Source organism: Micromonospora sp. NPDC003241, assembly GCF_053589795.1.
The window spans coordinates 1-53,595 of the sequence record NZ_JBSFSO010000047.1; the positions used below are offsets into that span (position 1 = coordinate 1).

Annotated in this window: 51 protein-coding genes; 10 read left to right on the forward strand and 41 right to left on the reverse strand. The window is 72.3% G+C overall.

The genetic code is table 11. The annotated features are described in order from the left end of the window. Positions 1 to 115 precede the first annotated feature (115 nt). The 4 genes from ACWDVW_RS27155 to ACWDVW_RS27170 are packed head-to-tail and all read right to left on the reverse strand — an operon-like array spanning position 116 to position 3,915. Positions 116 to 379 carry an acyl carrier protein gene (locus tag ACWDVW_RS27155; RefSeq protein ID WP_176092683.1) on the reverse strand — a complete coding sequence of 88 codons (264 nt, stop codon included), beginning with the start codon at positions 377 to 379 and terminating at the stop codon, positions 116 to 118. Positions 380 to 410: 31 nt separating this feature from the next. Next, positions 411 to 1,622, reverse strand: coding sequence for a ketosynthase chain-length factor (locus ACWDVW_RS27160; protein ID WP_449954224.1), 1,212 nt, complete (start codon positions 1,620 to 1,622; stop codon positions 411 to 413). Next, entirely contained in the window at positions 1,619 to 2,887 is a 1,269-nt protein-coding gene (locus ACWDVW_RS27165; protein ID WP_449954227.1) for a beta-ketoacyl-[acyl-carrier-protein] synthase family protein, read from the reverse strand. Before ACWDVW_RS27165 ends, ACWDVW_RS27160 begins: the two co-directional genes overlap by 4 nt. A gap of 23 nt (positions 2,888 to 2,910) precedes the next feature. Continuing rightward, positions 2,911 to 3,915 (reverse strand): acyltransferase domain-containing protein, encoded by a 1,005-nt coding sequence (locus tag ACWDVW_RS27170; RefSeq protein WP_449954229.1) that lies wholly within the window; start codon positions 3,913 to 3,915, stop codon positions 2,911 to 2,913. 262 nt (positions 3,916 to 4,177) lie between these two features. Here ACWDVW_RS27170 and ACWDVW_RS27175 point away from each other — a divergent pair, with 262 nt between their 5' ends. Beyond that, complete coding sequence (locus ACWDVW_RS27175) at positions 4,178 to 5,209, forward strand: ketoacyl-ACP synthase III family protein (protein WP_449954231.1); 1,032 nt, start codon at positions 4,178 to 4,180, stop codon at positions 5,207 to 5,209. Positions 5,210 to 5,222: 13 nt separating this feature from the next. Here ACWDVW_RS27175 and ACWDVW_RS27180 read toward each other — a convergent pair whose 3' ends face one another. From ACWDVW_RS27180 to ACWDVW_RS27210, 7 genes are all read right to left on the reverse strand, one after another. Beyond that, positions 5,223 to 6,149 (reverse strand): ABC transporter substrate-binding protein, encoded by a 927-nt coding sequence (locus ACWDVW_RS27180; protein ID WP_449954234.1) that lies wholly within the window; start codon positions 6,147 to 6,149, stop codon positions 5,223 to 5,225. A gap of 11 nt (positions 6,150 to 6,160) precedes the next feature. Beyond that, on the reverse strand, positions 6,161 to 6,946 hold the full coding sequence (locus ACWDVW_RS27185; protein WP_449954348.1) for an amino acid ABC transporter ATP-binding protein: 786 nt from the start codon (positions 6,944 to 6,946) through the stop codon (positions 6,161 to 6,163). An 8-nt stretch (positions 6,947 to 6,954) separates the two neighbouring features. Then, the gene (locus ACWDVW_RS27190; protein ID WP_449954237.1) at positions 6,955 to 7,872 is read right to left on the reverse strand and encodes an amino acid ABC transporter permease; all 918 of its coding nucleotides are present in this window, start codon (positions 7,870 to 7,872) and stop codon (positions 6,955 to 6,957) included. An 8-nt stretch (positions 7,873 to 7,880) separates the two neighbouring features. Then, positions 7,881 to 8,933 carry an LLM class flavin-dependent oxidoreductase gene (locus ACWDVW_RS27195; protein ID WP_449954240.1) on the reverse strand — a complete coding sequence of 351 codons (1,053 nt, stop codon included), beginning with the start codon at positions 8,931 to 8,933 and terminating at the stop codon, positions 7,881 to 7,883. Then, a complete protein-coding gene (locus ACWDVW_RS27200; protein ID WP_449954242.1) occupies positions 8,930 to 9,463 on the reverse strand; it encodes a flavin reductase family protein in 534 nt (177 codons plus the stop codon). Before ACWDVW_RS27200 ends, ACWDVW_RS27195 begins: the two co-directional genes overlap by 4 nt. Positions 9,464 to 9,530: 67 nt before the next feature. Beyond that, entirely contained in the window at positions 9,531 to 10,604 is a 1,074-nt protein-coding gene (locus tag ACWDVW_RS27205; RefSeq protein WP_449954245.1) for a phosphotransferase family protein, read from the reverse strand. Continuing rightward, on the reverse strand, positions 10,582 to 11,472 hold the full coding sequence (locus tag ACWDVW_RS27210) for an AfsR/SARP family transcriptional regulator (protein WP_449954248.1): 891 nt from the start codon (positions 11,470 to 11,472) through the stop codon (positions 10,582 to 10,584). Before ACWDVW_RS27210 ends, ACWDVW_RS27205 begins: the two co-directional genes overlap by 23 nt. Before the next feature lie 95 nt (positions 11,473 to 11,567). Between ACWDVW_RS27210 and ACWDVW_RS27215 the strand changes: the two genes are divergently transcribed. Together ACWDVW_RS27215 and ACWDVW_RS27220 are read left to right on the forward strand one after the other, a co-directional pair. Continuing rightward, complete coding sequence (locus ACWDVW_RS27215; protein ID WP_449954251.1) at positions 11,568 to 12,479, forward strand: MBL fold metallo-hydrolase; 912 nt, start codon at positions 11,568 to 11,570, stop codon at positions 12,477 to 12,479. A gap of 82 nt (positions 12,480 to 12,561) precedes the next feature. Beyond that, the gene (locus ACWDVW_RS27220) at positions 12,562 to 13,269 is read left to right on the forward strand and encodes an SDR family NAD(P)-dependent oxidoreductase (RefSeq protein WP_449954254.1); all 708 of its coding nucleotides are present in this window, start codon (positions 12,562 to 12,564) and stop codon (positions 13,267 to 13,269) included. A 46-nt stretch (positions 13,270 to 13,315) separates the two neighbouring features. Here the strand turns inward: ACWDVW_RS27220 and ACWDVW_RS27225 are convergent, their stop codons facing one another. From ACWDVW_RS27225 to ACWDVW_RS27255, 7 genes are all read right to left on the reverse strand, one after another. Then, on the reverse strand, positions 13,316 to 13,768 hold the full coding sequence (locus ACWDVW_RS27225; RefSeq protein WP_449954256.1) for a nuclear transport factor 2 family protein: 453 nt from the start codon (positions 13,766 to 13,768) through the stop codon (positions 13,316 to 13,318). Positions 13,769 to 13,797: 29 nt separating this feature from the next. Beyond that, complete coding sequence (locus tag ACWDVW_RS27230) at positions 13,798 to 14,601, reverse strand: AfsR/SARP family transcriptional regulator (RefSeq protein WP_449954259.1); 804 nt, start codon at positions 14,599 to 14,601, stop codon at positions 13,798 to 13,800. A gap of 190 nt (positions 14,602 to 14,791) precedes the next feature. Next, entirely contained in the window at positions 14,792 to 15,544 is a 753-nt protein-coding gene (locus ACWDVW_RS27235; protein ID WP_449954262.1) for an ABC transporter ATP-binding protein, read from the reverse strand. Positions 15,545 to 15,547: 3 nt separating this feature from the next. After that, complete coding sequence (locus tag ACWDVW_RS27240) at positions 15,548 to 17,590, reverse strand: dipeptide/oligopeptide/nickel ABC transporter permease/ATP-binding protein (RefSeq protein WP_449954265.1); 2,043 nt, start codon at positions 17,588 to 17,590, stop codon at positions 15,548 to 15,550. Then, on the reverse strand, positions 17,587 to 18,636 hold the full coding sequence (locus ACWDVW_RS27245; protein WP_449954268.1) for an ABC transporter permease: 1,050 nt from the start codon (positions 18,634 to 18,636) through the stop codon (positions 17,587 to 17,589). Before ACWDVW_RS27245 ends, ACWDVW_RS27240 begins: the two co-directional genes overlap by 4 nt. Further along, entirely contained in the window at positions 18,633 to 20,189 is a 1,557-nt protein-coding gene (locus tag ACWDVW_RS27250; RefSeq protein WP_449954270.1) for an ABC transporter substrate-binding protein, read from the reverse strand. The genes ACWDVW_RS27245 and ACWDVW_RS27250 overlap by 4 nt, the downstream gene beginning before the upstream one ends. Before the next feature lie 89 nt (positions 20,190 to 20,278). Next, on the reverse strand, positions 20,279 to 21,487 hold the full coding sequence (locus tag ACWDVW_RS27255) for an MFS transporter (protein WP_449954273.1): 1,209 nt from the start codon (positions 21,485 to 21,487) through the stop codon (positions 20,279 to 20,281). Positions 21,488 to 21,640: 153 nt separating this feature from the next. On the opposite strand from ACWDVW_RS27255, the gene ACWDVW_RS27260 reads away from it, so the two are divergent. Further along, positions 21,641 to 22,459 carry an MOSC domain-containing protein gene (locus tag ACWDVW_RS27260; protein ID WP_449954276.1) on the forward strand — a complete coding sequence of 273 codons (819 nt, stop codon included), beginning with the start codon at positions 21,641 to 21,643 and terminating at the stop codon, positions 22,457 to 22,459. A gap of 221 nt (positions 22,460 to 22,680) precedes the next feature. On the opposite strand, the gene ACWDVW_RS27265 is transcribed toward ACWDVW_RS27260, so the two are convergent. Continuing rightward, positions 22,681 to 23,682, reverse strand: coding sequence for a GntR family transcriptional regulator (locus ACWDVW_RS27265; RefSeq protein ID WP_449954279.1), 1,002 nt, complete (start codon positions 23,680 to 23,682; stop codon positions 22,681 to 22,683). 358 nt (positions 23,683 to 24,040) lie between these two features. Between ACWDVW_RS27265 and ACWDVW_RS27270 the strand changes: the two genes are divergently transcribed. Beyond that, positions 24,041 to 25,135 (forward strand): DUF418 domain-containing protein, encoded by a 1,095-nt coding sequence (locus tag ACWDVW_RS27270; protein WP_449954282.1) that lies wholly within the window; start codon positions 24,041 to 24,043, stop codon positions 25,133 to 25,135. Positions 25,136 to 25,790: 655 nt separating this feature from the next. Here the strand turns inward: ACWDVW_RS27270 and ACWDVW_RS27275 are convergent. The 10 genes from ACWDVW_RS27275 to ACWDVW_RS27320 all read right to left on the reverse strand — a co-directional run bounded on the left by ACWDVW_RS27275 (position 25,791) and on the right by ACWDVW_RS27320 (position 36,583). Then, complete coding sequence (locus tag ACWDVW_RS27275; RefSeq protein WP_350697079.1) at positions 25,791 to 26,126, reverse strand: VOC family protein; 336 nt, start codon at positions 26,124 to 26,126, stop codon at positions 25,791 to 25,793. Then, the gene (locus ACWDVW_RS27280) at positions 26,123 to 27,106 is read right to left on the reverse strand and encodes an LLM class flavin-dependent oxidoreductase (RefSeq protein ID WP_396748205.1); all 984 of its coding nucleotides are present in this window, start codon (positions 27,104 to 27,106) and stop codon (positions 26,123 to 26,125) included. The genes ACWDVW_RS27275 and ACWDVW_RS27280 overlap by 4 nt, the downstream gene beginning before the upstream one ends. 7 nt (positions 27,107 to 27,113) lie before the next feature. Further along, positions 27,114 to 28,085: an enoyl-CoA hydratase/isomerase family protein gene (locus ACWDVW_RS27285; protein ID WP_449954286.1), complete on the reverse strand. Its 972-nt coding sequence runs from the start codon at positions 28,083 to 28,085 to the stop codon at positions 27,114 to 27,116. 9 nt (positions 28,086 to 28,094) lie between these two features. Beyond that, complete coding sequence (locus ACWDVW_RS27290; protein ID WP_449954289.1) at positions 28,095 to 29,093, reverse strand: LLM class flavin-dependent oxidoreductase; 999 nt, start codon at positions 29,091 to 29,093, stop codon at positions 28,095 to 28,097. Further along, positions 29,093 to 30,640 carry a class I adenylate-forming enzyme family protein gene (locus tag ACWDVW_RS27295; protein ID WP_449954292.1) on the reverse strand — a complete coding sequence of 516 codons (1,548 nt, stop codon included), beginning with the start codon at positions 30,638 to 30,640 and terminating at the stop codon, positions 29,093 to 29,095. Before ACWDVW_RS27295 ends, ACWDVW_RS27290 begins: the two co-directional genes overlap by 1 nt. Next, positions 30,637 to 31,641, reverse strand: coding sequence for an LLM class flavin-dependent oxidoreductase (locus tag ACWDVW_RS27300; RefSeq protein ID WP_449954295.1), 1,005 nt, complete (start codon positions 31,639 to 31,641; stop codon positions 30,637 to 30,639). Before ACWDVW_RS27300 ends, ACWDVW_RS27295 begins: the two co-directional genes overlap by 4 nt. After that, positions 31,638 to 32,738, reverse strand: a complete 1,101-nt coding sequence (locus ACWDVW_RS27305; protein WP_449954298.1) for an LLM class flavin-dependent oxidoreductase — start codon at positions 32,736 to 32,738, stop codon at positions 31,638 to 31,640. Before ACWDVW_RS27305 ends, ACWDVW_RS27300 begins: the two co-directional genes overlap by 4 nt. A 73-nt stretch (positions 32,739 to 32,811) precedes the next feature. After that, the gene (locus ACWDVW_RS27310; RefSeq protein WP_449954301.1) at positions 32,812 to 33,840 is read right to left on the reverse strand and encodes an acyl-CoA dehydrogenase family protein; all 1,029 of its coding nucleotides are present in this window, start codon (positions 33,838 to 33,840) and stop codon (positions 32,812 to 32,814) included. 13 nt (positions 33,841 to 33,853) lie between these two features. Continuing rightward, positions 33,854 to 35,005 (reverse strand): acyl-CoA dehydrogenase family protein, encoded by a 1,152-nt coding sequence (locus ACWDVW_RS27315; protein ID WP_449954304.1) that lies wholly within the window; start codon positions 35,003 to 35,005, stop codon positions 33,854 to 33,856. Positions 35,006 to 35,035: 30 nt separating this feature from the next. Continuing rightward, entirely contained in the window at positions 35,036 to 36,583 is a 1,548-nt protein-coding gene (locus ACWDVW_RS27320; RefSeq protein ID WP_449954307.1) for an AMP-binding protein, read from the reverse strand. Positions 36,584 to 36,653: 70 nt separating this feature from the next. On the opposite strand from ACWDVW_RS27320, the gene ACWDVW_RS27325 reads away from it, so the two are divergent. Next, positions 36,654 to 37,637, forward strand: coding sequence for an MBL fold metallo-hydrolase (locus ACWDVW_RS27325; RefSeq protein WP_449954310.1), 984 nt, complete (start codon positions 36,654 to 36,656; stop codon positions 37,635 to 37,637). Between the two features lie 3 nt (positions 37,638 to 37,640). Here ACWDVW_RS27325 and ACWDVW_RS27330 read toward each other — a convergent pair whose 3' ends face one another. Genes ACWDVW_RS27330 through ACWDVW_RS27380 form a run of 11 tightly spaced genes read right to left on the reverse strand, consistent with a single transcriptional unit; the run spans position 37,641 to position 49,697 of the window. Then, positions 37,641 to 39,197, reverse strand: coding sequence for a class I adenylate-forming enzyme family protein (locus ACWDVW_RS27330; protein WP_449954313.1), 1,557 nt, complete (start codon positions 39,195 to 39,197; stop codon positions 37,641 to 37,643). Next, complete coding sequence (locus ACWDVW_RS27335; RefSeq protein WP_449954316.1) at positions 39,194 to 40,717, reverse strand: class I adenylate-forming enzyme family protein; 1,524 nt, start codon at positions 40,715 to 40,717, stop codon at positions 39,194 to 39,196. Before ACWDVW_RS27335 ends, ACWDVW_RS27330 begins: the two co-directional genes overlap by 4 nt. Next, positions 40,717 to 41,211 (reverse strand): VOC family protein, encoded by a 495-nt coding sequence (locus ACWDVW_RS27340; RefSeq protein WP_449954319.1) that lies wholly within the window; start codon positions 41,209 to 41,211, stop codon positions 40,717 to 40,719. Before ACWDVW_RS27340 ends, ACWDVW_RS27335 begins: the two co-directional genes overlap by 1 nt. Position 41,212: 1 nt before the next feature. Next, positions 41,213 to 42,136, reverse strand: a complete 924-nt coding sequence (locus tag ACWDVW_RS27345; protein WP_449954322.1) for an SDR family NAD(P)-dependent oxidoreductase — start codon at positions 42,134 to 42,136, stop codon at positions 41,213 to 41,215. After that, complete coding sequence (locus ACWDVW_RS27350; RefSeq protein WP_396748181.1) at positions 42,133 to 43,317, reverse strand: acetyl-CoA acetyltransferase; 1,185 nt, start codon at positions 43,315 to 43,317, stop codon at positions 42,133 to 42,135. The genes ACWDVW_RS27345 and ACWDVW_RS27350 overlap by 4 nt, the downstream gene beginning before the upstream one ends. Further along, positions 43,307 to 44,737 carry a zinc ribbon domain-containing protein gene (locus tag ACWDVW_RS27355; protein WP_449954325.1) on the reverse strand — a complete coding sequence of 477 codons (1,431 nt, stop codon included), beginning with the start codon at positions 44,735 to 44,737 and terminating at the stop codon, positions 43,307 to 43,309. The genes ACWDVW_RS27350 and ACWDVW_RS27355 overlap by 11 nt, the downstream gene beginning before the upstream one ends. Further along, complete coding sequence (locus ACWDVW_RS27360; RefSeq protein ID WP_350697096.1) at positions 44,728 to 45,519, reverse strand: ABC transporter ATP-binding protein; 792 nt, start codon at positions 45,517 to 45,519, stop codon at positions 44,728 to 44,730. Before ACWDVW_RS27360 ends, ACWDVW_RS27355 begins: the two co-directional genes overlap by 10 nt. Further along, positions 45,516 to 46,403: an ABC transporter permease gene (locus tag ACWDVW_RS27365; RefSeq protein ID WP_350697097.1), complete on the reverse strand. Its 888-nt coding sequence runs from the start codon at positions 46,401 to 46,403 to the stop codon at positions 45,516 to 45,518. Before ACWDVW_RS27365 ends, ACWDVW_RS27360 begins: the two co-directional genes overlap by 4 nt. A gap of 5 nt (positions 46,404 to 46,408) precedes the next feature. Next, positions 46,409 to 47,332, reverse strand: coding sequence for an ABC transporter permease (locus tag ACWDVW_RS27370; RefSeq protein ID WP_396748173.1), 924 nt, complete (start codon positions 47,330 to 47,332; stop codon positions 46,409 to 46,411). Continuing rightward, a complete protein-coding gene (locus tag ACWDVW_RS27375) occupies positions 47,329 to 48,171 on the reverse strand; it encodes an ABC transporter ATP-binding protein (RefSeq protein ID WP_449954329.1) in 843 nt (280 codons plus the stop codon). Before ACWDVW_RS27375 ends, ACWDVW_RS27370 begins: the two co-directional genes overlap by 4 nt. Before the next feature lie 2 nt (positions 48,172 to 48,173). Then, positions 48,174 to 49,697 carry an ABC transporter substrate-binding protein gene (locus ACWDVW_RS27380; RefSeq protein ID WP_449954332.1) on the reverse strand — a complete coding sequence of 508 codons (1,524 nt, stop codon included), beginning with the start codon at positions 49,695 to 49,697 and terminating at the stop codon, positions 48,174 to 48,176. A 193-nt stretch (positions 49,698 to 49,890) separates the two neighbouring features. Here ACWDVW_RS27380 and ACWDVW_RS27385 point away from each other — a divergent pair, with 193 nt between their 5' ends. Genes ACWDVW_RS27385 through ACWDVW_RS27395 form a run of 3 tightly spaced genes read left to right on the forward strand, consistent with a single transcriptional unit; the run spans position 49,891 to position 51,952 of the window. Next, positions 49,891 to 50,628 carry an enoyl-CoA hydratase/isomerase family protein gene (locus ACWDVW_RS27385; RefSeq protein ID WP_449954334.1) on the forward strand — a complete coding sequence of 246 codons (738 nt, stop codon included), beginning with the start codon at positions 49,891 to 49,893 and terminating at the stop codon, positions 50,626 to 50,628. Continuing rightward, positions 50,625 to 51,440: a VOC family protein gene (locus tag ACWDVW_RS27390; RefSeq protein ID WP_449954337.1), complete on the forward strand. Its 816-nt coding sequence runs from the start codon at positions 50,625 to 50,627 to the stop codon at positions 51,438 to 51,440. The genes ACWDVW_RS27385 and ACWDVW_RS27390 overlap by 4 nt, the downstream gene beginning before the upstream one ends. Next, positions 51,437 to 51,952 (forward strand): flavin reductase family protein, encoded by a 516-nt coding sequence (locus tag ACWDVW_RS27395; RefSeq protein WP_449954339.1) that lies wholly within the window; start codon positions 51,437 to 51,439, stop codon positions 51,950 to 51,952. The genes ACWDVW_RS27390 and ACWDVW_RS27395 overlap by 4 nt, the downstream gene beginning before the upstream one ends. A gap of 52 nt (positions 51,953 to 52,004) precedes the next feature. On the opposite strand, the gene ACWDVW_RS27400 is transcribed toward ACWDVW_RS27395, so the two are convergent. Continuing rightward, positions 52,005 to 52,481 carry a MaoC family dehydratase gene (locus tag ACWDVW_RS27400; RefSeq protein WP_449954342.1) on the reverse strand — a complete coding sequence of 159 codons (477 nt, stop codon included), beginning with the start codon at positions 52,479 to 52,481 and terminating at the stop codon, positions 52,005 to 52,007. A gap of 89 nt (positions 52,482 to 52,570) precedes the next feature. Between ACWDVW_RS27400 and ACWDVW_RS27405 the strand changes: the two genes are divergently transcribed. After that, positions 52,571 to 53,595, forward strand: a 1,025-nt coding sequence (locus tag ACWDVW_RS27405; protein ID WP_449954345.1) for an acyl-CoA dehydrogenase family protein, incomplete at its 3' end; no start/stop codon positions are given.

Below are 53,595 nucleotides of genomic sequence, written 5' to 3' on the forward strand. Positions count from 1 at the left end.
CGATGGGAGACGCGTAGCAGATCGTCGAGTTCATCGATTGGTGACCCCAGTCGGAGGAGATTGCGCAGATCGTCGCACCCGAAGGCTTGGGTGACCGCCGCGCCCGTCACGCTGCTCAGACCCCGGTCGCCGTCCGGTTGACGTAGTCCAGCAGCGATCGTGGCGTGTCGCAGCTCTCGACCACCTCGTCCGGCAGCGTCACGGCGTACTCGCGGGAGATCCGGGAGACCGTCTCCAACAGGGCGAGCGAGTCGAAACCCAGGTCGACGAAGGGGGTGTCCAGGATCTCGCGGTCCAGGTCGACGGAGTCGTCCTCGCCGGCCGAGGCGCGCAGGATGCGGCGCAGGTCGTCGAGGTGGAGCGGCTGGTCGGCGGTCATGATCGTCCTTTCGGGTCGGTGTCGGTCCGGGTCACGAGGCGACGCGGCGGAGCACGGCGGCGGCGTTGAAGCCGCCCCGGCCCCGGGCCACCACCAGCACGTGGTGCAGTGGCAGCGATCGGGGCTCGCCGGTGACCAGGTCGATCGGGCAGTCGGGAGCGGGGGCGTCCACGCCGACGGTGTGCGGCGCGACGCCGTCGCGAATGGCGAGCAGCGCGGTGGCGAGGTCCAGTGCGGCAGCGCCGGCCTGGAGCCGGCCGACGGTGCTCTTGGGCGCGGTGACCGGCACCCGCCGTGGCCCGAACACCTCCGCCAGGTCGGTCGCCTCGGTCCGGTCGGCCGCGCGGTCACCGGCGCCGTCGGCGAAGACCAGGTCCACCTCGTCGGGGCTGATGCCGGCGTCGCGCAACGCGCCGGTGATCGCGCGGCGCAGCCCGGTCGCGGGCACACCGGCCGGGTCGAACGTCGCGGCGTAGCCGGCCAGTTCGCCGTAGACCCGGGCGCCCCGGGCCCGCGCGGAGTCCGCGTCCTCCAGCACCAGGTGCGCGCCCCCCTCGCCGGGCACGGCACCGTCGGCGTCCGCGTCGAACGGCAGGTAGGCCCGTCGCGGGTCGGTACGGCTGCTGAGCCCGCCGGTGCTGAGCCAACCGGCGAGGCCGAGCGGGCACAGTGCGCCGTCGACGCCGCCGGTGAGCACCACCGGGGTGCCCCGGCGGATCTGCCGTCGCGCGTGCCCGATCGCGTCGAGCCCGCCCGCGTGGTCGGTCACCAGCGCGGCACCCGGGCCGCGCAGGTTGTGCCGGATGGAGATCTGGCCCGAGTTGACCGCATAGAACCAGGCGAAGGACTGGTACGCGCTGACGTGGCTGCCGCCCTTGCTCCAGAGGTTCTCCAGTTCCCGCTGCCCGAACTCGAAGCCGCCCATCGAGGAGGCGGTGGCCACGCCGACGTCGTACCGGACGCCCTCGACCGCCGGCACCCCGGCGTCGGTCAGGGCCTGCTCGGCCGCGTACAGGCTCAGTCGGGTCATCCGGTCGGTCTGCGGCAGCAGCCGGCCCGGCAGGTGCTCCTCGGCGACGAAGTCGGGCACCTCACCGGCGACCCGCAGCGGGTAGCCGGTGGCGTCGAAGCGGGTGATCGACCGGATGCCGCTGCGCCCCTGCACGGTGGCCCGCCAGTACGCCTCGACGTCGAGACCGGTGGGCGCGGCCACGCCGAGTCCGGTCACGACCGGGGCGTTCACGCCGCCCGCCGATCGGGCCGGGCCAGCACCACCGCGCTCTGGAAGCCGCCGAATCCACTGCCGACGCTCAGCACCGTGTCGGTGCGGTGCTCGCGGGCGACGTTCGGCACGTAGTCGAGGTCGCACTCGGGGTCGGGTACGTGCAGGTTGGCCGTGGGCGGCACCAGGTGGTGCTCCATCGCCAGCGCACAGGCCACCAGCTCCAGCGCACCGATCGCGCCGAGCGAGTGCCCGATCATGGACTTGATCGAGCTGACCGGTACCCGGTAGGCGTACTCGCCGAGGCTGCGTTTGAAGGCGGCCGTCTCGTGCCGGTCGTTCTGCTTGGTGCTCGACCCGTGGGCGTTGACATAGTCGACCTGCTCGGGTGCCAGGTGCGCCTCGGTCAGCGCCACCCGGATCGCCTCGGCCATCTCCACGCCGTCGGCGCGCAGCCCGGTCATGTGGTAGCCGTTGCAGCGGCTGCCGAAGCCGGCGACCTCGGCGTACACCGGGGCCCCTCGGCGGCGGGCGTGCTCCAGCTCCTCCAGGACCAGCACCCCGGCGCCCTCGCCGAGCACCAGGCCGTTGCGGGTCGAGTCGAAGGGACGCGACGCGTGCTCCGGGTCGTCGTTGCGCGGGCTGGTGGCCTTGATCGCGTCGAAGCAGGCCAGGGTGATCGGTGAGATCGGCGCGTCGGTGCCGCCGGTGACCACCACGTCGGCGCTGCCCTCGCGGATCAGTTCGGCACCGTGCCCGACCGCGTCGAGGCCGGAGGTGCAGCCGTCGGAGACCAGGGCGACCGGTCCCTGCGCGCCGACGACGTGTGCCACCTCGGCCGCCACCGCGCTGGGCACGAACCAGTCGTAGAGCTGCGGTACCGCGTACGTCGGGTCGACCAGCCAGGACCGGCCGCCGTCGCTGAGCACGACGTACTCCCGCTCCATGCTGGTGGTGCAGCCGACCGCGCAGCCGAGCGACACCGCCACCCGGTGGCCCTGTTCGCCCGGCAGGTCGAGGCCGCTGTCCGCGACCGCCTCCCGCGCGGCGACCACGGCGAACTGCGTGGCCCGGTCCATCCGCCGGGCCTCCTGCGGCCCGAGCCCGGCCTCGACCGGGTCGAAGTCGCACTCGGCGGCGATCCGCGAGCGGTAGGGCGACGGGTCGAAGGCGGTGATGCCCCGGGTTGCGGTGCGGCCTGAGGAGAGCAGGTCCCAGAACTGCTTGACGTTGCTACCACCCGGGGCGACGGCCCCGAGTCCGGTGACGACCACGCGACGGCTCATGGTCCGACGGTCGCAGCGGGTGCTCAAGCGACGGTCGAGCCCTCCTGGAAACGGAGGCCGTCCACGGCGGTCCGGGCCGTGGCGACGGCGACCAGGTCCGCGTCGCTGCTGCCGGCGTGGGCCGGGAGCGCGGCCAGTGCCGCGCACCGGCCCTGCCGCACCGCCGGGTGCCGGCGGGCCAGCGCGGTCAGTCCGTGCGGCGCACCGGCCTCGACGAGCACCTGCGGCTCTGTGGCCAGCAGGGCGTCCAGCGCGGCGCCGAACTGGACCGGTGCGGCCGGTTGGGCGGCCCAGTAGGCCGGGTCGGTGGCCACCTCGGCGGTCATCCGGGCCCCGGTGTAGCAGGAGAACAGCGCCAGGCGTGGCGGGCGCAGCGGGAGCGTGCGCAGCAGTGGTTCGGCACGCGCGGCCGCGTCGGCCAGTGCGGGGCTGTGGAACGCGGTGGTCGACCGGGCCCGGCGGCAGGTCACGGCGTCGGCGCGCAGCCGCTGCTCGACGTGGGTCAGAGGCGTCTCCGGGCCGGCGAGCAGCAGTTGCCCGGGCCCGTTGACCGCGCCGACCACCACCCCGTCACCGAGGTACGGCCGCACCTGTTCGGGGGTGGCCGCGACGGCGAGCATGCCGCCGGGCGGGGCCTCGGCGAGGTGCCCGAGCCGGTCGCGGAGCACGCGTACCGCGTCGGGCAGGCTCAGCACGTCGGCGAGGGTCGCCGCCACCACCTCGCCGACGCTGTGGCCGAGCAGGGCCACCGGCTCCGGGCCGTCGTCGAGCAGCGTGCGACCGAGCCCCCAGCCGATCGCGAACAGCAGCGGCTGCGCGCGGCGCAGGTCGTCCAGGGGTACGGCCGGGTGGTCGGTGAGCCAGTCGGCGCGGATCGCGTCGCCCTCCGGACCCCAGAGCGCGAACACCTCGTCGACGTGGCGGCGGAAGCCCGGGTGTCCGTGATAGAGGCCGACCGCCATGCCGGGTCGTTGGGCGCCCTGGCCGGGGAGGAGCAGGGCCACGCGTCGGGTCGTGGGTGCGGACATGCCCCGACCGTCGCACCTGTCACTTGAGGGCGGCTCAAGGCGTACCCGCTCGACGGGTTCTCGAGTCCCGGCCGAGCACGGCGCGCGACGGTGGCGGTACGCGACGGCGGTGCCGAGGCGAACCCCCGGCGCGCTCCGCGCCATCGCCCGCCCCACGAGCGGTCGGCGATCCGCCGCCGGACCGACGCCACGAGCGACGATCCGGCGGCGGTGGACGCGCGGAGCCCGTCGCGATCCGGTGATCCGAGGGAGCGGCAGACAGATGCGATTCGACGGAATCCGGGTGGCCGGCGTGGCCGCGTACGTGCCGGGGCGGACGCGGGTGGTCGACGCGGTCGCCGACGGCCGGTGCAGTCAGCGGCTCGCGACGCAGACCGGCCTGGACGCGGTGAGCGTGTCGACCGAGGAGTCCGGCCCGGAGCTGGCGGTACGCGCCGCCGAGCTGGCCGTCAAACGCTCCGGGCACACTCAGGACGAGGTGGCGCTGCTGCTGCACGCCACCGTCTACCACCAGGGACACGACGTGTGGGCGCCGGCGTCGTACATCCAGCGGATGGTGCTCGGCAACCGTTGCCCGGCGCTGGAGGTCCGCCAGCTCTCCAACGGTGGACTCGCCGCCCTCGACCTCGCGGCGGCGTACCTCACCGCCGCGCCGCGACGTGCCGCGGCGCTGCTCACCACCGGGGACCGCTTCTGCCCACCGGGCTTCGACAGGTGGAACAGCGACCCCGGCACGGTCTACGGCGACGCCGGTACGGCCCTGGTGCTCTCCCGGCACACCGGGTTCGCGCGCCTGCTGAGCCTGGTGACGGTCTCCGAGCCGGACCTGGAGGGACTGCACCGTGGCGACGACCCGTTCGGCGCCGCGCCGCTGGCCCAGCGACAGCCGGTGGACCTGGACGCGGTCAAGAAGGCGTTCGTCGCCCGCACCGGGGTGTCGTACAGCATCAGTCGGGTGGTGGCCGGTCAGTCGGAGGCGGTGGACCGGGTGCTCGCCGAGGCGGGGCTGACCTTCGCCGACGTGGACCGGTACGTGTTGCCGCACTTCGGGCTGCGCCGGCTCACCTCGTCGTACCTGCGGCCGTGGCAGGTGGACCGCGCCGTCACCACCTGGGACTGGGCCAGCACGGTCGGCCACCTCGGGGCGGGAGACCAGTTCAGCGGGCTCGCGTACCTGGTGGAGACCGGAGCGCTGCGCCCCGGCGAGCGGGTGCTGCTCGCCGGGGTCGGAGCGGGATACACGTGGACCTGCGCGGTGCTGGAGATCGACGAGGTGCCCGGGTGGACGGGGTGAGGGGCGCTACGCCTCAGGCCGCCGCCGGGTTGACCGTGGACCGGTCGATCCCGCTGGACTCCAGGTGCCACTTGGTCAGGATCCGGCGGTACGTACCGTCGGCGATCAGCCGGTCCACCGCGGCCCGCAGCGGTTCGGCGAGACCGGCGCCCTTGCTGGTCGCCAGGCCGACGTCGCGGCGGCCCAGTTCGCCGACGAAGCGCAGTCCGGGCTGCTGGCTCGCCGCGTAGCGGAGCACGCTGGAGGTGCTGACCAGGATGTCGACGTGTCCCTCCCGCAGGGCCAGGAAGTGCGCGGCGGCGTCGCTGTAGGTGCTGATCTTGTACGGTTTGCCGGCGTCAACGCACACCCGCTCCCGCTGGCGCAGGTCCTGCTCGAAGGTGCTGCCCACGCCGGTGCCGATGGTCAGCCCGCAGAGCTGCGACACGTCGGTGACCTCGCGCAACGAGCTGTCGTCGCGGACCATGAAACCGGTGCCGTCGGTGAGATAGACGGTGAAGTCCAGCACCTTCTTGCGTTCCTCGGTGACCGCGAAGTTGGCGGTGCCGACGTCGAACCGGCCGGCGGTCAGCCCGGTCAGCAACGACGCGCCGCTGACCTGCTCGCGGCTGACGGTCAGGCCGAGGACCCGGGCGGCCGCGTCGGCGATGTCGATGTCGACGCCGCGCGGCGGGCCGCCGTCCTGGGGGTGGAAGGCGATCGGCGGAGTGCCCACCGCCGAGCCGACGGTCAGCCGACCCCGCTCACGGATCTCGGCCGGCAGCAGCGCCGCGATGTCCGGTGCGGCCTGCACCTGCGACACCACGTCCTGGGCGCCGAGGTCGGCGGGTGCCTCCCCACCGGTGGGGGCCGGCGCGGCGTGGACGCACCCGGTCAGCAGGCCGAGCACGGCGGTCGCCGTCACGGCGACCATCCAGCGGGTGTGACGCGACAAATACACCTTCGTCTCCTTCAACGGTTGAGGATGGTGGCGAAGAACCGCGCGGTGCGCTCCTCGCGAGGGCGGTCGAGCATCGTGGCGGGTGGACCCTGCTCGACGATGCGACCGCGGTCCATGAAGACGATCTCGTCGGCGACCTCGGCGGCGAAGCGCAGTTCGTGGGTGACGATCAGCATCGTCATGCCGCCCGACGCGAGGTCGCGGACCACCGAGAGCACCTCCCCGATGAGTTCCGGATCCAGCGCGCTGGTCGGCTCGTCGAAGAGCATGACCTTGGGACGCAGCGCCAGGGCGCGGGCGATGGCGACGCGTTGCTGTTCACCGCCGGACAGCTCGCGCGGGTAGGCACGCTCCTTGTGCGCCAGGCCGACCCGGTCCAGCAACTCGCGGGCACGGGCGAGGGCCGCGTCGCGGGGCAACCGCTGCACCGCGATCGGCGCCTCCACGAGGTTCTGCACGACGGTCAGGTGCGGGAACAGGTTCAGCGCCTGGAACACCATCCCGACCTCGGTGCGGTGCCGGGCCAGCAGCCGTGGCGACGCCTCGACCAGTCGGCCGCGCCGCAGCACGTGGCCGACCGGCCGACCGTCGACCAGGACCATGCCGGCGTCGGCGCGTTCGAGACGGTTGACGCAGCGCAGCAGCGTGCTCTTGCCCGAGCCGGACGGGCCGACGACGCAGGTGACGGTCCCCCGGTCGACGGTGAGGTCCACGCCGTCGAGCACGGTGGTGGCGCCGAACGCCTTGCGGACGCCGACGAGCTGCACCATCGGTCGGAGCGGGTCGTCGTCGTGCATCGTGGCGCTCACCGTTCCGCTCCGTCGGCCAGGGCCCGCAGGCGGGCGCGCAGGGGCAGGCCGTTCCGGCCGCTGCCGCGCCCGAAGTAGCGTTCGAGGAGATACTGAAGTCCACTGAGGATGGTGGTGAACAGCAGATACCACAGCGTCGCCACCAGCAGCAGCGGGATCACCAGGTAGTTGCGGTTGTAGATCAGTTGGACGGAGAAGAGCAGGTCCTGTCCGGCGATCACGCTCACCACCGAGGTGCCCTTGAGCAGCGCGGCGGCCTGGTTCGCCGAGGGCGGCACGATGGCCCGCATCGCCGGTGGCAGCACGATGCGCCACAACGTCCGCGTCCGCGACAGTCCCAGCGCCTGGGCCGCCTCGGTCTGCGACTTGTCCACCGACAACAGGCCGGCGCGCACGATCTCGCTGGCGTGCGCCGCCTCGTGCAGGGTCAGCCCGATGACCGCGGCGAGGAAGCCGTTGATCAGACCTCGGGTCTGCACGTCCAGCAGGGTCGGGCCGAACGGCACCTCGACGGTGATGCGGGGATAGAGCAGCGAGATGTTGTACCAGAACAGGAGCTGCACGAGGATCGGCACGGACCGGAACAGCCAGGTGTAACCCCAGCTCACCGACTGCAGCAGCAGGCTCCCGGAGAGCCGCATGACCGCCAGCAGCGTACCCAGGGCGAAGCCGCCGACCAGGGCGATCGCGGTGAGCAGGAGGGTGATCCGGAGCCCGTCGAGGATGACGTCGGCGGTGAGGTACTGCGCCACCACGTCCCACTGGAGTGCGGGGTTGCGTGCCAGGTTCTGCAACACGAGCAGCAGCACCACCAGGCCGGCCAGTGCGGCCACCCGGCGGCTGCGCCGGTACGCGGGTGGGGCGGGCGGGGCGGTGAGGTAGGTGTCGGCCGGTACGACCGTGCGGGTGGTCACCGGTGCCGTCAGAACCGGGGCAGCACGTGCGAGGCGAACAGCCGCAGGGAGCGGGCGGCCTGCTCGTACGGGACGTTGCCGGACACCACCTGGAGGCTCAGCGTCACGTCGCCGAACCACTCGCGGATGTTCTCCACCGCCGCGATCACCTGCTCCGGTGAGCCGACGAGGGCCTTGCCGGCGGCTACCTGCCGGTCGAAGTCGCCCTTGCCGACCCGCTCCACGATCTTCTCGTATCCCGGGTAGTCGGTGCTGCGGGTGTGCGCCCAGGCCGACACCGCGTCGGCGAGCGTCCGGTGGGACTGTTCGGAGTAGCCGCGCCCGAGCCTGCGCGCCTCGTCGGGATCCTCGGCCAGGAACGCGTTGTAGCTCATGTGGACGTCCTCGTCGGTCGGGGTGAAACCGTTCGCCGCCGCGGCCTTGCGGTACAGCGCCAACACGTCCTGCACCTGCTCCCGCGAGTTGATCGAGGGCACCAGCATCACGCCGTGGCCGTTGCGGCCGGCGGCCTCGGCCGACTCCGGCGACTTGGCGGTGGCCACCAGGATCCGGGGGTGCGGCTGCTGCACCGGCCGGGGCAGCAGGGTGACCGGGCCGAAGCGGTGGAACCGGCCCTCCCACACCGCGTTCTCGGTGGTCCACAGCAGCGTGCAGGCCGCCACCCCCTCGTCGAAGCGGGCCCGGCTCTCGTCCAGCGGTATCCCGAACGCGTGGAACTCGTCGGGCAGGAACGCCCGGCCGAAGCCGACGTCGAGCCGTCCACCGGAGATGCCGTCGAGCATCGCGAGCTTGCCGGCGAGCTTGACCGGGTGCGTGAAGGCGGGCAGCACCGCGCCGGTGACCAGGCGTATCCGCTGGGTGCGGGCGGCCGCGGCGGCGAGGAAGGTGACCGGGTCCGGGCTGTAGCCGCCGTACGGGGAGAAGTAGTGCTCGACGGTCTTGACGTGGTGGAAGCCCAACTCGTCGGCCAGCTCCGCCAGCCGCAGGCTCTCGGAGAAGTACTGCCCGGCCGGTTTGTCCTGCGGGCCGACGGTCGGGAACAGGTTGATGCCGAACTTCATGCCAGCTCCCTCGGGTTCGGACGGGCCACGGCCGGTACGACCGTGGCGGCGTCGGACCAGGCGCGGTACGTCCCGCGCCGGTACAGCAGTGGGGCGTGCCCGGTCACCGTGACCGCCTCGACCAGGCCGACGACCACGGTGTGGTCGCCGAGCGGCACCGCGTGCCGCACCGTGCACTCGGCGTGGGCGGCGGACGCGTCGTCGAGCCGTGGTGCGCCCCGGGCTCCCGGCGATCCCGTCCAGGGCACGTCGGTGAACTTGTCCGCGCCGCTGCCGGCGAAGCGGGCGGCGAGGTCGCGCCGGTGCCCGGCGAGGTAGTTGACCGTGAAGGCGCCGCTGCGCAGGATCCGGGGCAGGGTGCGGGACCGTTCGGCCAGGCAGACCAGCAGCAGCGGCGGGTCCAGCGACACCTCGCACACCGCGCTGGTGGTCAGCCCGGCCGGTTCGTCGCCGTCCAGGGTGGTCACCACCGCCACGACGCCGGGTACCGTGCCGAACAGCGCCCGGAACGTGGACGCGTCGACCGCCATGCGTACCCCTCCCACCCGCGCCGTGGTGCGCGGCCGGCCCGCGCTCCGCCGACACTGGCGGTCCTCACTAGAGGCCAGGTACACCGGCGCTGGAGAGATCGACACCGGCCTCCGCGAGGCGGCGGCGCAGCAGGGCGGTCGCGTTGCGGTGCAGCGGGAAGTCCGCACCCGGCGGCAGGACTCCGCTGACCTCCAGCAGCCGCACCACCCGGGCGGTGACGACGCAGAACCGGAACGCCGCGTCGACCTCGTGGTACGCCAGGTGTTCCAGCGGGCGGCCGAGCAGTCGGGCGTAGTACGCCACCGTCTCGGCGCGGGTCGGCAGGCCGGGCAGGCGCGCGGCGCCGATGCCGGCGCTCAGGAAGCGGTCCATGTGCAGGAACCAGGCGAGGTCGCTCTCGGGGCGGCCGACGTCGGTCATCTCCCAGTCGAGCAGGGCGGCGGGCCGGTCTCCGGCGAAGACGACGTTGCCCAGCCGGGCGTCACCCCACAGCGGCGCGGGCGCGGTCGGCGCCGGTGGCCGGTGGGCGCGCAGCCACGCCAACGCCGCCGCGACTGCCGGGTTGCCGTCGGCGCCGAAGTGGTCCAGGTGTCCGGCATAGAACTCCAGGTCACCGGTGGGTGCGGCGGTGACCGGCAGGGTCGCCGGGTCGAGGCGGTGCAGCCGGCTCATCGCGGCGAGCGCCCGCCACCACACCGCCCGCTGCCGCGCGGGCGTCGCGTCGGCGAGCCAGCCCTGGCGGTGGTACGACGGCAGGTCCGCCGGCACCTCGCCGGCCACGCGGACCATCACCACGAACGGCGCGCCCAGCGGCTGCGGGTCGGGTTCGTGGCCGAGCACCGGGGCCACCGGCACGGCGGTGTCGGCGAGCGCCACCTGCATCGCGACCTGTTCCCGCCAGCGCAGGTCGGGGAAGATGCGGTGCCCGGTCGGTGCGACCCGAACCGCGAGCGGCACGGTGCGCTCCCGGCCGTGCTCACGCCACCTGGCGTCGCAGAGCAGGATCTCGGCGGAGAAGCCGGCAGTGCGCGGCACGGTCACCGGGCCCACCACCACGTCGTGGGCGGGCAGTGTGTCGCGCAGCCACTGCGCGAGCCGGGTACGGGTCAGTTCGGGGTCACGTTGCACGGGTATCGGCACCGGACGCCTCCGATCGGGATGTGCCACCGGGTGGCGTGGGAACGAGGAAGGGCCGCCGACCGGCGTCGAGCGCGGAGAGCGCGTCCAGGCAGAGCACCGGCGCGGCGGGCGACGGCGGGTCGAGCCAGACCGCGCCGGTGCGGACGGCCTGGTGGAGTCGCCGCAGCGGCTCCGAGGGCGGGACACCGAGGTCGCGGCGCAGCGCGGCGGAGAGCCGTTCGTAGACCCGTACCGCGTCGGCCTGCCGACCGCTGCGGTGCAGCGCGGTGATCAGGCTCGCGTGGATCGGTTCGCTGAGCGGATGTCGACCGGCCAGGGCGGTGGCCGTGGGCACCACCTGCCGGTGCCGGCCGCAGCGCAGCTCCGCCTCCAGGTAGCGCTCCACCAGCAGCAGCCGCCACTGGTCGAGGTGACCGGCGATCTGCTGGGCGACGGGGCCGGTGCGGACGTCGGCCAGCACCGCGCCGCGCCACAACGCGAGCGCCTCCCGCCACGACCGGGCGGCGCGGGTCGGATCGCCGGCCGCCGCCCGCTCCTCGCCCTCACGCACCCGCGCACGGACCACACCGAGGTCGGTGTCGAGCGGGTCGACCCGCAGCCGGTAGCCGCGCTCGCAGGTGACCACCCGCGCCGACACGTCGGCGTGCGCCAGCACCCGGCGCAGGTGCATGACGTACGTCTGGAGGGTGGTCGCCGCGCTGCGGGGCGGTTGGTCGTGCCACAGCTCCCGCATGCAGGTGGTGGCCGGCACCACCTCGTCGGCCCGCAGCACCAGCAGACCGAGCAACTGCCGTTGCTTGGGCGCGGTGGGTCCGGCGTCACCGCCGGGGCCACCGACCCGCAGGCCACCCAGGACGTCGATGGTCATCGCCGGACCTCCCGGTCGAGACGGCGGCTCCAGCCGGAACCGAGCCCGGTTGGGCTCACTGGGGGCGGTGACCCCGCCGTGGAACCGGAGGTGAGATGACGGACCAGCCAGGAGCCGCGCTGGTGCCGGTGGCACCGGACGTGTACGCGTACGTCCAACGGCCGGGCGGCTGGTGTGTCGGCAACGCGGGCATCGTCGTCGGCACCGACCGCGTCGTGGTGGTGGACACCGCCGCCACCCGGGACCGGGCCGAGGCGCTGCTCGCGCAGGTACGCCGGGTCGCGCCGGGCCGCCCGCAGGTGGTGGTGAACACCCACCATCACGGTGACCACGTCTTCGGCAACTGTGTCTTCCCGGCCGAGGCCGAGATCGTGGCGCACGAGCAGGCGCGCGCCGAGATGGCGCGGACCGGGCTGGCGATGCGCGAGCTGTGGCCCGACGTGGACTGGTCCGGGATCCGGCTGCGCCTGCCCGACGTCACGCTGCGCGAGCAGCTCACCCTGGACCCGGGCGGGGTACGCGTCGAGCTGATGCACCTCGGCCCCGCGCACACCACCAACGACGTGGTGGTGTGGCTGCCGCAGCGGCGGGTGGTGTTCGCCGGGGACGTCGTCTTCTCCGGACGGACGCCCTTCGTGCTGATGGGGTCGGTGACCGGCTCGCTGGACGCGCTGGCACGGATCCGGGCGCTGCGGCCACGCGTGGTGGTGTCCGGGCACGGTGAGGTGAGCGGGCCGGAGGTGCTCGACGCCACCGAGGCGTACCTGCGCTGGTTGCGGGGGTTGGCCCGGCAGGGCGTCGCCGACCGGCTGCCCGCGTTGGCGGCGGCCCGGGGCGCCACCGGGCACCCGTTCGCCCATCTGCCGGAGGCGGAGCGGCTCGTCGCCAACCTGCACCGGGCGTACGCGGAGGAACGCGGCGAGGCGCCCGGGGCGTACCTGTCGTCGCGGCCGGTCGTCCGGGACATGGTCCACCTGCACGGCGGTCCGCTCGTCACGTCGGTGTAGCGGCGGGCGGCGACGGCCGGTGCGCGGCACCGGCCACGACACGGCCGGACCGGTGGTCCGGCAGACGCGGAAGGGAGTTCTCATGGTCCTCAAGGGAAAGGTCGCGGTGGTCACCGGCGGCACCGCCGGCCTGGGCAGGGTCATCGCACGTACGCTCACCGACGCCGGCGCCACCGTGGTGTCCGCCTCGCGCGGCGCACCGGAGACCGGGGACCGGTTCCCGGTCGACGTCGCCGACCGGGCCTCGGTCGACGCGCTGGTCTCCGGCGTGCAGGCCCGGTACGGCGGGCTGGACATCCTGGTCGCCAACGCCGGGATCAGCCGGCCCGGTCCGCTGGTCGGCCTGCCGGTGTCGCAGTGGGACGAGGTGCTCGCCACCAACCTGACCGGCGTGTTGCACTGCGTGCAGGCCGCCGCGCCCCTGCTGCGGGCCTCCGGCGCCGGGCGGGTGGTCACGGTCTCCTCGTTGCTGGCCCGACGGCCGATCGTGGGAGCGGGCGCGTACAGCGTGTCGAAGGCGGCGATCGAGACGTTGACCCGGGTGCTCGCCGCCGAGCTGGCCGGCGACGGCGTCACCGTCAACGCCGTGGCACCCGGTGTGGTCGACGAGGGCATGGGTCGCCAGATCCTGGCCAACGAACGGCTCTGGGGTCGGCTGCGGGGTTCGCTGGCCTCGGGCCGGGCCGCGACCGGTGACGAGGTGGCCCGCGCGGTGCTCTTCCTCGCCTCGCCGGACAGCTCGTACGTCAACGGGCACGTGCTGCACGTCGACGGCGGCCTGGACTACTAGTGCGGGTGCCTCGCGGCGGCGGCCCGGAGCGGACCGCCGCCCCGGCTCAGGTGCCGTCATGGGCGACGTGGCGACGGCGGACGAACCAGCCGTCGCCACGCCGTTCCAGGACGTCCTCGGCGGTGGTGCTGAGGTACACCCGCGCCTCGCCACCGCCGCGCGAGGTCTCGAACACCGTCGCGTAGTAGCGGGTCCGCACCGCGTCCTCGCCCGCCGGTTCGGCCGTCACGGCGCCGTACCAGTGCCGGCGGACCAGCCCGCGCTCGGCGATGCTGTCCATGCCCCGGCGCATCGAGGCGGCGATCGCGGAGCGTCCCCGGCGCGGTTCGGGCTTGACGTTCTGCGCGAACTCGCCGTCCTCGGTGAACTGGTCCGCCCACTCCTCCGCCCGCCCCTCGTCCAGGAGCTGGAAGTGCCGGGCGTAGAACTGCAGGATCTCGGCGTACGTGCGGGCGTCGATGGCGGGCGGGCGGGTGCGGGCGGGCTCGGTGACCGGCATGGCTGCCTCCTTCGCGACGGTGACGGTGGTCAGTTGACGAGCAGGTGGTGCACGCCGCGGTCGACGGACGACGCGGCGGGCAGGTCCAGTGCCGGTTCGGCGCGCAGCACGGCCCGTTCCAGGCGTTGCAGTCGCCGTGACGGCTCCAGCCCGAACCGCTCGCCGAGCGTGGTACGCAGCTGCCGCAGCACGGCCAGCGCCTCGGTGGTGCGACCACTGCGGTACAACGCCAGTGCCAGTTGGGCGCAGAGGTTCTCGTGGGTGGGGTGCCGACGTACCAGCGTGCGCAGCTCGCCCAGCAGCTCGCGGTGCCGACCGATGCGCAGGTCGGCCTCGACCCGCTCCTCCTGCACCGCGAGGTGGACCTCGCGCAGGCCGTCGAGACGGCCCCGCAGGATCGGGCCGGCCTGCACGTCGACGAGGGCCGGGCCGCGCCACATGTCCAGCGCCGCGCGCAGCAGCCGGGCCGCCTCCGGGTACCGACCGGCGGCGAGTGCCTCGCTGCCGTCGCCGGCCACCCGCTGGAAGTCCTCCAGGTCCAGTTCGCCCGGCTCCAGGTGCAGGGCGTAGCCGCGTTCCCGGGTGACGATGCGCCCGCCGCCCGGCGGCTCCGCCTCCAGGCGCAGCACCCGGCGCAGGTTCATCACGTACGTCTGGAGTGTGGAGTGCGCGCTGTGCGGTGGTTGCTCACCCCACAGCTCGTCGACACAGTCGTCGATGGTGACGACGGTGTTGGCGTGCAGGAGCAGGAGTGCGAGCAACTGCCGTTGCTTCGGCGCGCTGGGCAGTCGCCCCGGCATCATGGTCAACGGACCCAACACCTTGAACCGCATGTCTCCCCCTTGTCGCGCGTTGTCGCAGCGACCAGGACTATGCCGAGGAGCCCTTTCGATCCCCTTACCGCCGAACGGTCCCCAGCTCACTGACCTCCTAAAACCTACTGAAAAGATAGGCTTTACCGGAGCGCCGAGATGTAAGGAGGGGTCCCCTGCTATACACCAGGCGTTAGCAGGGGACCCCTCCTTACATCCCAGCCGCCGCGAGCAGCATGCGGGTGTACGCATGGCGGGGCGCGGTGGTGACCTGGAAGGTCCCGCCCTGCTCGACGATGCGGCCGTGGTGCATGACCGCGATCCGGTCGGCGAGCTGCCGGACGACGGCGAGGTCGTGGGAGATGAACAGGCAGGCCAGCCCGAGGTGGTCACGCAGGTCGCAGATCAGGTTGAGGACCTTCGCCTGCACCGAGACGTCGAGCGCGGTGACCGGCTCGTCGCAGACCAGCAGGCGGGGACCGAGCGCCAACGCCCGGGCGATCGCCACGCGTTGCCGCTGCCCGCCGGAGAGGTCGCGCGGTCGACGATCACCCGCCTGCGGGTCCAGCCCGACGAGGTCCAGCAGCTCGGCGACCCGCACGGCCCGGAACCGGGCGTCGCCGATCCGGTGGATGTGCAGCGGCTCCGCCACGGCCTGCCGGGCCGTCTGGCGAGGGCTGAGGGTCAGGTAGGGGTCCTGGAAGACCATCTGGATCTGCCGCCGGTGCGCGCGCAGCTCCCGGCCCCGCAGACGGTGTACGTCCACATCGGCGAAACGGACCACACCCGAATGCGGGCGGTGCAGCCCGGTGATCACCCGGGCGAGCGTCGTCTTGCCGCATCCCGATTCGCCGACGAGCCCGACGATCTCCCCCGCGTCGACCCGGAGCGTGACCTCCTCGACCACCCGAGGGAGGTCGCGGGCGCCGGGATAGCCGGCACTGACCTGTTCCACCCGCAGCATCGCTCAGCCACCGTCCCGTTCACCGGCCGCAGCAGGCAGCTCGGTACGGCCCGGTGCCCGCAGGCACGCCGACCGGTGGCCGGTCCGTGGGTCGACCGTCACCGGCACGGGTGTCTCGTGGGCGCAGGCGGGCACCGCGATCGGACACCGGGGCGCGAACGCGCAGCCCGGCGCGTCGTCCGGGCCGGCACCGGAGTGCCCCGGCATGGTACGGAAGCGGGTGCCGGGAGCCGCCTCGAAGCGCGGTACGGCGTCGAGCAGGCCACGGGTGTACGGGTGGGCGGGATCGCCGAGCACGGCGTCGCGCGGTCCGGACTCGACGATCCGACCGGCGTACACGACCGCCACCCGGTCGGCCGACCGGGTCACCACGGCCAGGTCGTGACTGACGATGATCATGGACATGTCCAGCTCGTCGCGGAGGCGGGCCAGCAGGTCGAGCAGGTGGGACTGCACGGTCGCGTCCAGGGCGGAGGTGGGTTCGTCGGCGACCAGCAGGGCGGGCCGCCCGGCGAGCGCGACGGCGATCTGGGCGCGTTGCCGCATCCCGCCGGAGAGCTGGTGCGGATAGCGCCGGGCGACCGTGGCCGGATCGGCCAGTCCCGCCAGACGCAGCAGGTCCTCGGTGACGCGACGGGTCGCCGCCCGACGGCCACCGCGACCGGCGTTGCGGACCGCCTCGTCGACGTGCGCGCCGATGGTCCGCAACGGGTTGAGGGTGGCGAGACTGTCCTGGAAGACCACGCCCACCCGGCGGCCGTTGAGTCGGCGGCGCTCCTGCGGCGCGAGGCCGACGAGGTCGTGGACGTCGGGTCCGATCCGCAGCGTCGCCGAGCCGGAGACGACGGCGCTCGGGTCCAGCAGACCGAACGGGGCCAGGGCCGAGGTGGTCTTGCCGCTGCCGCTCTCGCCGACGATCGCCAGGGTCTCGCCCCGGGCCACCTCGTAGTCGACGCCCGCGACGACCCGTCGCCGCCCGCCGCCGTGCGGATAGCTGACCACGAGGTCACGGACCCGCAGCAGGCCGCCGCCCCGCGCGCCGCCGACCCACTCGCGGCCGGAGCCGGGAGCGGGAGGCCCGCCGAGAGCCGCAGCCCCGCCGAGAGCCGGAGCGTCACCGGGAGCGGGAGCCCCAGCGGAAACGGGAGGCCCGCCGGGAGCAGGGGACGCGTCGACCGTCGGCGGACGCCGGACGCGCGGGCGCGTCGGGAGCACCCACCGCAGGATCGAGGGGCGTTCGTCGCCGGCCGCCAGGCGTTCGCCGAGCAGGTTGCTCGCGAACACGATCGCGGTGATCGCGATGCCCGGCGGGTACGCCAACCACCAGGCCGAGCCGAGGTGCGGTCGCCCCTCGACGAGCATCTGGCCCCACTCGGCGTGCGGCGGCGGGATGCCCAGCCCGAGGAAGCTCAGGGTGGCCACGCCGAGCACGATGGCGCCGACGTCGGTGCTGGCGTAGACCAGGCACGGGCCGAGCGCGGGCGGCAGCAGGTGCCGGCCGAGGATGCGCGCGGGTCCGGCGCCGAGCAGCCGCAGGGCGTCCAGGTGCGGACTCTCGCGCAGACCGGCGACCCGGGCCCGGGCGATGCGGGCGTACGGGGACCAGGCCCACAGGGACATCGCGATGACGAGATTCTCCGTCCCCGCACCGCGTACGCCCACGACGGCCAGCGCCACCAGCATGCCCGGCAACGAGACGGCCATGTCGACGACCCGGGCCACGATCCGGTCGACCCGTCCGCCGAGGTACCCGGCGACGGTGCCGACCACGACTCCGACGGTCACCGAGATCGCCAGGACCGCCGCGGTAACGGTCAGCGAGATCCGCGCGCCGTGCAGGAGCCGGCTGAGCTGGTCGCGGCCGAGCTGGTCGGTGCCGAGCAGGTGCTCCGCCGACGGGGGCAGCAGACTCGCCGCCAGGTCGTTGGCGCTCGGGTCGGCCGGGGCGATCACGGGTGCCAGCAGTCCGACGACCGCGAACACCAGCAGTGGCAACGCCACCAGCACGGTCCGCAGGTGCCCGGTGATCCTCGGCGGGCGGCTCACGTCGGCTCCCCTCGGGCGGCCGGGACGCGACGCGTCGGATCTCGGCGAGCAGGCGACCGGAGACCTGCGCGCTGCCCGCGCACGTCGCCGGTGCGCCGGGAGCGCGGGTCGACGAGCCCCTGTAACACGTCGGCGAGCCGGTTGGCCAGGATGAACCCGCCGCCGAGCAGGAGCGCGCTGGCCTGGAGGGCCGGTACGTCGCGGGCGGCGGCGGCCCGGACGAAGTAGGCGCCGAGGCCGGGCCAGCCGAAGATCTGCTCCACCACGACCGTGCCGACCAGCAGGGTGCCGACGGTGAACCCGGCGACCGACAGGATCGGCCCGGCGGCGTTGGGCAGGCCGTCCCGGAGCACGATGGACAGCGGCGAGCTTCCCCGGGCCTGCGCGGCGAGCACGTAGGGCCGGTCGAGCGCCTCGCGCAGCGTCACGGCCACCACCCGGCTGAGGGCACCGGCCGCGGGCAGGCCGAGCACCGCCATCGGCATCACCCAGGTCGCCGGGCCCGCCATGCCCGACGTGGGCACCAGGCCCAGGCGCAGCGCGAGCAGCAGCACGAGGAGGTAGCTGAGCCAGAACGCCGGTACGGAGGTGGCCAGCAGCGCCCCGACACGGAGGGCGCCGCGTACCGGGCCGCGACGCAGCACCGCCCCGGCGACACCGATCCCCACCCCCACCGCCAGGGCGACCACGGTGGACCCGGCAACCAGGCCGAGGGTCACGCCGATCCGGTCGGCGATCTCGGGTCCGATCGGTGTGTCGGTGCGCAGCGACACCCCGAAGTCCCCGGTGACGGCGTCGCGCAGCCACCGCAGGTACCGCACTGGGGCGGGGGCGTCCATGCCCAGCTCGACGCGGACCGCCTCGACCTGTTCGGGGGTGGCCGGGCGGCCGGCCCGGGTCGCGGCCAGCATCGCCGCCGCGTCCCCCCGGGCCAGCAGGACGAGGGCGAAGGTGCCGGCGGAGAGCGCGAGGAGTACGCCGACGGTGTCGACGGTCCACCGTGCGGCCAGACCACCGGCGCGGCGCAGCCACCCGGGCTCGGTCACCCGAGGGTGACCCCGGTCAGTTCGAGGTCCACGTCGCTGGGCGGCACGGCGAAGCCCTGCACCCGGTCGCGTACCGCCCACAGGCGCGGCCGGTACGCCAACGGCACGAACCCGACGTCGGCGGCGACGGCGTCGTACAGGCTCTGGTGGGCCGCCGCGCGGGACGCGGGGTCGCGGGCGTACAGCGCCCTGTCCACCAGCTCCTCGGTCTGCGGGGTGACCCACAGCGGGGCTCGCGCGCCGCCGGTGAACAGCGACACGATCGAGCTGGACGGGTCGTACGGTGCGCCGAGGGTCTCGAAGAACGTCAGGTCGTAGCGGCCCTCGGCCCGCTCGTCGTAGTAGGTGGCGGCGTCCACCGGGGCGATCTCCACGGTGATGCCCACCTCAGTGAGGGCGGCGGCGATCGCCGCGGCCATGGTGCGCGGGTCGAGTTGTCCCTCGGCCGGGGTGGCGGGGACGAGCAGCCGCAGCGCGAGCGGCGTGCCGTCCTTGGCGCGGGTGTCGCCGTCGCGGACGTATCCGGCGGCGTCCAGGACCCGGTTCGCCGCCGCCGGGTCGAATCCGAGCGGCAGGTCGGTGCCGGAATCCGGCACGTCGGGCGGGAACACCCGCCGGGCCGGCTCGGCATAGTCCAGCAGGAGTGTCCTCGCCAGGGCGGTGGTGTCGACGGCCCGGCTCACCGCCTCCCGGACGGCCCGGTCGCCGGCCGGACCGTCCGGGTTGAACCCGAGCATGATGGAGACGTCCGGTGCGCCGGTGAGCAGCGTGACGTCGTCGCGTTCGCCGAGCGACCTGGCCTCCACCGGGGTGATCGGCGCGAGGTAGGCGCCGCCGATCAGGTCGATCTCGCCGTTGGTGAGGGCGTCGGCGCGCGCCTGGGAGTCCGGGATGACGCGGAACTCCAGCCGCTCCACCTCGGGCCGGGTACCCCAGTAGTCGTCGTTGCGGGTCAGCAGGGCACCGGTGGCGCTGGTCGAGTCCAGTTTCCACGCGCCGGTGCCGACCGGCTGCCCGAACGTGCCGTCGGCGGCCGCCGACGCCGGGCTGAGCAGCCGGACGGGACGCACGATCGACAGCTCCTGGAGCAGCGGCTCGTACGGTTCGGCGAGGGTGAGGCGCACGGTGTCCGGGTCGGCGGCCTCGACTGCGGTGATCACCTGGGACGCGCGGAAGAAGGAGAATCGCTCGTTGCCCACCCAGCGGTCGAAGTTCCACTTGACGGCAGCGGCGTCGACCGGCGTTCCGTCGGTGAAGCGGACGCCGTCGCGCAGGTCGAACGTGACCTGCCGGCCGTCCTCGGCGACGGTCCAGGACTGCGCCAACCCCGGCTCCAGGGCGCCGTCCCGGCCGTAGGTCACCAGCGGCTCGTAGAGCGCGTCGAGCAGCAGGAAGTTGCCGGTGAACGCGTGCGGGTCCAGCGCGCCGGACTCGGCGCTCAGTGCGATGCGCAGGGTGGTCGACGAGGCGGTGTCGTCGGCACCGGCACCGCAGGCGCTGGTCAGCGCCAGCGACACGGCGAGGGCGGCAACGAGCGGACGGGGTCGCGGCACGAGTTCTCCCGGGGTGCGTCAGCCGGCGGCAGTGCGGTGGCCGCTCGATAGGTCTAGTCGGCGGTGCGGCGTACCTGGTTCCCGCGACGTCACCGTGGACCGGCGGCTCGGGACCCGGCCGTCGCGTCCCGGCGACGCCGGACCAGCGCGCGTCCGCCCAGCAGGAGCGGCGGAAGCAGTACGCACTGGGCCGCCACGGCCAGCCAGAACCCCGGCAGCAGCCCGGCTGCCTCGAAGGCCCCGTACGCGGTGCCGCCGACCACCCCGCTGAGGAAGGATCCGACGCCGACGGCCAGCCGCTGCTGCCCGAAGACCACCGTGGCGGACCGGCGCGACCGGGCCAGCGCCTCCAGGTCGTTCTTGAGGAACAGCACGGCGTTGCCGAGGCTGATCACGGTCACCCCGACCAGGAGGCTCGACCAGTGGCCAGCGGCGAAGGCGACCATCCCGACCGCCAGGCAGCCGAAGCCGACGGCCATCGCCGGCCGGTACGCCATCCGCCCGACCCGCTCGGCCACCAGCGGCTGAGCGAGGGCCAGGCCGAGCGAGTACCCCATCATGGCGGCCCCGAAGACCAGGGTGGCCACGCGTCCCTGCGCATAGCTGGAGAGGTACTGATAGAACTGCATGTAGAGATAGATGGAGAGCGCGGTCACGGCGAACGGCAACACCGCCACACCGGACAGCACCCGTCGGAACGGCTCCACCGGCACGGTCGGTGCACCCGACGGCTCGCGGGGCAGGAACAGGTGCCCGAGCGCCAGACCGGCGTAGAGCGCCGTGACGACGGTGAACATCGTCCCGGGATACCGGATGAGCAGCGCTCCGACCACCGGTCCGAGGGCGATGCCCAGGTTCCCGGCGGCGTTGCCGGCGGAGACCAGGCGGGGCCGGGCCTCCGGGCCGACGCCGTGCACCAGATATCCCCGGTACGCCGGAGAGTAGAGCGAGCCACCGGCCGAGATCAGCACCAGACCGGCGACGGTGAGCCCCGGCCGCCCCTCCCCCGCCAGGAACCCGCATCCGCCCAGCGTGTACAGCACCGTCGCGCCGCGCAGGCACCGTTGCAGCCCGATCCGCTCGGCCAGTGCCGCGGTGACCGGTGCACTGGCGAACTGCACCAGGGTCGCCACCCCGAGCAGTACGCCGATCTGCCCCATGCCCAGGCCCATCCGCTCGCGCAGCAGCACCGCGAGGTACGGATAGATCGAGAACGAGCCGACGTTGACCAGCAGGCCGCTCACCAGCACCGCCCACTGGGCGCCGGTGAAGGACCGCGCCGCCCCGCTCCCGGGCATCCCGATCCCCACCTTCGCCGTCCGGCACCGCGACCGCTGTCGACCGCCTCCACGTACCGCGTCGTCCGACGGGCCGGTCGAGTTCCCGGGGTTCCGTCCGGTGACAGTTAACCTCGGACCGTCCAGGTTGGCGGGAGCGCGAGGAAGTCACCGATGTCGAAGGTCGTCGCACTGCGGCGCTATCCGCTCAAGAGCGCGCGAGCCGAGATCCTGCCCGAGGTCGACGTCGAGTCGACGGGCCTGCGGGGCGATCGGGTGTGGGCGTGCGTCGACGGGCAGGACGCGACCATCGGCAGCGCCAAACACCCGCGACGGTGGGGACGCCTGCTCGACGTCGGCGCGACGCTACGCGACGTCGGCCCCGAACCGACGCTGACACTGCACGTCGACGGCCGCGAGGTGCAGGCCGGCACCACCGAGGCGGAGACGGTGCTCGGTCAGCATCTCGGCCGTCCGGTACGGCTGACCCGGGAGGTGCCGTCCGACCCGACACTGCACCGGACGTTGCCGCAGGACGCAGGCATGGTGCCACAGTGGATGGACGACGTACCTCCCGGCCAGGACACCGTCACGGCGCTCGCCGGAGCACAGCCGGGCGGACGCTTCGTCGACTTCGGCGCCGTACACCTGGTGACCACCGGTGCGCTGTCCGCGCTGGGCGCACGGACCGACGGAGCCGGTGCGGTCGCGGCACGTTTCCGACCGAACCTGGTGCTCGACGCGCCCGGTGATCCCGAGCCGGGGCAGGAACTGCGCCTCGGTGACGTCCTGCTCCGGGTGGTCGTACCCACGCCCCGGTGCGTCGTCCCCGGGCTCGCCCAGCCAGACGTACCCGCCGATCGCGGCGTCCTGAGCGCGCTGGCCCGGCACTACCGCGTCCCCGTGGCGGGGTTGGGCCAGGCGGCCTGCTTCGGTGTCTACGCCGAGGTGGTCGAGCCGGGGCGACTACGCACCGGCCAGGAGGAGTCCTGACCGGCGCGTCGCCGCACCTGGTGGAGTACTAACCCCAGCCACCTCACGCAGCGTGGGCGACCGGCGGTAGCCGGCCGCCCACGCCTGGGTTCTGGAAGAGTGCCGCTGGGAACCCGCCGAAACCAGGGTCGACCTGGCGATCCGCTTCCAAGCCCGCTACAAGCTCGGCAGCCCTACATAGATAGGCGGTGATGCGGCGGTAGCCCCGGACCCTGAGTGCGTCACGGCTCTGCCGTCAGATCCTGTGGTGAGCCTCCTCGACCTTCAATCAGCGGCGCGAGTCCGTCGAGCAGGTGTTTCATACCGAGGCCGAAGATCGCGTGTACGTCGGGCGGCCCGGAGACGCTGAACGTAAGGGGGAACCGGCCCTGCTCGGCGATCCTGAGGAACTCCGGACCCTTGGACCTCCACCAGTGTTCGGCGTCCATTCCGAACTCGTACTCCTCCACCACCGCCCGCGTGGCCTGGAGAGCCATACCGGAGGTGTAGGCGGACACGAAGGTGAGGATCCCCAGGGCCTCGTCCGGGGATCGCCCCTGGGCGGTGATCACCTTCATCATCCACTCGGCGTTCTCCACGAGCCCGGGGGACTGGACCGCCCCGGCGAGCATGGTCAGTCGAACTGCCCAGGGGTGCCTCCGGTAGATGTCCCACTCAGTCAGGAGCGCCAGTTCGAGGGCTCGTCGCCAGTCGGCGGGCGGCGGTTCGGGCAGGGCGTGCTCCGTGTAGACCTGGTCGATCATTGCCGTTGCCAGTGCCTCTTTGCTCGCGACGTGGCGGTACAGGGCCATGGTGCTCACCCTCAGGTGGGTGGCGACCCGGCGCATGGACAGGCCGTCGATTCCCTCGGCGTCGGCGATGGTGATCGCGGCCCGGACGATGGCCTCTCTGGTAATGGCGGTCTCGGTGGTCGGGCGGCCTCCTCCTGCCTCCGCCGGACGTGGGCGTACCCGCTGCCCCTGTGGCCCGCGTGCTTGCGGCGTAGCGACGGGCGCATCCCGCACGAGGGTTCCCACCCCGCGCACCGCTTCGACCAGACCCTCCTGACGCAGGGCCGCGAGCGCCTTGGTGGCGGTGGCCATGGCCACCCCCCACTCGCGCATGATCTCTCTCGTGGAGGGCACCCGAGCGCCCGGTCGCAGTTCCCTGGCGTCGATACGCGCACGGATATCGGCGACAACCTGCGCGTAGGGCGGCAACTTCTGTTCCGCAGTGGCGGACATCACTGGTCCCTTCGACTGTTCCCCGTCGCTTCAGTGTACTAGTGCACAGGGGAGTGCGAAGTGCCTGCCCTCACGGCACCAGGCCGAACCAGCGAGTACTCCTTCGTTCCTGCTGCACTAGTGCTGATGGGGCGGTAATCCCAGCAGAACAGGGCTCACAAGGGAATCCACAGAGTGCGTACTATGTACACTCCGCCTCGGAGGGTGCACCTCGACGCGTACGCCGTTTCGCATAATCTGCGGCCCTTTGGAGGCCACCATGTCCTACACGTCCACCACCGGGCCGCGGACCGCTCCCGCTTCCGGTCCGCTCCCGCTCGACCGCCGTTCCCTGGCGCCGGATCTGGCCCGTGGCGTCATGCTTCTGGTCATCGCACTTGCCCACACGCACCTGTTCACCGTGTTCATCGGCGGTCCCGAGAACGCCCTCACCACTGCGGACCAGATCACCACCGCAGGCACCGTCATGTTCGTCGACCTGCGCGGCTACCCCATGTTTGCGGCCCTGTTCGGTTACGGCCTGGCCGTGATCTACCGACGCCGCAGCGAGCAGGAACACGCCTGGACCCGGACCCGCGGGCTGCTACGCCGGCGCGGCCTGTGGTTGATCGTCTTCGGGCTGGGACACGCGGTGCTGCTCTTCCCCGGGGACATTCTGGCCGTCTACGGCCTGGTGGCGCTGCTCCTGGTGGGCGTTCTGCGGCTGCGCGACCGGACCCTGGTGCTCCTGGCAGTGCTCTGGCTGCCCGTGGCCGCAGCCGTCCATGCCCTGGTCGCTGCCGACATGGCCATGACGGGGCAGGGCATGCCAGTGCTGCCCGACGGGTTCGTGAACGAACTCGTCTTCCGTCTGACCCTGTACTCGGTCCTGTTCGTGATGATGCTCGTCAGCACCCTCGTCCCGTTCCTGCTCGGCGTGCTGGCGGCTCGGCACCGTCTTCTGGAGCGGCCCCACGAGCACCTGCGGCTGTTGCGCGTGACCGCGTTCGTGGGTATCCCCCTGGCCGCGGTGGCCGGTCTCCCCCTGGCCTTGGACAAGGCGGGGGTGTGGACCGACGTCAACCCGGGGGACGTCCTGGTCACCACCGCCCTGCACCAGGCGAGCGGCTACGCGGGCGGTTTGGGTTATGCGGCGCTGATCGCCCTCGTCGCGGCCCGCCTCGCCGGCCGGCAGGGACCGGTGGCCAACGCCCTGGCCGCACTCGGACAGCGCTCCATGACCTTCTACCTGGCCCAGTCGGTGGCCTGGGCGGCACTGTTCTCCTCCTACACACTCCACCTGCGGTTGACCTCACCCGCAGTGGGCGTGGGCATCGCGGTGGCGGTGTGGCTGACCACGGTGCTGCTCGCCGACCTCATGCGCCGCCGGGGCATACGCGGACCGGCCGAGGTGGCGCTGCGCCGCCTCACCTACCGGGGCGCACCGGGTACCACCGGAAACAGTCTCGGGTAGGCGGAAGCCCTGGGCCGGCCCCCGGCCCCGCAGCTGGCCGTCGACTGCCTGGGCGGCCACGTCCACCTGCCCGCGTCGCCTCAACCCGGGCGGGCATCGCCGCCAGGCCACGAACTCGCGGGCGCACAATTACTACCTGTGCTTTGGCCCCGCAGGCATCCCGGACGAGGACCTGATCCGCATCGCTGGGACCCGGTGGGCGGTAGAGGAGTGCTTCCAGACCGCCAAGACCGAGGTTGGTCTGGATCACTACCAGGTGCGTCGGTACGACGCCTGGTACCGGCACATAACTCTCGTTCTATGCGCCCACGCCTACCTCACCGCCACCGCCGCACACGCCAAAAAGGGGGCACCGAATCCGATGACGGCCTCATTCCTCTCACCCTCGGCGAGGTCCGCCGTCTCCTGGCACACCTGGTCACCACCGCCCGACCCTTCGACCACATCCATCGATGGTCACGATGGCGACGCCGACACCAGTACCGCGCCAGAACAGCCCACTACCAGCGAAGACTCCAACTCCACCAGGTGCGGCTGGAGTACTAGAGCAGTCGATCATCGCGCCGTGTCGGCGGGGGTACCGGATCACCGGTGCACGGCAGGAAGGGACCGCCGTCGTCCACCGACGCACCTTCCGGGCCTCGGTGGACGGCGGTCAGGCGAGACGTTGGTAGACGACGAGCGGGTTCCCGCCCGGGTCGACGACCACCGCCCGTCGCTCGTGCGGGCCCACCACGGTGTCCCCCGCCGTGCCGCCGCCGGCCGTCACCTGCGCGAGGCAGGCGTCCAGGTCGTCGACCTGGATGCTGAGCAGGGTACGGCCGGCGACGGGTTGCTGCGACGCGTCGGCCAGTCCCACGGTCACCGAGCCGTCGGTGAGCGCGGCGTACCGGTCGCCGTCGCGGAAGCGGACGGTCAGCCCGAGGGCGGTGTAGAAGTCGAGCTGGGCGTCCAACTCGTCGGCGGGGACGATCACGTGACCGATCTTCATGTGCGGAACCTCGGCATGACCTCGCGGGCGAAACGTTCGACGATCCGGATCGAGTCCTCGATGGGCAGGCCGAGCCACTGCGCGCGGAAGACGAAGTGGTTGAACCCGGCGTCGGCGAAGTCCTGGACCTTCGCCGCGATGTCGTCGGGGGACCCGAAGAAGAGGGCCCGTTCCTTGATGGCCTCCCACTGGGACTCGAAGAAGTCCATCCCGTACTGCACGTACTCGCCGTAGGAGCGGCGGACCGCGTCACCGGCGAGGGCGTACGCGTCGTCGAAGGAGTCGGCCACGCAGAGGTCGCGGTGGATCGGGAAGACCGCGCCCTCCTCGCTGAAGCCGGCCGCCCGGCGCTGCTCCCGGTAGTCGGCGAGGTTGCCGACGGCCCAGTTGCGCCGGACGTTCGACGGGGCCAGCCAGGGCAGGCCCTGGCGGGCGATCCGGGCGATGCCGGTGGGGCCGTTGGCGCCGACCCAGACCGGCGGATGCGGCTGCTGGACGGGCAGCACGCTGCACCGTACGCCGTCGAGGGTGAAGTGTCGGCCCTCGTGGTGGACGGTCTCGCCGGTCCAGAGCCGCTGCATCACCGCGAGCGCCTCGTTCATCCGGGAGACCCGGGTGCGCCGGTCGATGCCGAACGAGTCGAACTCCACCTCGCGGTAGCCGGCACCGATGCCCAGGACGAAGCGACCGCCGGACATCTGGTCGATGGTGGCGATCTCCTCGGCCCAGTGCACCGGGTGCCCGAGCGGCAGGATGAGGATGCCGGTGCCCAACTCCATCGTGCCGGAGTGGTCGATCAACCGGCTCAGCAGCGGCAACGGCTGCGGGGTGCGCAGCGACGACAGGTAGTGGTGGATGCCGTAGACCGAGTCGTAGCCCAGGTCGCGGATGTGTTGGACGTACTCGACGGTCTCGCCGAGGCGTCGACCCAGGTCGTCGTCGTACGCGTACTGGTGGTCGAGCAGGACGCCGAACTTCATCGCGGGCCTACTTCTCGCGGGCCCGCGAGTCGCTGAGCCGGAAGTACGGCGCGACGAGCCGGTCCCGGTCGGCCAGCGCCTGCGCGATGCCCTTCTCCCGCCGCTCCTTGAGGAAGTTCCAGTCCCCCTCTTCGAAGCTGACGTTGGTGGCCCAGCCGTGGCCGACCCACCCCGTCATCGCGCCCAGGCCCTTGCCCCGGGCCTCCATCACCAGCTGCATCATCGACTTGCCCATCATCAGCGAGTCGAGCGGCATGACGGCGATCGCGTCGGCGTAGTCGTCCACCCACCGCGACAGTTCCTCGCGCTCGACGACTTTGGTGACCAGGCCCTTGCGTTCGCCTTCCTCCGCGCCGATGGCCCGCATCGTCAGCATGACGTCCTTCATCGTCGTCAGGCCGACCTTCTCGATCCAGTGGTACATGTCCTGCGGGGCCGGGCCGAGGTAGCGGAACGCCGGGTGGGTGAACCGGGCGTCGGGGCTGGCGATGACGATGTCGGCGGAGAGCGCGATCTGGAAGTGCCCGCCGTAGCAGTAGCCCTGCACCTGGCAGATGGTCGCCTTCAACGACTCGATGATCGGCCGGGTGAAGCCGGAGCTGAGCACGTTGCGGTCGGGCAGGATGCGCTGCCGCTGCGCCGGGCGGCGGCGGGACGCCTTGTCGGTGCCGGTCTTGTAGCCGATGTAGTGGCCGAGTTCGGCGGCGTCGGCGCCGGTGCCGAAGTGGTCGCCCTCCCCCTTGAACACGATGACCTTCACCCGGTCGTCGGTCTCCGCCTCGCGGACCAGGTCACCGACGCGCTCGAAGGCGGCGACCGGGATGGCGTTGAGCCGGTCGGGGCGGTCGAAGGTGATCGTCGCGACGGAGCGCTCCTCGTCCACGTCGTACCGGACGTACGTCGCGAGGACCTCGGGGTCGACCTCCATGTTCTCGACGTCCCACTGGTCGGCGAGCAGCTCGGCTTCGGTCTTCTTCACGGCGGTTCCTTAGGGTCGGCTGGTGCGGAAGGCGGGGAACACCTCGGTGGCGAACAGTCGCAGCGAGGCGCGCAGTCGCTCGGTGGGCATGCCGAGCCATCCGGGACGGAAGATGAGATGGTCGAAGCCGAGGTCCCGCAGGGCGGAGATGCGTTCGATCAGGAACTCCGGCGAGCCCAGCAACAGGGTGTTGCGGACCAGGTCGTCGAAGCGGTCGCGCTGCCAGCGCAGCGCCGGGTACTCGGCGTAGGTGGAGTACTCCCGCCGGGCGTGCGGCAGCGCCTCCTCGACGGCCTGCTCGGTGGTGGGCGCGCAGTACAGCTCGACGCCGACCGGCCGCTGCACGGTGGCGGGGTCGCGGCCGTACTCGGCCAGGGCCTCGTCGTAGACGGCGAGGTGCTCGGGCAGGAAGCGGCGGCTCGGCGAATTGCCCGGCGCGTACCAGGCGTCGCCGAGGCGGGCGGCGCGGCGGACGGCCTTGCGGCCGCCCGCGCCGATCCAGATCGGCGGGCCGCCCGGCGTCAGCGGCCGGATGCCGATGGTGGCGTCGACCTGCGGATAGAACTCGCCGTCGTGGGTGACCGGCGTACCGCTCCAGAGGGCCCGGATCAGCCGCAGGCTCTCGTCGAAGCGACGGAACCGGGCCTGCGGGTCCAGACCGAAGGCGGCGAACTCGTTCTCCCGGTAGCCGGCGCCGACACCGAGGACCACCCGTCCGCCGGAGAGGTGGTCCAGGGTCGCGAACTCCTCGGCGACGTGCACCGGGTGGAACATCGGCAGCAGCAGGATGCCGGTGCCGAGGGTCATGTCGCCGGAGCGCGGGATCAGGCTGGCCAGCATCGAGATGGGTTGTGGGGTGGCCAGGTTGGACTGGAAGTGGTTGATCGTCCAGACCGAGTCGTAACCGAGTTCGGCGGCGAGTTCCACGGTGCCGAACAGGTCGCTCAGGTGCCGGCCGAGGTCGTCGCCGTGCGGGTACTGGTGCGATGCCATGATGCCGAACTTCATCAGCTCCGACCTCCCTCGGCGGCGGGCGCCGCGACCCGGCTGGTCTTGCCGGTGGCGCTGCGTTCCAGGACGGGTACGAACTCGACGCGTCGGGGTGCCTTGAAGTGCGCCAGCCGGTCGCGGGCGAACGCGACGATGCCGTCGGCGAGGACCGCGTCGGGGATCGAGTCGTCGGTCTCGCGGACGACCAGGGCCACCGGGATCTCGCCGAGCCGGTCGTCGGGACGGCCGAGCACCCGTACGTCGTTGACCAGGGGGTGCTCGCGGAGTTCGTCCTCGATCTCCTCGGGCCACACCTGGAAACCGCCGCACTTGATCATGTCTCGCTTCCGACCGACCAGGAACAGCACGCCGTCGTCGTCGACGTAGCCCATGTCGCCGGTGTGCACCCAGCCGTCGCGGACCAACTCCCGGGAGGCGTCCGGGTCGTCGACGTACCCCTTGGTCAACGCGGAGCGGACCACCACCTCGCCCTCCGCGCCGGCCGGCAGCGCGGCACCGTCGTCGTCGCGGATCTCCAGCTCCACCCCGGGGTAGACCCGGCCGGCCGAGCCGGGCTTCCACCGGCCGGCCTTCATGTCCCGGCCGTTCCACCCGGCGATGTGTCCGGCCTCGGTCGACCCGTAGTTGACCAGGATGGGCACGTGGTAGCGCTGCTCGAAGGCGCGCCGGACCGGCCAGGAGATGGCCTGCCCGGCGACCAGGACCGACTTCACGCCCTCGAACGGCAGGTCCCGTTCGGTGTGCACGATGTCGAAGACCATGGTGGGCAGGAAGAAGAAGTTGTCGAAGGCGAAGCGTCGCATCAGCCCGTCGAGCCGGTCGACGCCGAACCGTTCCCAGACCACTGCGGCCCGGCCGACGAAGTACGCGAACAGCAGCGAGTGCTGGCCGCCGCTGTGGAACAGCGGCAGGGCGATCAGGTTGGGCTTGGCGTCGGCCGCCGCGCTGCCCTCGACGTCGGTGCCGGTGGCGACCCGGGCCAGACGCATCAGCGACTCCCGCGAGCCGCCGTGGGTCACGCTGACCGCCTTGGGCCGGCCGGTGGTGCCGCCGGTGAACAGGATGCACGCCTCGGCGTCCGGTGCGACGTCGACGGCGGGTACCCGGGTCGGGTGTCGCCACGACATCGCCGGTGCCCCGGCGACCGGTTCGGTGACCGAGCGGACCGGCAGGTCGGTGCCGGTCAGGAACTCGGCGATCACCTCGGGCCGACGGTCGTCGACGAGCAGCAGGCGCGGCGTGGTCTTGGCGACCGACTCGGCGAGTTCGGCGGCGTTGTAGAGGCTGCTGACCGTCACCGGCACCGCGCCGATCTTCCAGGCGCCGAAGAGGAAGAACACGACCTCGGGGCCGTTGGTGAGGTAGCAGGCGACCCGGTCACCGGAGCCGACGCCCTCGGCGCGCAGCGCGGCGGCGACGCCACCGGACAGCAGGTCGATCTCGTCAAAGGTCCACGACCGGCCGTCCTCGCCGTGCAGGCCCGCCACGTCGGCCCGGTCGGTGCTGCGGCCGTGCAGGATCAGGGCGAGATTCGCGCCGCTCATCGTGTCGCCTCCTCGGTGTCCGGGGTGGCGACCCGGCTGATGACCTCGGCACCGAATCGGGCGAGCTGGTCCATCGCCTCCTCCTGGCTGGCGCCGACGAACTGGTGCCGCAGCGACACCTCGGTGATGCCGAGGTCGTTCTCCCAGCGGCGGAGCTTGTCGACGATCTCGTCGGCCGACCCGACCAGGCAGTCCTGGGCCAGGTACCGGTCCAGGTCCAGCGACTGGGCCTCGTCCCACGACTTGTAGCCCGCGTACTGGCGTTGCAGGTGCGGGCGGACCGCCGCGACGGCGCTGCGGAAGCTGTCACCGATGAACGCCTCGCGGCTCATCGGGTACTCGCGGGCCGGATCGAAGCCCCGTTCGGCGAGTTCGGCGCGGTAGATGCCGAGGAGTCGGGCGAGTTCGTCGTCGTCGCCCTTGGGGCCGATGAGCCAGGGGGCGTCGAGCCGGGCGGCGCGTCGGATAGCGGGTTCGGCGAACGCGCCGATCCAGATCGGCGGGCCGCCGGGCTGCACCGGGCGCAGCGGCAGGCTGGCCTGCGGCACCTCGCCCCAACTGCCGGCCGCGTCGATCGTCTCGCCACGCCACAGGGCGCGCAGGATCGGCACGTACTCGCGGAGGCGGCGCAGCCGGTCCTCCCACGCCACGCCGAAGGCGGTGGTCTCCCGGCGGCGGTAGCCGGCGCCGATGCCGACGGTTAGCCGACCGCGGGTCAGCACGTCGAGGGAGGACAGTTCCTCGGCGAGGCCGATCGGGTTGAGCAGGGGGGCCAGCAGCACCCCGAAGCCGATGCGGATCCGGCTGGTGGCGTGTCCCAGGTGACCGGCGAGCGGGATCGGCTGCACGAACGCCGACCGGGCCAGGTAGTGGTGTCCGAGGTAGACGGCGTGGAAGCCGGCCGCCTCGGCGGCGGCCGCCTGGGCCAGTACGCCGTCGATGCCCTCGGTGGCCGAGGCCGCCGGGTCGAACTGGGCGCTGAGGAAGCAGCTGATCCTCACCCGACGACCGCCTGGGCGGCGGCGGGCGCGCTCACCTGGTCGTCCTTGGCGGCGGTGGCGCGGAAGTGCGGGATGACCTTCGCGGCGAACTCCTCCATCGACTTGAGCGCGGCCTTGCGGTCCAGCGACGGGATCCGCAGCCAGCCGATGTAGTGGTTGATGCCGAGCTGTTCGCGCAGCATCTCGATGGTCTCGATGACGCGCTGCGCGGAGCCGAAGTTGCCGCCGTGGGTCAGGGTCTGCTCCAGCGTCAGCAGCTCGATGTTCTTGGCCACCGCCGCGTAGTAGGCGCGTTCCTTGTCGATGGCCTCCTCCGAGCCGGGGATGACCTTGCCGACGGACTTGTAGTAGTTGAGGGCGGCCTGCGCGGCCGCGCGCAGTCCCTCGCTGCTGTCACCGCACCAGACCTGCTGCATGAAGGGCAGGTCGTAGGTGCTGATGTCGAATCCGTTCTCCCGCATGCTCTGCCGGTAGAGGTCGAAGTTGCGCTGCATCACGCCCAACGGCGTGAAGTTCGGCGAGGTGATGATCGATTCGCCGACGGCGCCGCGTTCGCGGAAGCTGTCCGGGGAGACGGTGCCCTGCAGGATCGGCGGGCCACCGGGCGTGTACGGCCGGGGGTAGGTCGTGACGTTGTCGTACTGGTAGATCTTGCCGTGGTAGGAGAAGTTCTCCTGCGACAACGCGAGTCGCAGCACCTCAAGCGTCTCCTGGTAACGCTGCTTCGACTCCTCCAGCGGGATGCCGAAGCCGGCGAACTCGGCGGGCTGGTAGCCGCGGCCGACGCCGATGGAGACCCGGCCGCCACTGAGCACGTCGAGGGCGGCGATGTCCTCGGCCAGCCGCAGCGGGTGGTGCAGCGGCAGCACGAGGACGGCGGTGCCGATGGTGATCTGTCGGGTCCGCTCGGCGACGGCCATGCCGAAGTTCACCGGGCTGCCGAGAATGCCGTACTTCGAGAAGTGGTGCTCGGCCAGCCAGATCGAGTCGAACCCGAGCTCGTCGGCCAGCTGGATCTCGTCGAGGGTCTCTCGCAGCACCTGGTGATCGGATGTGCCGTCACTCACCGGGAACAGGTTCATGATTCCGAACTTCACGGCTTCTCCTCGTTTATTCCGACCAGCCGGTATGTTACCGCCGTAGGTATCCGGCCTGCAAGGGTTTCGCAGGTCAGTGGGGTTGCGACGAACGTCGAGAGGCGATCCGCAGCTCGCCGGCACGGCGGCGGTGCCAGGAACCGCGACCGAATCGGGCGTCGAGCACCAGGGCCCGGCGCAGGAACAGGTGCGGCACCGCCTCCATGGTGATGCCCATGCCGCCGTGCACCTGGATGCACCGCTCGGCGGCGAAGACCGCCGCCGTCCCGGCCGCCGCCTTGGCCGCGTGCACCTGGATCTCGGCGTCCGGGCGTCCGTTGTCGACCGCCCAGGCGGCGTAGAGGGTCAGGTCCCAGGCGGCCTTGCGGGCCGTGGCCGCCTCGGCGAGTTGAAAAGCGACGCCCTGGAACGAGCCGATCACCCGCCCGAACTGCTGACGGGTACGCGCCTGCTCGGCGGCCAGTTCGATGGCGCCCTGCGCGACACCGCAGAGTTCGGCGGCGACCACCAGCGTGGCGCGGGCCGCCCCGGTGCCGGCCGGCACGATCTCCTGCGGATCGGGCAGCGTGACCTCCGACAGCGGCACCGACGGGTCGACCGACTCGCGCGCGGTCACCTCGACCGGGCGGCTGGTCCACACCCCCTCGGCGGCACCCAGCGCGACCACCGCGTCGGCCTGCGCCGCGTACGGCACCAGGGTGCGTACCAGCGTCCGGGTCGACACCTGGTCGGCCCGCGCGGTGTCCCCCGGGACGTCCACCGCCGGGGTCAGCACCCGACTGCCGTCGAGCACGTCGTCCGGCAGCGGCGTACCGTGCCCGCTGCCGCAGAGCAGTTGCACCGCCGCGGCGTGCGCCGGGAACCGGCTCGCGACGAGCCGTTCGCCGAGCGCCTCGACGGCGACGAGCAGGTCGATCAGGCTCGACCCGATGCCGCCGACCTGCTCCGGCACCCCGAGGAGCCCGAAGTCCCGCAACAGCGTCGCGTCCCCGGCCGGGGCCTGCCAGTGCGTCGGCAGCCCGCCGGTGGCCCGTTCCGCGTCGGCCAGCGCGCCGACGGTCTTGGCGATGTCCTGCTGTTCCTGGGTGAAAGTTGCCCGCACGCGATGACTCCGCTCAGCGTGAGCGGGGCAGGTTCAGCACCCGCTCCGCCAGGATCGATTTCTGGACCTCCTCCGTGCCGCCCTCGATGGTGTGGGCACGGGCGCGCAGGTAGCGGCGCATCCGGGCGGCGGCGCCGTCGCCGTCGACCAGCACCCCGCCCGCGTCGTCGAGTTGCACGGCGAGACGGTTGGCGCGCTGCACCACCCCGGCCCAGAGGCTCTTGAGGGCCGAGGTCTCCGGTCCGGGCACTCCCCCGGCGCGGCTCTCGCCGAGCATCCGCATCGACCCGATCCGCACCGCCTCGGCGTCGCACTGCAACGCGCCGACCGCGTCGACGAAGGCACTGTCGTCGGCGACCCCGCGCGCGATCCCGAGGTCGACGACCCGGTCCACCGCCTGGCGGGCCCACACCCACAGGTTCAGCGCCATGCTGCCGCGCTCGAAGGCGAGCGTGGTCAGGGCCACCCGCCAGCCGTTGCCGACCCCGCCGAGCACGTCGGCGTCGGGGACGAAGACGTCGTCGAGGAACATCTCGTTGAACTCGGTGTCCCCGTTGATCATCGTCAGCGGCCGGACGGTGAACCCGTCCATCGGGGCGAGGAAGTAGGTGATCCCCTGGTGCTTGGGCGCGTCGGCGTCGGTGCGGGCCAGCAGCAGGCACCGGGAGGCGTTGTGCGCGTTCGACGTCCAGATCTTGGCGCCGTTGATCAGCCACCCCCCGTCCACCTTCGTCGCGGCGGTCCGCAGACCGGCCAGGTCGGACCCGGCGCCGGGCTCGCTGAAGCCCTGGCACCAGTACTCCTCGCCGCGCAGGATGCCGGGCAGGTGCCGGGCCTGCTGCTCGTCGGTGCCGTGCGCGATGACGGTCGGTCCGGCGAGCATCATGCCGACCCCGTTGAGCGGGTACGGCGCCCCGCGTACCGCGGCCTCCTCGTTGAAGACGGCCTGCGCCAACGAGTCCAGCCCCCGGCCGCCGTGCGCGACCGGCCAGGACAGGCCGGCCCAGTTGCCGGCACAGAGCCGGTCCTGCCACACCCGCGACCAGTGCTCGCGCTCGTCCTGCGACAACTCCTCCTGGTCGGGGACGTCGCGCAGCGCCTCGTCCAGCCAGGCGCCGACCTCGCGCCGGAACGCCAGGTCGGACGCGCTGTCATCGAAGTCCATCCGTCCCTCCCCTCGTGTCGTACCGTCCGGTCATGCGGTCACCTCACGGGGACGTCGCAGCCGGGCCTTGTAGAGCTTGCCGTTGGGATCGCGCGGCAGCGCGTCGCGCACCAGGTAGGAGACCGGGCGCTTCGGCTTGGCCAGTCGGTCGGCGAGGTAGCGGCGCAGCTCGTTGACGGCGGCGTCACCCTCGGGCGCGTCGCCGCGCAGGACCACGTGTGCCTGCGGCACCTCGCCGAACTCCGGGTCGGGTACGCCGATGACCCCGGCGTCGGCGACCCACTCGTGGGCCAGCAGCGCCGCCTCGATCTCGGCCGGGTAGACGTTCACGCCGCCGACCAGGATCAGCTCGGACGCCCGACCGGTGATGTAGAGGAACCCGTCGGCGTCGACGTGGCCGACGTCCCAGACGGTCATCAGGCCGTCGCGGCGGGCGCCCTCGGTCTTGCCGGGGTCGTTGTGGTACTCGACCCGGTCCTCGCCCTGGCGCATGTACACGATGCCGGTCTGTCCCACCGGCACCTCCTCGCCCTGCTCGTCGAGGATCCGCAGGGTGGAGATGGAGGCCGGGCGGCCGACCGTGCCGGGATGCGCGAGCCACTCGTGCGGGCGGGCGATGGTGGTGCCGACCTCGGTGGAGCCGTAGTACTCGTAGACCACCGGCCCGAACCAGTCCATGATCCGCTGCTTGACCTCCAGCGGGCAGGGTGCCGCGCCGTGCAGTACGTAGCGCAGCGAGGAGACGTCGTAGTCGTCGCGTACCGACTCGGGCAGTTGCAGCAGCCGATAGAAGTGGGTGGGCACCATGCTGGTGCCGGTGACCCGCTGCTCCTGGACGCGTCGCAGGAAGCCCTCCGGCGTCCAGCCGTCCATCAGCACCATGGTGCCGCCGGCGTGCAGCGCGCCCATCGCCGGGGTGATGTTGGCGGAGTGGTACATCGGCGCGGAGACCAGCCAGGACGCGAAGGCCGGGCGTTCCATGCCGAACTCGGCGAACAGCCACCGGTAGGTCAGCGCCCCGGCGTCGGCGTCGATGCCGCTCAGCGGCCGCTTGACGCCCTTGGGGCGGCCGGTGGTGCCCGAGGTGTACATCATCAGCGACCCTGCGGGGACCTGCTCCGGACTCACCGCCGGCATCCCGTCCGTGAGCGCCGACAGCGGCCGGGCCCGGTCGGTCTGCGGGGTGCCGTCGACGAAGACCTGGATGCCGGGTGCGGCCTCGGCGGCGGAGACGACGACCTGCTCGACGCGCGCCGAACCGACCACCACCTTGGCGCCGCTGTCGGCCAGGACGTACGCGATCTCCGGCTCGGTGAGGTGGTAGTTGAGCGTGACCAGATACAGGCCGGACTGCATCGCCGCGAGGTAGAGCGCGATCATCCCGGCGCTGTTGGTCATGACCGCGGCCACGGTGTCGCCGACCTCCAGCCCGGCCCGGGTGCGCAGGCCGTGCGAGATCCGGTTCACCTCGGCGAACAGTTCCCCGTAGGAGATCCGGCGGTCGTCAGGGGTGACGACCGCGCACAGGTCGGGTGCTGCGGTCGCCCACAGCCGAAAGCCGGTCCGCTCCTCGCTCATCGGACTCCTTGAGTTAAATTCCGACCATCCGGTATGTTGTGTTGTCCCACCGTAAGGGAGCCGAGCGACGATGTCCATACCCGCGATCGACGCCCACGCCGCCAGCTACCGCGCCCGTGAGGTGCCCGCACCCGCCCAGGTCGTGGACGGTGTCTGGGCCGTGCCCGTCCCCCTGCCCGGCAGCGCCCTGCGCTACGTCACGGTCTATCTCCTGGAGACCGCCGACGGGCTCGTCCTCGTCGACGCCGGCTACGACCACCCGGCCTGCTGGCGTGCGTTCACGCAGTCCGTGGAGTCCCTCGGGCACCGGGTCGAGGCGATCACCACCGTCCTGCTCACCCACAACCACCCCGACCACGTCGGCTTCGCCGCCCGGCTCCAGACGGTCGCCGGGGCCCGGATCGTGATCGGCCGACCCGACGACTTCGCCACCATGCACCGCACCCGGGGCACGTTCCTCGCCCAACTGCGCGCCGCGCTCGACCTCACCGGCGCCCCCGTCGACGTGGTCGAGTCGATGTACGCCGACGCCGTCGACGTCGCCGTGCACCACGAGAACCTGCGGCCGGACGTGACCGTCACCGACGAGACCGAGTTCCACTTCGGCGACGTGACCGTGCGCGCCGTACCCACCCCGGGGCACACCTACGGTCACACCGTCTATCTCGACGCCCGGGGACTGGTCTTCACCGGCGACACCATGATGGCCGAGGGCCCCACCCAGCTCGCGATCGTCAGCCGCCCCGAGGACGACCCCGCCGCCGACCTGTTCCGCAGCCTGGCGCGCATCCGCGCGCTCGACGCGGCGGTGGCCTGCCCGGCCCACCAGTTCCCCTACCGCGACGTCGCCGCCCGGGTCGATGAGCTGAGCGCGTACCACCACGACGAGGTGGACACGGTGCGGGACCTGACCGTCATCGGCGACGACGCGTGGACGCTGGCCCGGCGGATGACCTGGCAGAAGCCGTGGGACGAGTTGGGTCGGGGCACCCGCCGCTTCCACCTCGTGCACGCCCTCGCCCTGCTGCGGACGGCGACCGGCACCGACGAGTGAGGCTCAGCCGGACCGCGAGTCGCCGTACGTCCAGTCCGGCCGCAACGTCGGCCGCAGCTCCCGCAGACTGCGCTTGAGCACCTTGCCGGACGGGTTGGTGGGCAGCTCGGTCACCAGGTAGACCTCCTTGGGCACCTTGAACCCGCCGAGCCGCTCCCGGGCGTACGCGATCAACTCCTCGGCGTCCAGCCCAGGGCGACCCACTACGAAGGCCACCGGCACCTCCATCCACACCGGGTGCGGTGCCGCCACCACCGAGACGGCCAGCACCAGCGGATGGCCGGCCAGCACGTTCTCGATCTCGGCGCTGGACATGTTCTCCCCGCCGCTGCGGATCATGTCCTTGAGACGGTCCCGGATGTAGAGGTAGCCGTCGGCGTCGAAGCAGCCCACGTCGCCGGTGTGGAACCAGCCGTCGCGGAAGGCGGCACGGGTCGCCTCCGGGTCGTCGAGATAGCCGGGGCTCACCTTCGGCCCGCGCGCGATCACCTCGCCGTTCTCCCCCACCGGCACGTCGTCGCCGTTCGCGTCGACCACCCGCACCTGGACCCACGGCGCCGGGATGCCGACCGAGCCCTGCTTGCTCTGCGCGTGGGCCGCGTCCAGATAGGTCAGCCCGCTGCACGTCTCGGTGAGCCCGTACCCCTCGATCAGCCGCGCGTTCGGGAACAGGGTGCGCGCCACCGCGTACAGGGCCGCGCTCACCTGGGAGTAGATGACCCAGCGCACCGAGGACAGGTCGGCGTCCACCGCGCTCTCGCTCTCACGCCGAAGCATGTCGAGCATCGTCGCGGCCATCACCATCCCGGTGATCCGCTCGGTGCCGATCGCCTCCCGCACGGCCGCCGGGGCGAAGCGCCGCTGGAGCACCATGCAGCCGCCGACGTGCCAGATGCCGTACCCGGGCAGGTCGGTGCCGCCGACGTGGTAGAGCGGCGCGAAGTTGAGGATCCGATCGCCCGCCCGCAGCCCGAGTTCGACGATCTGGGCGTGCATGTTCATGTTCACGTTGCCGTGGGTGAGCAGCACGCCCTTGGGCAGGCTGGTGGTGCCGGAGGTGTAGACGATCCGTTGCAGGGCGTCCGGATCGAGGTCGGCGTCGGGCACCCGGGCGCCACGATGGGCCTCGATCAGCGCCCGCAGGTCGGTCCAGCCGTCGCCGATCGGTTCCAGCGCGAACCGGCGTACCTGTGGCAGGCGGGCGGTGGCCAGGTCGGTCAGCCCGGCGAACTCGGGGACGGTCGCGACCGCGCACACGTCGGCGTGCCCGAGCAGCCGTTCGATCTCGCCGGGGGTCAGCCGGTAGTTCAGCGGCACGAAGACCGCGCCGAGCTTCGCCGCCGCCAACGACAGGATGAGGAACTCGGGAACGTTGTTCGCCACGATCGCGATCCGGTCGTCCCGGCCCAGCCCCTCGGCGGCGAGACCGGCCGCGAGGGCGTTGACGTCCTGGTCGAGCTGCCGGTGGGTCCACCGTCGTCCCTCGAAGACCAGCGCGTCGTCGTCGCCGAAGCGCCGCGCGTTGCGGCTGAGCATGGCGGCCAGGTTGGCGGTACTCACCGGGCCGCCTCCATCTCGCGCAGCCCCTTCTTGAGCACCTTGCCGGAGTCGTTGCGCGGCAGCGCGGTGACCACCTGCACGTACTTCGGGACCTTGTACCGGGCCAGTTCGGCCCGGCAGTGCTCGCGCAGGTCCTCACCGGAGACGGTGGCGCCGTCGCGCAGGATGACGAACGCCTTCGGCACCTCGTCCCACGTCGGGTCCGGTACGCCGATGACGGCGACCTCGGCGACGTCGGGATGCTGCGCCAGGACCCGCTCGATCTCGGCGCTGGCGATGTTCTCCCCACCGGACTTGATCAGGTCGGCGCGCCGGTCGACGAACCACAGGTAGCCGTCGGCGTCGATCCGGCCCACGTCGCCGGTGAGGAACCAGCCGTCGCGGCGGGTCCGCCGGTTGGCCTCGTCGTCGTTCCAGTAGCCGGGCGAGACCTTCTCGCCACGGACCACGATCTCGCCCTCGACACCCGGGGGCACCGGCTGGAACCGCTCGTCGACGATCTCGATCCGGACGCCCGGGAACGGTGCGCCGAGCGCGCCGAGCTTGCTCTGCTCGTGGGCGGCGTCGAGGTAGCAGGCGCCGTTGCACAGCTCGGTCATGCCGAACGTGTCGACCAGCCGCACGTGCGGCAGCCGCCGCTTCACCTCCTGCCGCACGCTCGGCGCCACCCCGGCGAACAGCAGGTAGCGCAGGGACCGCAGGTCCGGCGGCTCGGGAAGGTCGAGCATGCCGAAGAGGATCTGGGCGGCGAGGACCATGCCGGTGACGCGTTCCTCGGCGGCGACGCGGGCGATGTCGGCCGCTTTGAACGTCGGCGTCAGCACCATCGTCGCGCCCGCCACGAAGGTGGCCAGGCCGGGTGCCTCCAGACCGCTGACGTGGAACAGCGGCGCGGAGACCAGGATCCGGTCCTGCGGGGTGAGTTCCAGTTCGAGCAGTTGGGCGAGGTGGTTGGCGGTCAGGTTGCCGTAGGTGTGGATGACGCCCTTGGGGCGGGCCGTGGTGCCGGAGGTGTAGAGCAGGCGGTGCACGTCGCCCGGCTCCTTGGCCACGTCCGGGACCCGCACGCCCGCCGGTTGCCCGGCCAGCAGCGCGGCCAGCCGTCGGGCGTCGCCGACCACCCGGTCGCCGTTGGCCACGGCGGTCCGCAGGCCGGTACCGGCCAGCAGCCGACCCGCGTCGTCGGCGAAGTCGTCGTCGTAGAGCAGCGCGGTGATGCCGGCCTGGTCGATGACGTACGCCTGCTCGTTCGGGTGCAACCGCCAGTTCAGCGGCACCGAGACCGCGCCGATCCGGCTCAGGGCGAGCAGTTCGAGGACGTACGTGGCGGTGTTGCGCCCCAGCACGCCGACCAGTTCACCGGGGCGCAGCCCGGCCGCGAGCAACGCCGCCGCGTGCCGGTCGACGTCGGAATCCAGCTCGGCGTACGTCCAGCGGGCCGCACCGTCGACCAGGGCCTCCCGGTCGGCCCGGCGCAGGGCCTGCCGACGCAGCGTCAGCGAGAAGTTGCTGCCGGCCATCAGCCGTCCGCCTCCCGCCGTTGGGCGAGGATCTCCTCCCGCGACGGCAGCGACACGAACTCCAACAGGTTGCCGTCGAGGTCGCGGGCCGCGAACGCGGTGATGTACCCGTAGTTCTCCAGCAGCACCCGGTTCGGCGGGGTCAGACACTCGGCGCCGAGCGCGACGAGCCGGGCGTGCAACTCCTCCATCTCGTCCACCGGCACAGCGAAGCTGAGCAGGAAGGGGCCCAGTTCCAGGTGCCCGCCGGTGGCGGTCCGGGTCGGGGTGCCGTTCCACTCGATGAGTTCGAGCTGACCGATCTGGCTCGGCCCCTGGAGGTACTGCACCCGACCGGTGGTGCCGGCGGGCAGTCCCAGCGACACCTCGATCCCCGGCCCGCCGACGTCGGTACGCAGCGTCCGGCGGTAACCGAGCGCCTGCTCGTAGAAGTCGGCGGCCCGGTCGACGTCGGAGACGGTCACCGCCACGTGGTGCACTTCGCTGACCGGCATGTCACTCGCCTTCCGTACGGTCCGACGGGCCGGACAGGGCCTGCTGGATCAGGGCGACCTCGTCGGCGCCGCTGTCCGGCACGATGAAGTCGTCCAGCCGGCAGATGTCGTCGATCGAGTCGAGGATGTCGTCAGGCGAGGCCGGTGCGACGCCGCCGTACCAGCCAGGCGTGACGCCCAGGAAGATCCGCCCGACCCGGCCGCCGCCGACGGTGAGGATGTGCCGGTTGAGCTGGCACTGTTCGGAGGCGAGGAAGGTGGCCACCGCCGCGACGTGCTGCGGGTCGAACCGGTCGGTCAGGTCGCCGAGCAGGTTCTCGGTCATCCGGGTCGCGGCGGTGGGGGCGATGGCGTTGACCAGGACGCCCCGGCGGGCGCCCTCCAACGCGAGCACGTTCATCAGGCCGATCAGGCCGGCCTTGGCCGCGCCGTAGTTGGCCTGCCCGAAGTTGCCGAACAGCCCGGACGACGAGCTGGTCAGCACGATCCGGCCATAGCCCTGCCCGATCAGGTGCGGCCAGGCGGACCGCAGCACGTGGAACGCGCCGGCCAGATGCACGTCCAGGACGGCGCTGACGTCCTCCTCGGCCATCTTGGCCAGGGTGCGGTCACGCAGGATGCCGGCGTTGTGGATGACGGCGTCCACCCGCCCGTACGCGTCGATGGCGCGGCCGACCAGGTCGGCGCCGCCCGCCGCGGTGGCCACCGAGTCGGTGGACGCGACGGCGGTGCCACCGGCCGCCTGGATCTCGTCGACCACCGTCTGCGCGGCGCCGGAGGAGCCCGAGCCGTCGACCGCGCCGCCGAGGTCGTTGACGACCACCTTGGCGCCGCGTGCGGCGAGCGTGTGGGCGTGCGCCCGGCCGATGCCGTTGCCCGCGCCGGTGACGATGACCACCCGGCCGTCCAGGCTGACCCGGCTCATCGCTCGCTCCCCAGGACCGCGACGAACGCCACGCAGGAACCCGGCTGGCCGCCGAGGTTCTGGGCGACCGCCACCCGGGCGTCGGGCACCTGCCGCGCACCGGCCTCACCGCGCAGCTGGGTGAAGCACTCGAAGACCATCCGCAGCCCGGTGGCGCCGATCGGGTGGCCGAACGACTTCAGCCCGCCGTCGGTGTTGACCGGCAGCGCGCCGCCAAGGTCGTACCGGCCGTCGAGGATGTCCCGCCAGCCCTTGCCCCTCGCCGAGAATCCCAGGTCCTCCATCAACACCACCTCCGTGGGCGTGAAACAGTCGTGCACCTCGGCCAGCGAGATCTCGGTGGCCGGGTCGGTGATCCCCGCCTGCTCGTACGCCTGCCGCGCCGCCTCGACCACCTCGGGGAAGGTGGTGAAGTCGTAGCCGTCGGCGGCGAGCCCGGCCCCGGAGCCGGCGACGAACCCCATCCCGCGCAGGAAGATCGGCTTGTCGGTGTACCGGTAGGCGTCCTCGGCGCGGACCAGCACCGCCGCCGCCGCGCCGTCGGAGACGCCGGAGCAGTCCAGCACGCCGAGGTCCCCGGCGATCCGGGGCGAACGCTCCACGGCTTCGGCAGAGACCGCCTTGCGGAACTGGGCGCGCTCGTTCAACGCGCCGTTGGCGTGGTTCTTCGTCGCGACCTTCGTCAGGGCGCTGCGCATGTCCCGGGCGTCGACCCCGTACGCGCGCTGGTAGGCGGGCGCGAGCAGGGAGAACCCGGCCGGCGCGGTCCAGTCGACGTCGGTGCCGTCGGCCGGTGGGAAGACCGCCGACAGGCCGGAGTACGACGAGTCCTTCAGCTTCTCCACACCGGTCGCCATCACCATGTCGTACGCGCCGGAGGCCACCGCGAACGCGGCGTTGCGCAACGCCTCCGAGCCGGTGGCGCAGTAGTTCTCCACTCGGGTGACGGGCTTGCCGACCAGCCGCAACGGGCGGGCCAGCGTCTGCCCGGACATGCCCGAGCCCTGGGTGCCGACCCAGAACGCGTCGACGTCGTCGAGGGTCAGGCGGGGCTGGGACGCCACGCACTCGCGGACCGCGTCGACCAGCAGGTCGTCGGCGGAGGAGTGCCAGTGGTCCCGGAACGGGGTGCAGCCCATCGCCACGATCGCGACGTCGTGGGCCAATCGCCTACTGGCCATCGAGGGTGTCCTTCCTCGGGCGGAGTTTCCAGAAGTAGTTGTGGATCGCGTCGGTGGTCCACAGTCGCCGGAAGGTGGGCGTCATCGACATCCCGACGACCACGTCGGCGGGGTCGACGTCGGTCGCGTACGCGCTGAGCCGGCCACCGCCGGCCACGTCGGCCACGACGATCGCCACCTCCGGTTCCGGCATGGTCGTCAGGTGGTCCCGAGTCGACGAGACGACCTGGGCGGTGCGGTCGCGCAGGGAGACCGTGGTGGTGGGCTCCGCCGAGGCGGCGACGACGCCGCAGCGGGCGCAGACGCGGCTGGGCGGCGTGGTGACCGTGTCGCAGGCGGTGCAGCGGCTGCCCTCCAGCCGGTACTTCCAGCCGGCGCGGCGGTGCATCGGCGGGGCCGCCGGTGCCGGTGCCGCCGGCCGGGCCGGGCCCTGCACGTCCAGCAGTCCTCGCCAGCGCAGGTAGCGGCCGTAGCCGAGGCGGTGCCGCGCGTCGAGCTGGGCCCGGACGGACAGCCCGCCGCGCGCCGCGCGGACCTGGTCGCCCACCCGCAGGACGAACGCGTCGGCGCCCTCGGTGACCGACAGCAGCAGGATGTGCTGGCCGGGTTCCGCCTCGTCCAGCGTCGCGGCGAGCAGCAGGCCCAGGTGGGCGGCGCCGGTGAAGCCGGTGAGCCGCTCGACCGCCGCGTCCTGACCCGCGCCGCCGAGCGCGCGCCGCAGCACCGCCGCGCACCGGGCGTTCGACGACGATACGACCACGTGGTCGACGCCGTCGCGGCCCGCCTCGGCCAGGGCCCGTCGGGCCACGTCGAGTCCCGCCTCGGCGAGGACCTCCGCGGTGAACCGCTCGTCCCAGACCCGGTCGTGCCGCTCCCCCGGCAGCCGCCACCGTTCCAGCAGCTCCACGGTCCGGCCGGCGCGGGCGAGCAGGACGGCGGCGCGGGTGCCGCCACCGACGTACGCGGCGGCGGCGTCGCCCTGGGCCAGTTCGTCGGGCGCACCCGGGCGGGTGGTCCGTACGTCGGCGAGGGCGGCCACCGCGCCGGACCGCAGGACCGTGTCGAGCGCGACCGCGCCGGACCGGTGCCCGTGCAGGTCCACCGCGCTGATCCCGGGGTCCAGGCCGACCGCCTCGTGCACCACGGTGGCGGAGGTCTTCCCCTGGTAGGGCGCGCTCGTGGTGGCCAGCAGCAGGTGCCGGTCGGTCGGGGCACCGGCGGCGATGTGCCGCAGCGCCTCGACGGCCATGGTGATGCTGTCCTCGTCGAAGGCGGCGACGCCGCGTACCGGCCCACCGGTGCGGGGCGGCCCGGTCGCGTCGATCCTGTTGTCGTCGAGCGCGTACGCCGGAACGTATGCCGCGTACGCGTCGATGCCGTGCTGCTCGTGCATGGGTGCCGGGTTCTCCTTCAGCTCCACGAGGGGATGGCGGCGAGCAGTCGCCGTGTGTAGTCCTGCTCCGGCCGGTCCAGTACGCGTTCGGCGTCTCCCTCCTCGACGACCCGTCCCCCGCTCATCACCGCGATGCGGTCGCACAGGTCGCTGGCGAGCATCAGGTCGTGGGTGACGAACAGCAGGCCGATGCCGAGTTCGTCGACCAGGGTGCGGAACAGCTCGACGACCTTGGTCTGGGTGGTGACGTCGAGGGCGGTGGTGCACTCGTCGGCGATCACCAGCGAGGGGCGGGTGACCACGGCGAGGCCGATGGCGACGCGCTGCTTCAATCCGCCGGAGAGCTGGTGGGGATAGCTGTCCAGCACCCGGGTGGGGTCGGTGATGCGCATCTGTTCCAGCACCTGCACCGAGCGGCGTTCGATCTCGGCCCGGGTGATGCCGGGGACGTGTCGACGCAGTACCTCGGCGAGGTGGACACGGACCTTCATCAGCGGGTTCAGCGAGCGCGACGCGTCCTGGAACACCATGCCCACGGCGCTGCCCCGGACCCGTCCGGTGCGGTCCACCCCGGGGGCCACCACCACGTCACCGGCGAGCGTGACGGAGCCCTGCTCGACCCGGACGTTGCGTTCCAGCAGCCCGACGACGCAGCGGGCCAGGGTGGTCTTGCCACTGCCGGACTCGCCGACCACCCCGACGATCTGGCCGCCCCGGACCTCGAGGTCGACGGCGTCGAGCAGCCGCAGGTCGTCGGTGGCGAGCCGGGCGGTGACGGAGAGACCGCTGATGGTCAGCAGGTCGGTCATCGGCGCCTCTTCCGTGGGTCGTGGTGGGTGAGCAGCGCGTCGCCGAGCAGGTTGACCAGCAGCACCAGCAGGGTGATGGCGAGGCCGGGGAAGAACGCGAGCCACCAGGCCTGGCTCAGCTCGTCCTGACCGGAGGCGAGCATCGAGCCCCAGCTCGCCCGCGCCGGTCCGACCCCCAGGCCGAGGAAGCTCAACGCGCTCTCGATCAGGATCGCGGTGCCGACCTGGAGCGTGCCGAGCGCGACGATGGTCCCGGCGAGGTTGGGCAGGACGTGCCGGAAGACGATCCGGGCCTCCGAGGCGCCGGCGGCGCGCAGCCCGATCACGAACTGGCGTTCCCGTACGGCCAGGGTGGCCGAGCGGGTGACCCGGGCGCAGACCGCCCAGCCGGTGAGCGCCAGCACCAGGAACAGCACCGGCAGCGAGCTGCCCCGGTTCGAGATGATCGCGAGGGCGACCAGGATGAACGGCAGGGCGAGCTGCGCGTCGATGAGGATCGAGATGACCCGGTCGACCCAGCCCCGGAAGTAGCCGGCCAGCACGCCCAGCAGCGTGCCGGGGCCGATGGCGACCAGCGCGCCGACCAGGCCGATCATGATCGTGAGCTGGCCGGCGTTGACGAACTGGGTCAGCAGGTCCTGGCCGAGCTTGTCGGTGCCGAGCGGATGGGCCCAGCTTCCGCCGTCGAGGAAGCCGGGCGGTTGACGGGTCGCGTCCAGGTTCTGCCCGCGCTCGGGCAGCAACCCGGTCAACGGCAGGACGAACACCAGCACGGCGACCACGGCCAGCGGCAGGGACAGCCAGAACACCGAGGTACGCGCACGCCGGGCGGTGCGTGCCGGCGGCACCGGCGCGGTGACCGGGTCGAGTTCGAGTTGGCTCACGGCACTCACCTCACCCTCGGGTCGACGATCGAGTGGAGGACGTCGACGAGCAGGTTGAGCAGGACGAAGACCAGGGCGCCGAACACCACGATCGCCTGCACCAGCGGGAAGTCACGGAACTGGATGGCCTGCAACGCGAGTTGCCCGAGGCCGGGCCAGGAGTAGACGTACTCGACGGCGACCGCGCCGGAGAGCAGGATGCCGGTCTGCAGGACGACGATGGTCAGGATCGGCATCATGGCGTTCTTGAACGCGTGTCGCCAGACCACCCGGTGCCCGGCGATGCCCCGGGCCCGCGCGGCGTCGACGTACGGCTCGGCCAGCGCCTCGCTCATCGAGGCCCGGGTCAGCCGGGCGATGTGTGCCATCGGGTAGACCGACATGGTGAGGGCGGGCAGCACCAGGTGCCGGAGGCTGCCGGACTGCCCGGCGGGTAGCCAGCCGAGGTTCACCGCGAAGAGCACCACCAGCATCATGCCGAACCAGAAGACCGGCACGGACTGGCCGAGCAGGGCCAGCGTGGAGGCGGCCCGGTCCCACCAGGTGCCCTCCCGGGTGGCCGCGAGCACGCCCAGCGGGATGCCGACGAGCATGGCGAGGGCCATGCCGGCGGCGACCAGTTGCAGGGTGTACGGCAGCCGGTCGGCGATCATGGCGGTGTTGGCCTGGTAGAACTGCAGCGACTGCCCGAGGTCGCCGGTGAAGACGCCCTTGAGGTAGTTGAGGTACTGCACCACGAGCGGTTGGTCGAGCCCGAGTTCGGCGCGCAGCGCCTCGCGTTGCTCGGGCGGCGCCATCGGCCCGAGGATCATCGTGGTCGGGTCGCCGGAGAGCCGACCGAGGGCGAACGCCAGGCTGAGCGCGATGAGCAGTGACGCGAACAGCGACGCGAGGCGGACGCCGATCCGGCGTACGGTGCTGGCCTTCATCGGCGGTTCCTCCATCGCGCGCCGGGCATCGCGGCGAGCAGTTCGCGCGTGTAGTCGTGTCGCGGTGTCACGAAGACCGTCTCGCAGGGTCCCGCCTCGACCACCTGGCCACGGAACATGACGTGCACGGTGTCGCAGACGGCGCGGACCACGGCCAGGTCGTGGCTGATCATCAGCAGCGCGGCGCCGGTGGTCGTCCGGATCTCCCGGAGCAGGGCCAGCACGTCGGCCTGGACGGAGACGTCGAGCCCGGAGGTCGGTTCGTCGGCGACGATGAGCCGGGGACGCATCAGCAGCGCGCGGGCGATGCAGACCCGCTGCGCCTGGCCGCCGGAGAGCTGGTGCGGGAACCGGTCGAGGATCTCCGGCGCGAGCCGGACCCGGCCGAGCAGGTCGGCGTCGGTGATCCAGGACGTGCGGCGGGGTTGCAGGGTACGCAGTTCCCGCAGCCCGGAGCGGACGGACTGGCGGGGGTCGAGGGAGCCGTGCGGGTCCTGGAAGACCACCTGCACCTCGGGGCGCAGCCGGCGCAGTTGTCCGCGCCCGATCGAGGCGAGCGAGTGGCCGAGCAGCCGGATGTCGCCCGTGCCGCGTGGCCCGAGCCCGGTCGCGGCCATCGCCAGCGTCGTCTTGCCGGAGCCGGACTCGCCGACGACGGCGACGCTCTCTCCGGCCGCGATGCGCAACGACACCTGGTCCACCGCGCGGAACACCTCCCCCGTGCTGCGGTTGCGGTGCTCGACGACGAGGTCGTCGACCGCCAGTACGGGCACGTCCGCCTCCGGGGTGCAGGGATGCCGGGTGTCGCCCGGCATCCCCGTCTCCACTGCCTCGGACATCGTCAGCGGGTCGTCTTCGTGAAGTCCACGGTGTTCAGGGGACCGAACTCGACGCCGGTGACGCCGGGAGCGGTCGCGTAGTTGAACACCTGCCGGTACAGCGGCACGTAGCAGTGCTTCTCCACGACGCCCATGGTGTTGAGCTGCTCGTAGATCGGAGCGGCCTGGTCGGCGTCGTCCTGCTCCAGCGCGTCCTGGGCCATCTCGTCGAAGCGCGGGTCGGGGCAGTTGCCGGTGATCGACTGGGTCTTCATGAAGCCGCTGGCGAAGAAGTCCGGCACGGCCACGTTCGGCACCCCGGCGAAGATCGCGATGCCGGGCACCTGGCGGCCGATGACGCGCTTGACGAGCGTGCCGTAGTCGAGCGGTTCGTAGTTGACCTTGAAGCCGGCCTGCTCCAGGCTGCCGCCCACGGCCTGCGCGACCTCCTCGATGTTGGTGTACTGCGCGGCCGGGTAGGTGATCTGCACGGTCGGGCCGCCGGAGCCGACCAGTTGCTTGGCCCGGTCCAGGTTCGGGGTGACGCTCTGCGCCGGCTGCTCGCCGGGCCGGACGTTGAGCAGTCCGGCGTCGGCGACCGCCTGGCCGTCGAAGATGCCGCGCACGATCGCGTCGCGGTCGATGGACAGGGCCGCCGCCTCACGCAGCTCGGGCTTGTCGAACGGGGCCTTGGTCGAGTCCAGGAAGGCGATGATCTTCATGGCGGTCTCGGTGCTGACCACCTCGACGTTGGCCGCCTTGGCGGCGGACGCCTGGGCCGGCGGGAGGTCGAAGGCGATGTCGACGCTCTTGCTCTGGATCAGGGCGAGCCGCTGGGCGGCCTCGTTGGCCCAGGTGAAGGTGATGCCCTGGTTGCTCGGTGCCGTCCCCCAGTAGTCGGGGTTGGGCGTCACCGACATGTCGCGTCCGGCGTTGGCGCCCGCCCACACGTACGGGCCGGTGCCGACCGGGGCGGCGGCGAAGCCGTCCGAGCCCTTCTCCTCGTAGTACTTCGGGGGCACGAGGTAGACCGTGGTGAGCAGGTCCGGGATGTTGTACTGCGGAGCCTTGGTCTTCAGCACGACCGTGCCGGCGTCCGGAGCCTCGATCGAGGTGACGTTGCCGAAGTAGGACTTCAGCTGTGACGCCTCGCTGTCCCGGGTGAGGGTGATGGTGTTCGCGACCGCCGCCGCGTCGGCCTTCTCGCCGTTGCTGAAGCTGACGTCGGGCCGGACGGTGAAGGTCCAGGTGGTCGCGTCGGTGCGGGTCCAGCTGGTGAGCAGGCTGGTGTCGGCCGGGCCGAGGTTGTCGTCGGTGCCGATCAGCGTCTCGAGCATGGTGGCCCAGACGATCTGACCGGACCGTGCGCCGACGATGGGATCGAGGGTGGCCGGTTGGGCCGCGAGCAGCGCCCGGATGGGCGTCGAGTCCGACGCGCCGGAGTCCGACGAGTCGGAGTCGCCGCAGGCGGTCAGGCCGATGCCGGCGAGCGTCAGCGCCGTGGCGAGCGCCACTGTGCGCCGTGAGTGCGAGGATTTCATGATCATCATGGCTGTCCTTCACAGGGGATGGACCCGTCGTACCCCCGCGTGACGCGGCGGTGACGTTCGCCACAAAGTACCGACCAGCCGGTATCAAGTCAACGGGTCGAGCGGGTATCTCGTTCATGACAATCACGTCACATGGGCAGGTCAGGCCCGGACATTGCCTTCATACCGACCGGTACGTATTATGCCGAGGGTGACTCCCACACTCACCCACGAACGCGACGGCCACGTCGCCCGGGTGCGGTTCGACAACAGCGCCCGGGGCAACTGTCTCGACGACACGACGCTCCGCGATCTCGTGGACACCCTGGAGACCGTGGCGGCCGACGAGGCGTGCGCCGTCATCCACCTCGACATGGCCGGCCGGCACTTCTGCGGCGGCTGGGACACCTCGGCGTTCGGACGACTCCGCGACGCGACCGCCGCGACGGTCGCGGACGGCCTGCGGGACAGCGACGCCGCCCTGCACCGCGTCCGGCGACTCCCCGTGCCCGTGGTCGCCGCCGTCCGGGGGCAGGTCGTCGGATTCGGTGCCGGCCTGCTCAGCGCGATCCACCTGCCGGTCGCCGGCGAGGGCGTCCGACTCTCCCTCCCGGAGGCCCGGTTCGGCTTCGCCCCCGCCGGAGTCGGCCACACCATCGCCCGGTCCGTGCCCCGGCCGCACGCCTACCACCTGCTGACCGGCGCCGCGACGGCCACCGCCCGGGACCTGCTCACCTGGGGCCTGGTCGCGCAGGTGGTACCCGACGACGACGTCGACCGGGCGGTGGACGCCCTCGTCGACACGCTGCGCACCGTGCCGGCCCGGACGGTGCGCGCGGTCGTCCAGGTCGTCGAGTCGAGCCTGGAGACCGGCAGACCAGACCGGGCCTACGAGATCTCCGCCGGCACCATCGTGGCGGGGCTGAGCACCCGGGAGGCATCCGGATGAGTCAACCGTTCCGGCCCGGCGAGGCCGTCTGGGTGGAGCTGTGCACCCCGCACCCGGAGCAGGCCGAGGAGTTCTACCGCACGCTGTTCGGCTGGACCGTGCGGACCGAGCGGCTCGGCACCACCACGTACCGGATGTGCAGCCTGGACGGCCGCGACGTGGCCGGCATCTCCGACGCCACCGCCCTGCACGGCGGCCGACCCCGGGGCTGGATCGCCTACTTCGCGGTCCACGACATCCACCGGTCCGCCGCGCAGGCGGTCGAGCTCGGCGGCGAGTTGGTGACCCCGCCGCGCTACCTCCCCGCCGCCGGGACCGGTGCCGCCGTCATCGACCCGTTCGGCGCCGCGTTCGGCCTCTATCAGGGCGAGTCCCGGGCCGGTGTGCAGATGCTGAACTCGGTCGGCGCGCTCTGCTGGAACGAACTGGACACCGGGGAGCCGGACCGCGCGGTGGCCTACTACCGGTCGCTGTTCGGCTACACCACCCAACGGCACGGCGACTCCCCCACCGCCCGCCCGTACAGCCTGCTGATGCTCGACGACGTGCCGGTCGCCGGCGTGCTCGCCCTCGACAACGACTGGCCGAACCTGATCCCGTCGAAGTGGATCACCTACTTCGCGGTCGCCTCCCTGGACGAGGCGCTGCGCCAGGTCGTCGGGCTGGGCGGTACGCCCACCGTGGGCCCGGTCGACAGCCCGCACGGACGCCTGCACCTGGTGAAGGATCCCGGCGGGCACACCCTCTGCCTGATCCAGCTCGAAGGCGGACTACGCCCCCATCCCTCCTCCGACCCGGCGGTGACCCGATGACGGCCGAGCCCCTGTTCGACTCCGCCGAGTTCCGCCAGGTGTGCGGACACTTCCCCACCGGCGTCACGGCGGTGACCGCGGTGACCGGTGACGGCACCGTCGCCGCACTGACCGTGAACTCCTTCACCTCGGTCTCGCTGCGGCCCCCCAAGGTGCTGTTCTGCGTCACCAGCTCCTCGTCGAGCTTCCCGGTGCTGATGGACTCGGCCCGGATCGCGATCCACATCCTCAGCCAGGAGCAGGAGGACGTGGCCCGCCGGTTCGCCACCTCCGGGCTGTCCGGGGCGGACAAGCTCGACGGCGTGTCCTGGGTGCCCGGGCCGGACGGGGTGCCGCTGCTGCCGGGCACGCCGGCGGTCCTGGCCGGGCGTCGCGACACGGCGATCACCAGCGGCGACCACGTGATCATCCTGCTCGACGTGGACCACGTGCACCTGAAGCCGACGACCGTCCCGGCGTTGTCGTTCTACCGGGGACGGTTCGTCGCACCGTCGAGCACGCCGGGAGAGTGACCCGCCGAGACGCCGGGAGAGTGACCGCCGGTACGCCCGGCGGCCACCACCGTCACGGCAGGTAGCGGAAGAGGATCTCCGCCACGCAGCAGGTGGTGGAGTCCTCGGCGAACTCCACCACCACCGACGCCTTGGCCTGGACGCCGCCCTGCACCCCGGCGATCGGCTCGGCGGCGAGCAGCGTCGCGGTGCCCTGGATCGGCACGCCCGGCGGCAGCGGCTTGACGAACCGGACCCGGTCCAGCCCGTAGTTGACGCCCATCGAGAACGTCGTGACCTCCAGGATGTCCGCGAGCAGACGCGGGACGAGGGCCAGGGTGAGGAATCCGTGCACGATCGTCGTGCCGAACGGGCCGGAGCGGGCCCGCTCCACGTCGACGTGGATCCACTGGTGGTCCTTCGTCACGTCGGCGAAGCGGTCGACCTCGTCCTGGGTGACCACCTGCGGCTCACTGGCACCCAGCTCCCGTCCGACGAGGTCGAGCAGGTCGGCCGGGGTGGGCGCGATGGTGCGGGAGGCGGTACGCATCGGGCGGCTCCATTCGTGGGACGACGGGAGATGAAGCATACCGACCGGATGGTATGCTCCCGCCAGGGTTCAGGACGAGGAGGTTCTCCGTGGCGTTTTCCGCGTACCAACTGCCCGAGGAGCACGAGGCCGTTCGCGATGCCGTCCGGGCGGTCTGCGACCACCGGGTCGCCCCGCACGCCGCCGCCGCCGACGAGAACGCCGAGTTCCCGCAGGCCTCCTACGACGCCCTGCGCGCGGCCGACTTCCACGCCCCGCACATCCCCGTCGAGTACGGCGGCGCCGGTGCCGACGCGCTGGCCACCGCGATCGTCATCGAGGAGGTCGCCCGGGCCTGCGCCACCTCGTCGCTGATCCCGGCCGGCAACAAGCTCGGCACCATGCCGTTGCTGCTCGCCGCCGACGACCACCTCAAGCAGCGGTACCTGCCCCCGGTCGCCCGGGGCGAGGCGATGTTCTCGTACTGCCTGTCCGAACCGGAGGCCGGCAGCGACGCGGCCGGGATGCGCACCCGCGCCGAGCGCGACGGCGACACCTGGGTCCTCAACGGCGTGAAGCGCTGGATCACCAACGCCGGCCTGAGCGAGTACTACACGGTCTTCGCGGTGACCGACCCGAACGCCCGTTCGCGGGGCATCTCCGCGTTCCTGGTGGAACGCTCCGATCCCGGGGTCAGCTTCGGTGCGCCGGAGAAGAAGCTGGGCATCAAGGGGTCGCCGACCCGCGAGGTCTACCTGGACAACGTCCGCATCCCGGCGGACCGGATCATCGGCGCCGAGGGGACCGGGTTCGGCACGGCGATGAAGACCCTGGACCACACCCGGGTCACCATCGCGGCGCAGGCGCTCGGTATCGCGCAGGGCGCGCTGGACTACGCCAAGGGGTACGTGGCCGAGCGCAAGCAGTTCGGTAAGGCCGTCGCCGAGTTCCAGGGTGTGCAGTTCATGCTCGCCGACATGGGCATGAAGTTGGAGGCGGCCCGGCAGCTCACGTACGCGGCGGCCGGCAGGTCCGAGCGTGGTGACGCCGACCTGACGTACTTCGGTGCGGCGGCGAAGTGCTTCGCCTCGGACGCCGCCATGGAGATCACCACCGACGCGGTGCAGTTGCTCGG

What these genes read in the sequence shown, in the direction of transcription:
- ACWDVW_RS27155 (WP_176092683.1), bottom strand. Translation starts at nt 379, where the DNA reads ATGACCGCCGACCAGCCGCTCCACCTCGACGACCTGCGCCGCATCCTG.
- ACWDVW_RS27165 (WP_449954227.1), bottom strand. Translation starts at nt 2,887, where the DNA reads ATGAGCCGTCGCGTGGTCGTCACCGGACTCGGGGCCGTCGCCCCGGGT.
- ACWDVW_RS27170 (WP_449954229.1), bottom strand. Translation starts at nt 3,915, where the DNA reads ATGTCCGCACCCACGACCCGACGCGTGGCCCTGCTCCTCCCCGGCCAG.
- ACWDVW_RS27175 (WP_449954231.1), top strand. Translation starts at nt 4,178, where the DNA reads ATGCGATTCGACGGAATCCGGGTGGCCGGCGTGGCCGCGTACGTGCCG.
- ACWDVW_RS27185 (WP_449954348.1), bottom strand. Translation starts at nt 6,946, where the DNA reads ATGCACGACGACGACCCGCTCCGACCGATGGTGCAGCTCGTCGGCGTC.
- ACWDVW_RS27195 (WP_449954240.1), bottom strand. Translation starts at nt 8,933, where the DNA reads ATGAAGTTCGGCATCAACCTGTTCCCGACCGTCGGCCCGCAGGACAAA.
- ACWDVW_RS27200 (WP_449954242.1), bottom strand. Translation starts at nt 9,463, where the DNA reads ATGGCGGTCGACGCGTCCACGTTCCGGGCGCTGTTCGGCACGGTACCC.
- ACWDVW_RS27210 (WP_449954248.1), bottom strand. Translation starts at nt 11,472, where the DNA reads ATGACCATCGACGTCCTGGGTGGCCTGCGGGTCGGTGGCCCCGGCGGT.
- ACWDVW_RS27215 (WP_449954251.1), top strand. Translation starts at nt 11,568, where the DNA reads ATGACGGACCAGCCAGGAGCCGCGCTGGTGCCGGTGGCACCGGACGTG.
- ACWDVW_RS27220 (WP_449954254.1), top strand. Translation starts at nt 12,562, where the DNA reads ATGGTCCTCAAGGGAAAGGTCGCGGTGGTCACCGGCGGCACCGCCGGC.
- ACWDVW_RS27225 (WP_449954256.1), bottom strand. Translation starts at nt 13,768, where the DNA reads ATGCCGGTCACCGAGCCCGCCCGCACCCGCCCGCCCGCCATCGACGCC.
- ACWDVW_RS27230 (WP_449954259.1), bottom strand. Translation starts at nt 14,601, where the DNA reads ATGCGGTTCAAGGTGTTGGGTCCGTTGACCATGATGCCGGGGCGACTG.
- ACWDVW_RS27235 (WP_449954262.1), bottom strand. Translation starts at nt 15,544, where the DNA reads ATGCTGCGGGTGGAACAGGTCAGTGCCGGCTATCCCGGCGCCCGCGAC.
- ACWDVW_RS27255 (WP_449954273.1), bottom strand. Translation starts at nt 21,487, where the DNA reads ATGCCCGGGAGCGGGGCGGCGCGGTCCTTCACCGGCGCCCAGTGGGCG.
- ACWDVW_RS27260 (WP_449954276.1), top strand. Translation starts at nt 21,641, where the DNA reads ATGTCGAAGGTCGTCGCACTGCGGCGCTATCCGCTCAAGAGCGCGCGA.
- ACWDVW_RS27265 (WP_449954279.1), bottom strand. Translation starts at nt 23,682, where the DNA reads ATGTCCGCCACTGCGGAACAGAAGTTGCCGCCCTACGCGCAGGTTGTC.
- ACWDVW_RS27270 (WP_449954282.1), top strand. Translation starts at nt 24,041, where the DNA reads ATGCTTCTGGTCATCGCACTTGCCCACACGCACCTGTTCACCGTGTTC.
- ACWDVW_RS27275 (WP_350697079.1), bottom strand. Translation starts at nt 26,126, where the DNA reads ATGAAGATCGGTCACGTGATCGTCCCCGCCGACGAGTTGGACGCCCAG.
- ACWDVW_RS27280 (WP_396748205.1), bottom strand. Translation starts at nt 27,106, where the DNA reads ATGAAGTTCGGCGTCCTGCTCGACCACCAGTACGCGTACGACGACGAC.
- ACWDVW_RS27290 (WP_449954289.1), bottom strand. Translation starts at nt 29,093, where the DNA reads ATGAAGTTCGGCATCATGGCATCGCACCAGTACCCGCACGGCGACGAC.
- ACWDVW_RS27295 (WP_449954292.1), bottom strand. Translation starts at nt 30,640, where the DNA reads ATGAGCGGCGCGAATCTCGCCCTGATCCTGCACGGCCGCAGCACCGAC.
- ACWDVW_RS27315 (WP_449954304.1), bottom strand. Translation starts at nt 35,005, where the DNA reads ATGGACTTCGATGACAGCGCGTCCGACCTGGCGTTCCGGCGCGAGGTC.
- ACWDVW_RS27320 (WP_449954307.1), bottom strand. Translation starts at nt 36,583, where the DNA reads ATGAGCGAGGAGCGGACCGGCTTTCGGCTGTGGGCGACCGCAGCACCC.
- ACWDVW_RS27325 (WP_449954310.1), top strand. Translation starts at nt 36,654, where the DNA reads ATGTCCATACCCGCGATCGACGCCCACGCCGCCAGCTACCGCGCCCGT.
- ACWDVW_RS27335 (WP_449954316.1), bottom strand. Translation starts at nt 40,717, where the DNA reads ATGGCCGGCAGCAACTTCTCGCTGACGCTGCGTCGGCAGGCCCTGCGC.
- ACWDVW_RS27340 (WP_449954319.1), bottom strand. Translation starts at nt 41,211, where the DNA reads ATGCCGGTCAGCGAAGTGCACCACGTGGCGGTGACCGTCTCCGACGTC.
- ACWDVW_RS27345 (WP_449954322.1), bottom strand. Translation starts at nt 42,136, where the DNA reads ATGAGCCGGGTCAGCCTGGACGGCCGGGTGGTCATCGTCACCGGCGCG.
- ACWDVW_RS27350 (WP_396748181.1), bottom strand. Translation starts at nt 43,317, where the DNA reads ATGGCCAGTAGGCGATTGGCCCACGACGTCGCGATCGTGGCGATGGGC.
- ACWDVW_RS27360 (WP_350697096.1), bottom strand. Translation starts at nt 45,519, where the DNA reads ATGACCGACCTGCTGACCATCAGCGGTCTCTCCGTCACCGCCCGGCTC.
- ACWDVW_RS27370 (WP_396748173.1), bottom strand. Translation starts at nt 47,332, where the DNA reads ATGAAGGCCAGCACCGTACGCCGGATCGGCGTCCGCCTCGCGTCGCTG.
- ACWDVW_RS27375 (WP_449954329.1), bottom strand. Translation starts at nt 48,171, where the DNA reads ATGTCCGAGGCAGTGGAGACGGGGATGCCGGGCGACACCCGGCATCCC.
- ACWDVW_RS27380 (WP_449954332.1), bottom strand. Translation starts at nt 49,697, where the DNA reads ATGATCATGAAATCCTCGCACTCACGGCGCACAGTGGCGCTCGCCACG.
- ACWDVW_RS27390 (WP_449954337.1), top strand. Translation starts at nt 50,625, where the DNA reads ATGAGTCAACCGTTCCGGCCCGGCGAGGCCGTCTGGGTGGAGCTGTGC.
- ACWDVW_RS27395 (WP_449954339.1), top strand. Translation starts at nt 51,437, where the DNA reads ATGACGGCCGAGCCCCTGTTCGACTCCGCCGAGTTCCGCCAGGTGTGC.
- ACWDVW_RS27400 (WP_449954342.1), bottom strand. Translation starts at nt 52,481, where the DNA reads ATGCGTACCGCCTCCCGCACCATCGCGCCCACCCCGGCCGACCTGCTC.